The sequence below is a fragment of the Streptomyces sp. NRRL F-6676 genome, from assembly GCF_000725625.1.
Taxonomy (GTDB): Bacteria; Actinomycetota; Actinomycetes; order Streptomycetales; family Streptomycetaceae; genus Streptomyces.
On record NZ_JOHS01000001.1, the window covers coordinates 1 to 56,743 of the forward strand.

Sequence of the window (56,743 nt, forward strand, 5' to 3'; positions counted from 1 at the left end):
GCCCTGTCCACCCCTCCCCACCCGTGCTGTCGTGAACGCTCCCCTCCCGAGGAGCCGCGATGCCCGCACCACCCCCGTCACCCGCACCCGCACCCGCACTGCACATCGAGAACCTGGACGTCACCTACGGCCGCACCGTCTCCGCCTTGCGGGCGGTCACCCTGACCGTCCCGCCGCACGGCATCGTCGCCCTGCTCGGCGCCAACGGCGCCGGCAAGACGACCCTGCTGCGCGCGGTCTCCGGCACGCTCCGCCACCACCGCGGCGCCCTCACCACCGGCCGCATCCGTTACGGCGACACCGTGCTCGACGGCCGCGACCCGGTCGCCGCCGTCCGCGCCGGAGTCGTCCAAGTCCCGGAGGGACGAAGGGTGTTCGCCGGGCTCACCGTCGACGAGAACCTCCGCGCCGGCGCCCTCGGCCGCCGAAGCCCCGCCGCCGCCCGCGCGGCCCGCGACCGCGTCCTGACCCTCTTCCCCCGGCTGGCCGAACGCGGCGGACAGGCCGCCGGCCTGCTCTCCGGCGGCGAGCAGCAGATGCTCGCCATCGGCCGCGCGCTGATGGCCCGCCCCCGTCTGCTCCTGCTCGACGAACCCTCCCTCGGCCTCGCCCCCCGCATGGTGGAGCGCATCGCCGACGTCCTGCGCACCATCCACGCCCAGGGCACCTCCGTACTGCTGGTCGAGCAGAACGTCGGCATGGCGCTGGCCCTCGCCGACCACGCGTACGTCCTGGAGGTGGGCGAGGTCCGCCTCTCCGGTTCCGCCGACGAGCTGGCCCGCACCGACGCCGTACGCCGCCTCTACCTGGGGGAGCCGGCGGACGGAACCCCGGATGCCGCGGCCGGCGGGCAGGGGGCCGCGTGAGCGTCCACCACCGCGGCCGGCCGGCGGCCACCCGGGCCCCCGGTCCGCCCCCGCCGCTCCGCCTGAGCGACGTCACCGTGCGGTTCGCCGGGCTGACCGCGCTCGACGGGGTCTCCCTCACCGTCGCGCCGGGCACCGTGCACGCGCTGATCGGGCCCAACGGGGCCGGGAAGTCGACCTGCTTCGACGTTCTGTCGGGACTGTGCCGGCCGGACGCCGGGCGGGTACTGCTCGGCGACACGGAACTCACCCGGCTCGCCCCGCACCGGATCGCCGCGCTCGGCCTGGCGCGCACGTTCCAGAACCTCGTCACCACCGGGACCACCGTCGCCGACAACCTCATGCTCGGCCGGCACGCGCTGACCCGCGCCGGGTACACCGCCACCGCGCTGCGGCTGCCCGCCGCCCGGCGCGAGGAGCGCGCGCACCGGGAGCGGGCCCGGGAACTCGCCGAACTCGTGGGCCTGGGGCCGCACTTCGACGCCCCCGTCGCCCACCTCTCCTACGGCGACCGCAAACGCGTCGAACTCGCCCGCGCCCTCTGCCTGGAGCCCCGCGTCCTGCTCCTCGACGAACCCGTGGCCGGCATGAACCCCGCCGAACGGGCCCGCACCGCCGACGTCGTCGCCGCGGTCCGGGCCGCGCTCGGTCTGTCCGTCCTGCTCGTCGAGCACGACATGGGCCTGGTGATGCGGCTCGCCGACGAGGTCACCGTCCTCGACTTCGGCCGGCCCCTCGCCCACGGCACCCCCGACGAGGTCCGCCGCCACCCCGAGGTGCTCCGCGCCTACCTCGGCGGCGCGGGGGAGGAGGCGGCATGACCGAACTGCTCGACATCGCGCTCGGCGGACTCGCCCTCGGCGCCGTCCACGCCCTGGTCGCCCTCGGTTTCGTCATCGTCTTCAAGGCCTCCGGCGTCCTCAACTTCGCGCACGGCTCGCTGCTGCTGCTCGGCGGCTACCTCACCGCCGTGCTCCACACCTCCCTCGGCTTCGCCGGCGCCCTCGCGGTCGCCGTCGTCGCGACCGCCCTGACGGCCGGCGCCGTCGACCGGCTGCTGCCGCGTCAGGAGGGCACCGGTCCGCACACCGCCCATGTGCGCACCATCGCCACCCTCGGCGTCGACATCCTGCTGGCCACCGAGCTGACCCGGCGCATCGGCGGCGATCTGCTCTCCCTCGGGGACCCCTGGGGCGACGCGGTCACCGCCCTCGGCCCGGTCACCGTCGCCGACAGCCGGCTCGCCGCCCTCGCGGTGTCGGCACTCGTCATCGGCGCGGTGTTCGCCCTGTTCCGGTTCACCCCCTGGGGGCTGTCGCTGCGCGCGGCGGCCGAGGACACCGAGGCGGCCGCCCTCATGGGCATCCGGCTCGCCCGCGTCCGTACCCTCGCCTGGTGCCTGGCCGGGGCGCTCGCCGCGCTCGCCGCCGTCTTCCTCGCCGCCTTCCCGGCACCCGGCCTGGAGCGCACCACCGGGCAGATCGCGCTGACGGCGTTCCCGGCCGCGGTCCTCGGCGGCATGGCCTCCCCGGGCGGCGCCCTCGCCGGCAGCGCCCTGATCGGGCTGACCGAGGCCCTCGTCACCGGTTACCAGAGCCAACTGCACGTCCTCGGCGAGGGGTTCGCCGACGTGGCGCCGTACGCGGTGATGGTCGTCGTCCTCCTGATACGGCCCACCGGGCTGTTCGGCGGGAAGGGGGCCGTCCGTGTCTGAGCCCTCCGCACCGCGGGGCCGCCGTCCGCTTCCGTCCCGCACCGTCCTCCTCGTCGCCGCGCCCCTGCTGCTCTGCGCGCTCCCCTTCTACCTGGACGCCTTCTGGCTGCGCACCGGACTGTTCTGCATGGCGGCCGCCATCGGCGCCGTCGGCCTGTCCCTGCTCACCGGCACCGCGGGCCAGCTCTCCCTGGGCCACGCCTTCTTCCTCGCCGTCGGCGCCTACGGCTACGTCTGGCTGGCCGGCGAGCCCGGTCCCGGGCTGCCGCCGTCGCTCGCCCTCGTCCTCGCCGTCCTGCTCGCCGGGCTCGCCGGGCTGCTGTTCAGCCCCGTGGCGGGGCGGGTGCGCGGGATCTACCTCGGCGTCGCCACCCTCGCGCTGGTCTTCCTCGGCCACCATCTGCTGCTCGCCGCCGACACCGTCACCGGCGGCTTCAACGGGCGCTCGGTGCCGCCGATGGCCGTCGGCGGGTTCGCGTTCACCGCCTACGACCCCGAACTCGTCGTCCTCGGCGTGCCGTTCGGCGCGGAGGAGCGGCTGTGGTACCTGGGGCTGGCACTGTTCGCCGGCACCTGGTGGAGCGCGCGGAACCTGCTGCGCGGCCGCCCCGGCCGGGCGCTGGTGGCGCTGCGCGACAGCGAGCGGGCGGCGGCGGTGCTCGGCGTGGCCGTCGCCCGGCACCGCTCGGCGGCCTTCGTCGTCTCCTCGATGTACGCGGGCCTCGCCGGAGTACTGCTCGCGCTCGCCTTCCGCCGGGTCGTGCCCGACTACTTCGGGCTCGCGCTCTCCGTCGACTACCTCGCCATGATCGTCATCGGCGGGCTCGGGTCCGTGGCGGGCGCCACCGCCGGGGCCTGCTTCGTGACCGCGCTGCCGCTGCTGATGGCCCGGTACGCCGACCACATCCCGTTCGTCGTCACCCCCGGCACCGCGGCGGGAGCCATCGGGCCCACCGAGGCCTCCCGCTACCTCTACGGCGCCGCCGTCGTCCTCGTCCTGCTGTACGCCCCCGAGGGCCCGCACCGAGCGGCCGCCCGACTGCGCCGCGCCGCCGCCCGGCTCCGGTCCCGCCGCACCCGCGCGGGCACCGGCCCGCCGGTACCCCGTCCGCCGACCTCCGCCGCCCGAACCAAGGAGCCCACCTCGTGAACGCCCCGTACACCCCGTACACCCCGCGCACCCGGCGCGCCCCGCGCCGCACCCGCCGGCTCGCCCTCGCCGCCGCCCTGGCGGCCGTCCTGCTGGCCGGCACCGCGTGCAGCTCCAAGTCGGCCGGTTCGTCGAGCGGCGACGGTGAAGGTGCCGACGGCGTCCGCACCGGACCAGGCGTCAGCGACACCGTCATCCGGCTCGGCGCCCTCACCGACCTGTCCGGCCCGTACGCCACCCTCGGCAAGAGCATCGTGCAGGCCCAGCAGCTGTGGGCGGACGAGACCAACGCCGACGGCGGCATCTGCGGCCGCAGGATCCTCATCACCGTCAAGGACCACGGCTACGACGTCCAGAAGGCCGTCAGCGCCTACGCCGACCTCTCCTCGTCCGTCGTCGCACTGCCGCAGGTGGTCGGTTCCCCGGTGGTCGCCGCCCTGCTCGACGACCTCCAGCGCGACCACATGCTCACCTTCCCGCAGGCCTGGTCGGCCGCCCTGCTCGGCAACGACGCCGTCCAGGTCCTCGGCACCACCTACGACATCGACATGCTCGCCGCCGTCGACTACCTCACCCGCACCAAGAAGCTCGGCCGGGGCGACACCATCGGCCACGTCTACTTCGAGGGCGACTACGGCGCCAACGCCCTGGAGGGCTCCACCTGGGCGGCGAAGAGGGCCGGGATGAAGGTGGTCGGGCAGAAGATCAAGGCCACCGACACCGATCTGTCCGCCCAGGTCACCGCCCTGCGCAAGGAGGGCGTCAAGGCCGTGCTGATCAGCGCGGGCCCCGCCCAGACCGCCTCGCTCGCGGGCGTCGCCGCCGCCCGCGGCCTGAAGGTGCCGATCGTCAGCAGCGCCCCCGGCTTCGCGCCCCAACTCCTCAAGACCCCCGCCGCGAAGGCGCTGGAAGGCATGCTGCACGTCGTCAGCGCGGCCCCCGCCGTCAGCGCCGGTATCCCCGGGGTCGAGCGCATGGTGAAGGCGTACGGGAAGAAGTACCCGGGTTCCGTCGTCGACTCGGGCGTGCTCTCCGGCTACAACGCCGCCCAACTCATCGGCGCGGACCTGAAGAAGGCGTGCGAGGCGGGCAGCCTGGACCGGGCGGACGTGGTGGCGGCGCACCACACGCAGAAGCACCTCGACACCGGGCTCGGCACCCCGCAGGACTTCTCCGACGAGACGCGCCCGGCGAGCCTGGAGACGTATGTGCTCGAGCCGGACGCGGATGCGGTGGGCGGTCTGGTGAACGAGGAGGACGCACACGAGGCGCCCGGTGTGGAGGCGTATCTGTCCTCCCGTCACTGAGTGACGCCTTCCGTCACTGGGCGAGGCGCGGGGCGGCGGACCGGCCGCCGTCCCCGTCCTCCGGGCCGGTGCCGTCCCGGCAGGCCAGCCACCGCGCCACCGTACGGGCGATCGGCTGCCCCGTCTCCGCCTCGACGAAGCCGAACTGGCCGGACTGGTTGCACTCCAGGAACCACCAGATGCCGTCGGCGTCCTCGGCGAAGTCGAAGGCCCCGTAGGCGAGTTCCGCCTCGCGCAGATAGGCGCGTACGGCCCCGGCGACCCTCGGCGGCGCCTCCACCGGCTTCCAGGGGGTGTCGGAGCGGGCGAAGCGGACGTCGACCTCGTCAGGACCGGCGTCGGGGGAGACCTCCTTGCGGGCGGCGAGGATCCGGTCGCCGACGGCGGTCAGCCGGATGTCGGCGCGCTTGGCGACGCGCCGCTGAAGCAGCGTCGGCCCGTGGGCGACCGCCGTGAAGTCCGTTCCCGGGGCGACCCTGCTGGTGGGCACCGCGCGGGGCGGGTGCCGCGGGTGCGTGCCCGAGACCGGCTTGACCACCAGGTCCGGGTAGCGCGTGGCGAAGTCACGGGCGGCCTGCGGGAACGTGGTGATCAGCGTGGCCGGCACCGGCAGCCCGCCGCGCTGCGCCAGCCGCAGCTGCCAGGGCTTGTAGCGGGCGCGGCGGGCCGCGTCCGGATGGTTCATCCAGCGGACGTCGGCGCTGCGCAGCATGCCGTACAGGGCCTGCCCGGACTCCTCGCTCAGCCAGTCGGACGGCCGGCCGGACCGGGCCCCGGGCGTCCCCGGTCTGCGCACCCAGACCGATCTCAGCCCGTCCATGCTCACCAGCCGCCCGCCGACGGAGAGATGACCGCGGAAACCGCCGTGCACGTACTCCCCCGAGAGGGCCACCGTCCCCGGCAGATCGGCCGGATCGAGCCGGACCACCGGAGTCCCCGCGGCATGGAGTTCGGCCACCACCAGATCCGCCGTCACGTCCTCCTCGCCGGTGAGGATCAGCACCGTCATCGTCGCGCCCCGTGTTCAGTCGTCGAAGTGGGTCTTGGACCCGGCCGTCGAGGTCGTCGCCCCCAGTTCGCGCATCAGCGCGGCGTCGTGAGCGGCGATCCGGCCGTTGGCCAACACGTTCAACTGCAACGCGGAGTCGTAGGTGTACGGAGCGCTGACCTCGAACTCCTTCACAGGGACGGCGTAGTTGAGGGCGAACAGCTGCATCGTTTCTCCTCGCTCGATGATCCTCGCGAAAGCGGTCGGTGGTGCTCCGGACGCGCCCCGTGACCGGGGGTCGGCGCCGCTTCCACGTGGATATACGAATCGAACGAGTGAATGGTTGCCTTACGCTCCGTGAGCAGTGGGGCAGCTGGGGCGGGACCGGGCGCGAGCGCGTCCGAGGGACGCCCGGGGCACGCTCGGGACGTGGGCGGAACGTGTTCGGGACCCCTTCTCAGGTGTTCCAGCTCTCGTCGTACGGATCGTGCGGCACGGGCACGACTGTGGCGAGGCTCACGTCGAGAAAGGGGATCTTCCCGCCGTTGACGGGATCCTGGGTGTGCGTCGGCGTGTAGGTGCCGACCACCGTCAGCCAGCTGTCGGGTTGCAGTACGGGAGGCACCCGCCCGCTCAGTCCCACCTTCACCGGTTGCGCGTCGGCGGCGCAGCAACTCAGCGCCATCCGCACCAGATACGGCCGTCCGGCACCGTCGAGCGCGACGAATCCGGTGATCCGGACCTTCCGGTCGCCCAGGGTGCGGCCGTGCCCGTACGCCGCCCGGCCCGCGTAGTCGACGAGGTCCAGCGGGACCGGGTCCCCGGCGGGCAGCGGAGGAAGACCGAACGGCGCCTGAAGGGCCGTACCGGTGCGCATCGCGCTGTAGGAGCCGAGGGCGGGCGGGGCGACCAGGATCAGCGCGAGCAGCGGCAGCACCAGCAGCCAGGAGACCCACGGCTCGCGGTGGACGTGTCCCGCTTGCCCCCGCTCCGCGCGGTCCCGGCGGGCGGCCCGGGCCCGCCGCAGGTCGTACCAGGCGGTGGCCGCCGCGGTGACGATCAGGACGGCACCGGCCGCGAGCAGCAGTGGGCGCAGCCCGGCCTTGACGTACCGCAGATACAGGTCCGTCAGCCCGGCGTGCAGCAGGGCCGTGCCGGTCAGGAACAGGACGACCGCCTGTGCGTGCCGGTTCACCAGAGCACCGTCCCCACCGCCACGGGCACCACCACGGCCAGGACGAACGTCGCCGGCGCGAACCGCAGCGCGAACCCGCGGCCGAACGTGCCCGCCTGCATGGCGAACAGCTTCAGGTCGATCATCGGCCCGACGACCAGGAACACCAGCCGCGCGGTGAGCGAGAACTGCGACAGCGAGGCGGCCACGAAGGCGTCCGCCTCCGAGCAGATCGACAGCAGCACCGCCAGCACCGCGAGCGCGAGCACCGCCACCGCGGGCTCACCGGCCGCGCCCTCCAGCCACCCGGCCGGCACCACCGCCTTCAGGGTCGCGGCGGCCGTCGCGCCCAGTACCAGGAACCCGCCGGCGTGCACCACGTCGTGCCGTACGGAGTCCCAGAACGCCTCGCCCCTGCTCCGGTCACCGGCCGGCGGACGGGGCGGGCGCAGCCAGTCGGCGCGGCCCAGCCGCTGCCACAGCCAGCCCATCGCGCACGCCACCAGCAGACTCGCCCCGAACCTGGCGGCCACCATCTCCGGGTGGCCCGGGAAGGCGACCGCGGTGGCGGTCAGCACGATCGGGTTGACGGCCGGCGCCGACAGCAGGAACGCCAGCGCCGCCGACGGCGCCACCCCGCGCCGCACCAGCGCCCCGGCCACCGGCACGGAGGCGCACTCGCAGCCGGGCAGCACCGCCCCCGCCATCCCGGCCACCGGCACCGCGAGGGCGGGCCGGGAGGGCAGCGCGCGGACGAAGAACGACGGCGGCACGAACACCGCGAGCGCGGCCGACAGCAGCACCCCGAGGACGAGGAAGGGCAGTGCCTGGACGACCACCGCCACGAACACGGTCATCCAGCTCTGCATCACCGGCGCGCCCAGCGCCCGCCGGACCGGGCCCTGGAGCACGACCGCCGGCAACAGCAGCAGCACCAGGCCGAGGGAGGAGTCGAGCCGCGGGCGCCGGCGCTCCGGCGGCGGTTGCGGGGTGCGCCGCCGGGGCCCGGGCGGGGCGGCGGGGTCGAGGGTCGTCACGGACGCGGTACCTCCGGCGGGCGGGCGGGGTGCGGGCGGCCTGCCCGCACCCTCCCTTACGTCGCCGTGGCCCCCGCCGCTCAGCCCTCCAGGCGGTCGATCTGCCGGATCCGGTTGGTGGCGTCCAGCGCGGCCACCTTGTACGACTCGGCGAGCGTCGGGTAGTTGAAGACCGCGTCGACGAGATAGTCCACCGTGCCGCCGCAGCCCATCACCGTCTGCCCGATGTGGATGAGCTCGGTCGCGCCGGTGCCGAAGCAGTGCACCCCGAGCAGCTTGCGGTCCTGCGGGGAGACGAGCAGCTTCAGCATGCCGTGCGAGTCACCGATGATCTGCCCCCGGGCCAGCTCCCGGTAGCGGGACATGCCCACCTCGAACGGCACGCAGTCGTCGGTGAGCTGCGCCTCGGTGCGCCCGATGAAGCTGATCTCGGGGATGGTGTAGATGCCGATGGGCTGGAGGTCGTGCATCGGGTGCACCGGCTCCCCGCAGGCGTGGTAAGCCGCCGCCCGGCCCTGCTCCATGGAGGTCGCCGCGAGTGCGGGGAAGCCGATGACGTCCCCGACGGCGTAGATGTGCGGCACCGAGGTGCGGTAGTGCTCGTCGACGGTGATCCGGCCGCGCCTGTCGGCGGTCAACCCCGCCTTCTCCAGGGCCAGTCCGTCGGTCAGGCCCTGCCGTCCCGCCGAGTACATCACCGCGTCGGCGGGGATCTTCTTGCCGCTCGCCAGCACCGTGAGCGTGCCGTTGGTGTGGCGCTCGACCGCGCTCACGGTCTCCCCGAAGCGGAAGGTGACCGCGAGGTCCCGCAGGTGGTACTTGAGCGACTCCACGACCTCCGCGTCGCAGAAGTCCAGCATGCCCGGCCGCTGTTCGACGACGGTGACCTTGCTGCCGAGGGCGGCGAACATGGAGGCGTACTCCATGCCTATGACGCCCGCGCCGACGATGACCATGGACCGCGGCACCCGCTCCAGATGCAGCACGTTGTCGGAGTCCAGGATCGTCCGCCCGTCGAACTCGACGCTCGCGGGGCGGGCCGGGCGGGTGCCGGTGGCGATGACGATGTGCTCGGCGGTGAGCACCCGTCCGTCGCCGTCGGGTTCCTCCAGGGCGACGGTGTGCTCGTCCTCGAACCGGGCGGTGCCGGCCAGTAGTGAGACATGGTTGCGGGACAACTGGCTGCGGATGACGTCGACTTCGCGGCCCACAACGTGCTCGGTGCGGGCGGTGAGGTCGGTGACGGTGATGTTCTCCTTCAGCCGGTAGCTCTGGCCGTACAGATCGCGCTGGGTGAGGCCGGTGAGGTAGAGCACGGCCTCGCGCAGGGTCTTGGAGGGGATGGTGCCGGTGTGCAGGGAGACCCCGCCGAGCCGGTCGGGACGGTCGATCACGGCGACCGTGCGGCCCAGTTTGGCCGCGGCGATGGCGGCCTTCTGGCCGCCGGGGCCGGATCCGATGACGATCATGTCGAAGTCGAACACCCTCGGAAGTCTGTCAGCCGGGGGCCGCCGCCGGAAGGGGGTGTCCGCCTGCCGCCGGTTTCGCCGAGGCTTCACCGGGCCGTCATCCGCGCCCCGTTCACGTTCCGCTCCCTGTTCCGCGCGTACCGGAAGGGTGACTTGGGCATGTCAATCCATGCCGTGTACCCGTGCCGCGTACCCATGTCGTGTGCCCATGGCCCCTGCCGTGCGCCCGTGGCTCCCAGGAGGAGACGTGAAGACCCGCTCGCGCATCCGGATCCGCAGAGCATCCCTCACCCTCGGCGCCGCCGTCACGCTGGTCGTGGCCGCGTCCGGCGTCGCGTTCGCCGCCCCGCCGGCCGCGCTGCCCGCCAATGCGGACACGCTGGAGCGGACCTTCCAGCCGGCCTACGACTACGACACCGACGGCTGCTACGCCACACCCGCGATCGGGCCCGACGGCACGCTCAATCCCGGTCTCAAGCCGACCGGGGCGCTCAACGGGAACTGCCGGGACGCCTCCGACCTGGAGAACACCAACGGGTACTCCCGGGAGAAGTGCGACAACGGGTGGTGCGCGATCCTTTACGGGAGCTACTTCGAGAAGGACCAGGCGCTGCCCGGGATCTCGCTCGGGGGGCACCGGCACGACTGGGAGCATGTGGTGGTGTGGGTGCAGGGGGGTGAGGCGAAGTACGTGGCGACCTCCGCGCACGGGAACTTCGACATCTACGCGGCCGATCAGATGCGGTGGGAGGGGACGCATCCGAAGGTGGTGTACCACAAGGACGGGATCGGGACGCACTGCTTCCGGCCGGCGACGGCGAACGACGAGCCGCCGGAGAACCATGAGCATGTCTGGCAGTATCCGGCGCTCGTGGGGTGGGACGGTTACCCGGCCGGGTTGCGGGAGAAGCTGAGCGCGGCGGACTTCGGCAGCGCGAACTTCGGCCTGAAGGACGGCAACTTCGCCTCCCACCTGGAGAAGGCCCTCCCGGCGGGGGTCCCCTTCAACCCGAACGCGTGACGGCCGGGGGCTTTCCCCGCCCCCGCCGCCCCTGCCCTTCCCATCCTGTCAAGGGGCTCCGCCCCTTGGACCCCGTTGCGCAGTTCCCCGCGCCCCTGTCAGGGGCGCGGGGAACTGCGCATCTTTTGGGGGTCCGGGGGCTTGCCCCCGGGGACGGGACGGGTAGGGGCGGCGGGGGCGAGGAAAAGCCTGGTGCGCACCCCGGAGGGTTACCGCTGCCGATCACGGAAACACGGGTCACAGTGCACCCCCGGAGAGGAGACCCCGATGCCCGCCGACCCCATGGGAGACGACGTCTACCAGCCCACCGGCAGCAATGAGGAGCAGGAGGACGCCAGCCCTCTGGACATGGAGGACGCCGTCGGCGAGCGTACCTACGACGACACGCTCGACGAGGGCTACTCACCCCCCGAGAAACCCCTCGGCGTCACCAAGACCGGCACGACCGCCGAGGAACAGCACGAGGGCGAGACGCTCGACGAACGCCTCTCCCAGGAGGTCCCGGACGTGACACCCCCGCCCGGCGACGGCATCGGCGACACCGCCGACACCGACGGCGAACCCGTCGACCCCGAGGCGGGCGACGCCCGCTCCGGCCGCCTCGTTGCCCCCGACCAGGGCGCCCACACGGACACCACCAAGGAACTCGTCGCCGAGGACGAAGGCATCGACGGCGGCGCCGCCGGCGCCGAGGAGGCGGCGATGCACACGATCGAGGACGACACGGCCCTCCCGGAGGATCGACAGGACTGAACAGGAGTGACAGGAGACAGGAGACAGGAGCGACAGGCTGACAGGAGTGACGGGACTGACCAGCGGATATCACGCGCAGTGACAGACGCGGCACGCTCGGGTGACACGAACGCGCGCCTATATGGCGAAACCGGTCATACCGACCATAACTTCGTCCTATGACGAAACCTCAACTGCGTGTCCTCGCGCTGTCCGCCGCCACCTCCGCCGTCCTCGGCCTCACCTGGGGGGCGCCCCAGGCCCACGCCGCCGGCGCCGTCCTCCGGGTGGACGCGGGGGAGTCCGTCCAGCGGGCCCTCGACGCCGCCCAGCCGGGCGACACCGTGTACCTCGGCCCCGGCACCTACCGGGAGAGCATCCAGGTCAAGAAGTCCGGCGTCACCGTGCGCGGCGCCGGTGACCGCACCGTGCTCGTCCCCGCCACCACCAAGGCCCGCGCCGCGAACGCCTGCGCCGCCGCGGGCAACGGCATCTGCGTCCAGGGCACCGCCGCCCACCCGCTGGAGGACGTCCGGATCAGCGACCTGACGGTGCGCGGGTTCAAGAAGAACGGCGTGTGGGCCAGCCGCACCGACGAGCTGGTCGTCCACCACGTGACCGCCGAGAAGAACGGCACCTGGGGCATCGCCCAGGAGCGCTCCACCGAGGGCCGCTTCGTCGACAACACCGCCCGCGCCAACGGCGACGCCGGGATCTTCCTGGCCAACACCGTCGACACCGAGGGCGGCGCCACCGACGCCAAGGGCGCCCTGGTCCGCGGCAACGACCTGTCCGGCAACCGCATCGGCCTCACCGTACGGCGGCTGCGCAACCTGATGGTCGAGGCCAACGACATCACCGCCAACTGCGCCGGCATGTTCGTCGTCGGCGACGAGAACAAGCCCCGCGTCGGCGACCTCACCGTCCGGCTCAACCACGTCCACCACAACAACAAGCGCTGTGCCGCCACCGACCGGCTGCCGGTCCTCCAGGGCTCCGGCATCGTCCTGACCGGCGCGGAGAAGGTCCACGTCGTCCGCAACACTGTCGAGGACAACAAGGGCACCTCCCCGATGTCCGGCGGCATCGTGCTGTTCAAGAGCTTCGTGGGCGCACTCAACGAGAACAACCTCATCGAGGACAACAAGCTGCGCGACAACGGCCCCGCCGACCTCGCCAACCGGGACACCCCCAAGAACAACACCTTCCGCGACAACACCTGCGGGACCTCCGAGCCCGCCGCCCTGTGCGGCAACCGCACGCTGCCCGCCGAGGGGCCCGCGGGAGGCCGTCGATGACGACCGTCGAGACCGGCTCCGGCACGCCGGTCACGGGCACCGATGAGGGACCGGCGAAGAGCGGTGTCCCCGCCCCGATGCGCCTGCGCGGGCTCGCCTTCGGCGCCGCCCGCTCCGCCGCGCTGCGCGCCGCCGTCCGGCTCGGCGTGGCCGACGCGCTCGGCCCCGCCCCCGCCACCGCCGAGGAGCTGGCCCGCTCCGTCGGGGCCGAACCCGGGCCGCTGCGACGGCTGTTGCGCGCCCTGGCCTGCCAGGACGTCTTCGCCGAACGCGTCGACGGCACCTTCACCCACACGGAGCTGTCGCTGCTGCTGCGCGAGGACGACGAGCACAGCCTGAAGGACGTCGTCCTGTGGTGCACCGAGCCCTGGACCTGGGAGGTGTGGCCGCTGCTCGACGAGGCCGTCCGCACCGGCGGCAACGTCGTCGAGGGCCTCTACGGCAAGGGCTTCTTCCAGTACCTCAACGAGGACGCGCCCGCCTCCGCCACCGTCTTCAACCGCGCCATGACCCGCTCCAGCGAGCAGTCCGCGCGGGACGTGGCGGCCGCCCTGGACCTCACCGGCGCCGAGTCGGTCGTCGACATCGGCGGCGGCCAGGGCCATGTGCTGGCCTGTCTGCTGGAGAAGTACCCGGACGTGCGCGGCGTCCTGCTGGACCTGCCCAAGGTGGTGGAGCGGGCCGACGCCCGGCTGCGCCCCGGCGGCGCGCTCGCCGACCGGGCCCGCACCGTGCCCGGCGACTGCCGCGAGGACATCCCCGTCCACGCCGACGTCTACGTCATCAAGAACGTCCTGGAGTGGGACGACGACAGCACCCGCCGCACCCTGGCCAACATCCGCGCGGTGGCCCGGCCCGGCGCCCGGGTGGTGGCGATCGAGAACCTCGTCGACGACACCCAGTCGATGCCGTTCACCAGCGCCATGGACCTGCTGCTCCTGCTCAACGTGGGCGGTGCCAAGCACACCGAGCGGAGCCTGACCGAGCGGCTGGACGCGGCGGGCCTGATCATCGACACCGTCCGCCCCGTCAACCCGTATCTGCACGCCTTCGAGTGCCGCGTCCCCGAGTGAGTCCGGGAGCACGGGACGCGTGAAGGCCGCCGGCCCCCGCCTCGACGAGGCGGGGGCCGACGGCCTTCGTGGGGGTGCGGGTCCGTCAGCCGGTGGTGGCGGCCGCCGCTCCGTCCCGCTCCGCGTCGCGCTCCCAGTGGTAGAACCGCTGGGCCATCGCGTCCTTGGGGCCGCGCCACGTCTCGGGGTCGTACGGCATGACGTACGCCTCGAGGCGGTCGCTGATGCCCCGGAACTCCGGGTGCTCGGCGAGCTTGGCGATCGCCGGGCCCGGGTCCCGCTCGCTCTCGATGAGGTGCAGGTACACCTCACCGAACTGGAACAGGCTGCGGCTCTTGACGCCCACCAGGTGCGGCAGTTCGCCCCGGTCGGACTCGGCGAACACCTTCGCGATGTCCGGGGCCGCGCCCGGCTTCATCTTCGCGACGATCATCGTGTGGTGCACAGGCTCTCTCTTCCCTTCCCGGTGTGCGTTCGGCCGTCTCACTCGGCCCGTGCCGCAGCGGGCTGGCGCGAGCGGGCGGCCTGCTCGATCCGGTCGCGGATCAGGTCGAGCTGGATGCGCGAGTTGGTGTTGATCCGGGCGGTCATCCCCGCGTCGTCCACCGGCGCCTCGGGCTTCATGGCGAAGTCCTGCGTCCAGTGCATCCGGGTGCCGTCCGGCGTCTCCTCGTACTCCCAGCGGATGTCCATGTACTGGAACGGGCCTGGCTCGACGCGGCGGGCCCGCACCGTGCGCGCGGCGCGGTCGACGGTGCGCTCGGAGACCCAGCTCCACACCGTGCCGTTCTCGTCGGGGTGCATGGTGAGCCGGAACCGGGTCCGGTCGCCGTCACGCTCCATGATCTCCACGGCCGCGTACTCGCTGAACAGGTCGGGCCAGTTCGCCAGATCGTTGGTCATGTCCCAGACCAGGTCGAACGGCGCCGCGATCGTCACCTCGTTCTCGGTGTGCCCGGCCATGTCACACCCCCGCCGCGAGCGAGCCGTTGACCATCTTCAGGAAGTCCGCCGGGGACTTGCACTTCTCGGCGTCCTCCGGCAGCGCGAGCCCGTAGCGCTTCTCCAGCTCGCCCACGATGCCCAGCAGGCCCAGGGAGTCCAGGCCGAAGGCGTCGAAGCCGGCGTCGACACGCCGCTCCAGCTCGGCGGGGTCGACCGCGACGCCGGCGGTCTGCTTCATCAGCGCCGCCAGCTCGCCCACGGTCACCTTCAGTGTCGTCTGTTCGGTCATGCTGTCTGACTCCTTCACTCGTCGGAACCGGTGGCGCCATGCCGCAGCACGAGCGCCGAGTTGGACCCCATCAGTCCCCGGCTGAGCACCAGCGCGGTGCGCAGCTCGGCCGGCCGGGCACGGCCGGCGACGAGGTCCAGGTCGTGGCAGACGTCGAAGACGTTCGGGGTGGGCGGCACCAGGCCGTGCTCCATGGCGAGCACGGCCGCCGCCGCGTCCAGCACCGCCGAGCCGCAGTAGGCCCGTCCGGTACCGGTCTTGGGGGCGGTCACCGGCACCCGGCGGGCGTGCGGGCCGAGCGCGTCGGCCAGCGCCAGCGCCTCCGCACGGTCCGCCTCGGGGGTGCCGAGGGCGTCGGCGAAGACGACATCCACGTCCCCCGGGCGGCAGCCCGCCCGGGCGAGGGCGCCCTCGATGGCGTGCGCGAGCCCCTCGCGGGACTTCTCCCACTGGGAGGCCCCGGTGAAGGTGGCCGCGTGCCCGGCGACCGTCGCCCGCAGGTCCGCGCCGCGCTCCCGGGCGGTGCCCGCCTCCTCAAGGAGCAGCACGGCACCGCCCTCGGCGGGCACGAAACCGCAGGCGGAGGGGGTGAACGGCCGGTAGGCGCGGTCGGGTTCGCTCTCCCGGCTCAGCTCGGCGTACCCGAGCTGGCAGGCCATCGAGTACGGGGCGAGCGGTGCCTCGGCCGCCCCGACGACCAGCGTGTCGGTGCCCCGGCGGACCTCGCGGTCGCCGTGCGCCAGCGCGTCCAGACCGCCCGCCTCGTCGCTCGCGACGACCCCGCAGGGGCCCTTGAACCCGCCGCGGATGGAGATCTGGCCGGTGCTGGCCGCGTAGAACCAGGCGATCGACTGGTACGGGCCCACGTGCTTGGGCCCGTTGCCCCACAGCTTCTGCAACTCGCGCTGGCCGAACTCGCCGCCGCCGGAGCCGGCCGCGGTGACCACGCCCACCGAGAACGGGTCGGTGAGGTCGCCGCGGCCGAGGCGGGCGTCGGCCAGGGCCAGTTGGGCGGCGGCCATCGCGAAGTGGCTGAACCGGTCGGTCTGCACCAGGAAGGTGTCCTCGACCATGGCCTGCGGGTCGAAGCCGCGGACCTCGCCGGCCACCCGCATGGGGAAGTTCTCGCAGCCCTCCCGGGAGATCGCGTCGAGCGCGCAGGCGCCCTCGGCGGTCGCCTTCCAGTAGGCCTCGACGCCGACGCCCGTGGGGGCGACGACCCCGATGCCGGTGACGACGGCACGTCGCTTGTCGCCTGCTGTCATGGTGTCCTCCCGGTCGGTCGGGTCAGCACGACCGCGGACTGGAAGCCGCCGAAGCCGCTGCCGACGGACAGCACCCCCCGCAGCCGCCGCTCGCGGGCCGCGCGCGGCACGTAGTCCAGGTCGCACTCGGGGTCCGGGGTGGTGTAGTTCGCGGTGGGCGGCACGACCTGGTGGGCCATGGCCAGCACGCACGCGGCGACCTCGATGGAGCCGATCGCGCCCAGCGAGTGGCCCACCATCGACTTGATGGAGCTCATCGGGGTGGCGTACGCGTGCTCGCCCAGGGAGCGCTTGACGGCGGCGGTCTCGTGCCGGTCGTTCTGCTTGGTGCCCGAGCCGTGCGCGTTGACGTAGTCGATGTCCTCCGGGGCCAGCCGGGCCTGGGCCAGCGCGGTGTCGATGGCCCGGGACATCTCCAGGCCCTCCTTGGTCAGGCCCGTCATGTGGTAGGCGTTGCCGTAGGTGGCGTAGCCGGAGATCTCGCAGTACACCTCCGCCCCGCGCGCCCGGGCCGACTCCAGCTCCTCCAGGACCAGCACCGCGCAGCCCTCGCCCATCACGAAGCCGTCCCGGTCGGCGTCGAAGGGGCGGGAGGCGTGCGCCGGGTCGTCGTTGTTCGGGGAGGTGGCCTTGATGGCGTCGAAGCAGGCCATGGTGATGGGGGAGATCGGCGAGTCGGAGGCGCCGGCCAGACAGGCGTCCATCCGGCCCTCGGCTATCGCGTGCACCGCGTAGCCCACCGCGTCCAGACCGGAGGTGCAGCCCGTCGACACCGTCTGTACCGGGCCCCGCGCGCCGAACACCTCGGCCACCGCGGAGGCCAGCGTGCTGGGCGCGAACGCGCGGTGCAGATGCGGCTCGGCCCGCTGGTGGTCGACGTCCCAGCGGGCGCCCTTCTCGCTGACCAGCACGTAGTCGTGCTCCAGCCGGGTGGTGCCGCCCACCGCGGTGCCCAGGCTCACGCCGAAGCGCCACGGGTCGTCCGGCGGCCCGTCGAGTCCCGCGTCCCGCACCGCCTCCGCGCTCGCCGCCAGCGCGAACTGCACATAGCGGTCGTTGCGTGCGACGGTGCGCGGGTCCAGGCCGTGCGCGGCCGGGTCGAAGTCGCACTCGGCGGCGATCCGGGAGCGCAGCCCGGCGGGGTCGAAGAAGGTGATGCCCCGCGTGGCCGTGCGCCCGTGCGACAGCAGGTCCCAGAAGGCGGGGACCCCGATACCGCCGGGGGCGACGACGCCTATGCCGGTGACCGCGACCCGGCGGCTCATGAGGCCGCCCCCACCGGTCGCTCGTGCTCCCCGGCGGCCGCGGCCTCCGGGGTCTCCTCGGTGTCGACGTGCCCCAGCTCCGGGCTCGGCGCCAGCGGACCCAGGTGGAACACCAGACGCGCCTCGACGCGGCCCACGTTGCGGAAGCGGTGACGCATGTACGCCGGGATCATCAGGCCCTGGTCCGGGCGGAGCGGATGCGGCTCGCCGTCCAGGTCCACCTCCAGCTCCCCGGCGACGACGTACACGAACTCCTCGGAGTACGGGTGGTAGTGCTCGCCGATCCTCTCGCCCGGCGCGACGGTGGCCAGCCCCATGAAACCGCTGGTCGCGCCGACCGCGGTGGGGGTGAGCATGGCGCGCAGGTCACCTCCCCGGCGGGTGTTGTGCGGGGTCTCGGCCAGGTCGACGATGCGGACGTGCTGTTGGCTCATGTGGTGCTCCGTGGTCTCGCGGAAGGGATCGGGTGCGGGTCCGGGCGGCGCGGTCAGCGGGGCTCGGAGGTGCGGTCGGTCAGCGGCCGCATCCGGGCCCGGGTCAGCAGCTCGGCCAGGGCCCGCTCGTCGCCGAGGGCGTCCGGCGCGTCCAGCGCGGCGGTGTCCAGGAGCTGGAGCACCTCCGCCCGGGCCGACGGCTCGGCCAGGCCCAGCACCGCGGCCGGCTCGGCGTCCGGGTCGCCGGCCACGTCCACCACGCGTACGACGATGTCGTCGCGCTGGTAGACGGCGGCGCCGAGCACCGGGCTGCGCGGGTCGTCGGCGGCCCGCTGGTCCTGCTCCGCCAGCAGCTGCGCGAGCCGCATGCCGCAGCCCGGGCGGGCCGGCAGGAACAGGCCCTCGCGCCGCGCCGAGCCCGCGTCCGGACCGGCGGCGACGTGGTGGACGGCGGGCAGCGCGGCACGGGTGAAGAAGATCCGCGCCGACTGCGGGTCCTTCATGTCGCGTTCCTGCTCCAGGTACGGGTTGATGGCCTCCTCCACCGCCCGCACCTCCGGCTGCCGGGACACGTGGCGCAGCGCGGCCATCAGGTCGCCCTCCACCTCCACCGCCCGCACGATCCGGTTGCCGTGCATGAACAGGGAGGTGCGGTGCAGCCGGGTCTTCTCGTCCACCTGGGGGCTGGGGGAGGCGTACTCCGACAGGTGCCGGGCCACCTCCGGCTCACTGCCCGGCTTCACGGTGAACGTCAGCGCGTGCCGTACGACGCCGTCGCCGACCCGGGGGGCGGCCTGGAGGGTCTCCACGCGGATGCCGGAGCCGTCGTGCGTGGTCTCGCGCAGGATGCTGTAGCGCATCGAACGCGTGTCCCGTACACAGCTGTGCAGCGGCTTCACCGTCTCGATGTGCTCCTCGCTGTTGACCCAGGCCAGGAACGGCGGGGCGCTCTCCCACTCGCTGGTGATCAGCCACTGGGAGGGGTTCTCGATGGACTGGCAGAGCTGGTCGCTGAGGTGCCCCGAGACCGACGCGACCGCGTCGCACATGCGCTCGTAGGCGGCGAGGAACTCCTGCTGGGCGCCGTCGTGGATGTCGAGCATCAGCACGACCCGCAGCCGGGAGCCGTCGAACGCCGACGTGCTGACCCGGTTCGGAGCCGTGGACACGGCGGGGGAGGCTGTCATCGGAGGAACACCCTTTCTTCGGGGGCAGCGGTGTGTGCCACGCCCCGCGGCCGTAAGCGGCCGGCGGGCGGCCGCGCGGCAGGGGCGGATACGGAGGCTGTGCGCTCGATCGTGTGCCGCGCGCCGCCCGCGCGCGATTCCGGCCGATCAACCGAGTGAATCCCCGCCGACGAGCCGCCCGCCGGGGCATGCATGCAGAGCCGGGTCCCGCCCCGGTCGGCCCGGCCCCGCACCGGACCACCCGGGTGGCACCCGGCCCCACCACGACGCCCCCGCCACCGGGGGTCGCCCGGCACGGCGCCGGCCGTCGGTCCCCACGTTCCCGGCGCGGTGCCGGCCGTCGGTCCTCACGTTTCCGGCGCGCTGCCGGTCGTCGGTCCGGACGGTTCGGCGTGGTGCCGGTCGTCGTGGGGCGGGCGGCTCGACGCGGTGCGGTCAACGGTTCGGGCGGTTCGGCACGGCGCCGGCCGCCGGTCCGGACGGGGCCGAGTCGGCGGCGGACGTCAGGGCTCACCACCCGGCGCGGTGGCCGGCGTCGGGACGGATTCCCGGGCCGCATCCGGCGGCCCGTCGGCCGGGGCGGTGCGGTGCCCCGGTACGGCGCCGGATACCGCCCCTCTCAGGGGTGGCACCCGGCACGGGCCGTGTTGTCACGTACGGCGGCCGCGCGAGCCGCGCGGCCGCCCGACAGGAAAGGCAGACATGCGCAAAGGCGCTGACACCGAAGTGCCGGTCCTTGTGGTCGGCGGCTCCCTGGTCGGGCTGTCGGCCTCGGTCTTCCTGGGCCGGCTGGGGGTGCCGCACCTCCTCGTCGAGAAGCACAAGCACACCTCGACCCACCCCAAGGGCCGCGGCAACAACGTCCGCACGATGGAACTCTTCCGGGTCGCCCGCGTGGAGCGGGCGATCCAGGACGCGGCCTCCGTCCTCGCCGGCAACCACGGCATCCTCCAGGCGCCCACCCTCGTCGGCGACGCCGGCGAGTGGCTGTTCCGGGAGATCGACCCCGGCGGCGGTCTGGCCCGGTTCAGCCCCAGCGGCTGGTGCCTGTGCAGCCAGAACGACCTCGAACCGGTCCTGCTGGAACACGCCCGGCAACTCCCCGGCGCCGACCTGAGGTTCGCCACCGAACTCATGTCGTACGAGCAGGACGCGGACGGCGTCACCGCGCTGGTCAAGAGCCGCGACACCGGCGAGCACACCACCGTGCGCGCCGAGTACCTGATCGCCGCCGACGGCCCCCGCAGCCCGATCCGGGAATCCCTCGGCATCACCCAGTCGGGCCCCGGCGACCTGTTCCACAACGTGAGCATCACGTTCCGCTCCCGCGGGCTCGCCGAGATCGTCGGCGACCGGCGCTTCATCGTCTGCTACCTGACCTCGCCCGAGGCCGACGGGGCACTGCTCCCCGTGGACAACCGCACCCAGTGGGTCTTCCACGCCCCCTGGCACCCCGAGCGCGGCGAGAGCCTGGAGTCCTTCACCGACGAGCGCTGCGCCGACCACATCCGCCGCGCGATCGGCGACCCCGGTCTCGACGTGCAGGTCACCGGCCGGGCGCCCTGGCACGCCGCCCAGCGCGTCGCCCGCGCCTACGCCTCCGGCCGGGTCCTCCTGGCCGGGGACTCCGCCCACGAGATGTCACCGACCGGCGCCTTCGGCTCCAACACCGGCATCCAGGACGCGCACAACCTCGCCTGGAAACTCGCCGCCGTCCTCAACGGCTGGGCCGGCCCCGGCCTGCTGGACAGCTACGACGCCGAGCGCCGCCCCGTCGCCGAGGCCACCGCCGCCCGCGCCGCCGACCGCTCCGGCGAGCACAGCCACCCCGGCTACGACGCACCGCCCCCGGGCGCCGGCGGCGGCCGCGGGCAGGGCGGCATCCTCAACGTCGTCCTCGGCCACCGCTATCCGCGCGGCGCGGTGATCGGCGCCGCGCCCGACGGCCCCGCCGTCCCCGAGCAGCTCCGCCTGACCGGGGAACCGGGCAGCCGCGCCCCGCACCTGTGGCTGCGGCGCGGCCCCGAACGGCTCTCCACGCTCGACCTGTACGAGCGCACCCCGGTGCTGCTCTGCGACGCCACCGCACCCGCCTGGCACGAGGCCGCGCAGCAGGTCGCCGCGATCCTGTCGATCCCGCTGCGCGCCTACCGGCTGGGCACCGCGCCCGGCGCCGACATGCGGCCCGAAGGCGACTGGGCCGAGGCCCACGGAGTCACCCCGAAGGGCGCGGTCCTGGTCCGTCCCGACGGCTTCGTCGCCTGGCGCTCCCCGGACCTGCCCGAGGACCCCGGAGGGCTGCTCCACCAGACGCTGTCGGTCCTGCTGGACCTGGCCTGAGCGGAGGGAACGACAGGAGACACCAGGGCGTGTTCCGGAAGCAGCGTCGTCCGCCCGGAGGGCGGGTCCGGCGGTACTCACGAAACACGCACTAGACCCGCGGGGCGGTGGGCGCCGCGAGCTGGCCGCTGAGCAGTCGGTCGTCGACCTCGTCGAGGGCCAGCCGCAGTGCCCCCAGTGCCACGCTCTCGTCGCCCAGCGTCGAGGTGCGCAACTCCGGAAGGCGCAGGCAGTGCTTGGTCAGCTCCTGCCGCAGCGGCGGCAGGACGACGTCGGCCGAGCGGGAGAAGCCACCGCCGAAGACGACGACCTGCGGATCGAGCGTGAGGGTGAGCGCGGCAACGCCGACGGCGAGGTCGCGGGCGTAGCGCCGGACCGCCGACCTGGCGGCCCGGTCGCCCGTGCGCGCCGCCTGGAACACCCAGGCGGCCGCCTCGCCCTGCGCGGCCGACGCGGGCACCCCGGGGCAGTTGGCGAGGTGGTCCGGCGCGTTGACCCAGCGCACCGCCTTCAGCGCGCCGATCTCGCCCGCCGCCCCGCCGTGCCCGCGGCGCAGCGTCCCGTCGATGATCAGCCCGGCACCGGTGCGGATGCCGGCCAGGATGTACACGATGTCGTCGGCGTCCTGCGCCACACCCTTCCAGCGCTCGGCGACCGCGGCGAGCTTGCAGTCGTTCTCGACCTGGACGGGGCAGCCGAAGCGGTCCCTGAGATGGGCCACCGGATCGGCCTCGTCCCAGCCCGGCAGGGGAGTGAACAGGGACGTGCGGCCGCTCGCGTCGACCGGCCCGGTCACGCCGACGGTGACCGCCCAGATGTCCGCCGCCGTCATCCCGGCGCGCTTTAGCACCTCGTCGATGGACCGGTCGACCGTGGCCATCCGCTCGTCGGGACCGGCCTCCGGATCGGCCGGGCGGCGCAGCGTCTGGACGAGGTTGCCCTCCAGGTCGCTGAGCATGACGAGGATCTTGTGCACGCCGATGTCGATGCCGAGCACATGCCCGGCGTCGGCGCGGAAGCAGTACCGCCGGGCGGGCCGCCCGACGGTACTGCTGGCCCCCGGCTCCTCGACCTCGGCCCAGCCCTCGGCCACCAGCTGCTGCACCAGCACGTCCACGGCGGGCCGGGACAGACCCGTCCGGCCGGCGAGTTCGGTGACCGTCGAGGGCGGGTTGCCGCGCAGGGCCCACACGATGGTCAACTGGTTCATCTCGCGCATCCGGGCCGGGTCCGTACCGGTCGTCGCCATGTGCTGCTCCCTGCAGTGGGTCGCGGTACTCACCGCTGGATAATGCTAGGCAGTTTACTAACTCCGGTCCCTCGCGTCCGCACTCCGGCGTGCGCCGGACGCGGTCGCCGGACGCCCTCGGCCGAGGTCAGGCGATGGGGTAGCGCTGCTCCTGGCCCGGGTTCACCACCGGGGCGAAGTCCACCTCCCGTCCGTCGAGCAGGAACCGGTAGCGGTCCACCTTCCGGATCTCCGGGCGGGCCCGCAAGTACCGTGTCATGGCCTGGAGTTCGTCCGGGTGGAGCCACCCCGGCGGGTCGGAGACGGCCCGGAACCCGCAGATGTCGGCGAGGTCGCGCAGCAGGCCCTGCTGCTGGTCGGTGAGGAGGTTCAGCCGGCTGCGGAAGTACACGACGTCCGGGTCCACCTCCAGCAGCGACGACTGCCACAGCCGGTGCACCGTGTTGACGACGGCGTTGCGCGCCAGCGCGTCCGAGGGGTCCTGGGTGGCGTAGTGCTCCCACAGCGGGGCGACGTCGGGACCGCTGCGCAGCCCGTCCGCCAGCCCGAGCGAGGGCAGCAGCGGCGCCCCGCTGGCCAGCAGGTACGCGTCCGGCCCCGCCTCCTCGCGGATGATCCGCAGCCCGGTGCGGAAGACCTCCTCGCGGCCCATGGGCTCGGCGTGCCGCCCTGGCGTGGTGGCGCCCTGGAGGAAGTCCAGCTTGAGGTAGGTGTACCCCCACTCCTTGACGACGCGGCGGATGTTGCCGCGCAGGTGGTCCTGGGCCGCGGGCAGGGTCAGGTCGAGCGCCCAGTAGGGGCTGCCCCAGTTGTGGCCGGCCACCGCGGGCCGGCCGTCCTCGTCCCGCAGCAGCAGTTCGGGGTGCTCGCGGGCGGTGCGGGAGCCGGGGAGCACGATGAAGGGCGCGATCCACAGCCCCGGGCGCAGCCCCGCGCCGGTGATGCGCTCCGCCAGGCCCCGCATCCCGGAGGGGAACTTGTCGTTGGCCTCCCAGTCGCCCACCATCCGCTCCCAGCCGTCGTCGACCTGGACGACGTCGAAGGGCAGGCCGCGCAGGGCCGCGATGTCCTTGGTGAGCTGTTCCTCGGTGATGTTCTCGTAGTAGGCGTACCAGCTGCACCACACGTTGCCCGCGCGCCGGGTGCTGTGCCCCAGCCGGGCGCCCAGGTGGCGGGCGTAGGCGGCGAAGACATCGTCCTCGGCGCCGTACGCCAGGAACCAGGGGGCCGCGGCGTGCTCGTACCAGCCGGCGAGGGTGTCGCGGTCGGCGGTGAGCCGTGGCACGTCCAGGCCGAGGGCGCCCAGCAGCAGGACCTGCCCGTCGGCGCCCTGGAGGGCGGCGACGGCGGAGGAGTGGTGCCGGGCGGGGTCGTCCCACGTGGTGTCGTCGGCGGTCAGCCGCCGCTGGGCGCTCTCGATGCGCAGCGGCGGCTCCGACAGCCGCCGCCAGCCGCAGGGGCTCCAGGAGTTGTGTCCGTGCCGGTAGAAGAGGGCGTCGCCGAGCCCGTGCAGGACGGCGAGGCGTCCGGGAGGCAGCAGCAGGCCGCCGTCGACGGCCTGCGGCGGGGCGTCGTCCTCCGGTTCGACGGCGAAGGTGCGCGCGCCGAGGGTGAGGAGCTGGGCCATGGATCTCCTTGCGTGAGCCGGGTGGGAAGTGGGCCGGGTGGAACGTGGACCGGGTGGAACGTGAACCGGGCGGAAAGTGGGCCGGGTGGGAAGTACGGTGCCGGAAGGGCTACTTGAAGAGGGCGTTGACCTTGTCGTTGGCGTCCTTCAGTGCCTTCCGCGGCTGGGCCTGGCCGAGGATGACGGACTGGATGGCGTCCTGCACCAGCGGGTTGATCTCGGTGCCGTGCTCGGTGACGGGCAGCGGGAAGGTCTCCTTCGCGGCCGTGACGTCGGTGAACACGCTGACGTCGTGCCCCTTGGCCTTGTGCGCGGCCAGCGCCTTCTGGGTGGCGGACTTCAGCGCGGGGAAGACCACGGCGTGCTCGGCCACCCGGTCCTGGCAGTCGGCGGAGCCCAGGTACTTGACCCAACTCCAGGCCTGCTCCTGGTGCTTGGTGCCGGCCCAGATGGAGTCGGCCAGCCCGTTGATGGCGCTCTTGCGTCCGGCGGGCCCGACCGGCAGCGGGGCGAAGGCCAGCTTCTCCTGGACCTTGGGGTCGGTGAAGGTGGAGATGGTCCACGAGCCGGTGACCATGAGGGCGCCCTTGCCCGCCGAGAGCAGCTCGGAGTTGGCGACCGTGGACTGCTTGTCGAAGCGGGGCGCGTACCCCTTGTCGATCAGGTGCTTGAACCAGGCGATGGTCTCGGCGAGCTTCGGGTCGTCGTAGTTGTAGTGGGTGCCCCAGGGGTTCTTGTCGAGATAGGTGAACCCGTTGGCGGCGGCCAGGTCGCCCCAGCCGTTCTGTCCCTGCGAGCCGTCGGCCCACTCGGGCAGGAACCCGTAGACCTTGATGTGGTTCTTGTCGAAGTCCGGGTCGAGTCCGTTGCGGCCCTTGGTGTCGACGGTGGACTTGGCGATCGCCTGCTCCAGCGTGCCGCCGTCGGACGGGTTCCAGGTGAGCTTGTCCAGCTCGGCCTTGGTGAGGCCCTGCTTCTTCAGCATCGTGGTGTTGTAGACCAGCGCCATGGTGTCCCAGTCCTTGGGCAGCCCGTAGCGCTTGCCGTCCTTGGCCCAGACGTCGGCCAGACCGCTCTGGTAGGCGGAGAGGTCCACCTTGTCCCGCTCGATCAGCGGTTGCAGGTCCAGGAGCTGGTTGCTGGTGGCGAACTGCGGATAGTAGGAGCTCTGGTTGGTCCACACGTCCGGGGCGTCGCCGGAGGTGAGCTGGGTGGTGAGGTTCTGCCAGTACTGGGCCCACGCCGTCTGGGTGATCTTGACGGTGATGTCCGGGTGGGCCTTGTGGAACGCGGTCGCGCACTCCTGGTAAGCGGGGAGCTGCTTGTCGTCCCACAGCCAGTAGTTGAGCGTGGTGCCGCCGGAGCCCTCGTCGGAGCTGCCGCAGGAGACGAAGGTCGAGGTCGCGGCCAGGCACAGCAGGGCCGCGGCGGCGCGCCGGTGGGTGGATCGCATGTCGGATGCCTCTCTCAGGAGCGTGCGGTGACGAAGTGGTGGGAGGGCCGGCTCACTTGATGCCGGTGAAGTTCAGCGACTCGACCAGACGGCGGCCGAGGAGGATCAGGATCACGAGGACGGGCAGCACGGAGAGGGTGGAGCCGGCCATCAGACCGGTCCAGTCCGGCTGGGTGTTGGGGGACTGCTGCTGGAAGATGCCGAGCGCGACCGTCAGTACGCGGGTCTCCTCCTCGCGGCCGGTCAGCAGCGGCCACAGATAGTCCTTCCAGGCCCACACCGCGGTCGTCAGCCCGATGGTGAGCAGGGGGCCCCGGCTCATCGGCATCACCACGCGCCAGAAGACGCCCCAGGCGCCGACCCCGTCCAGGACGGCGGCCTCCTCCACCTCACGCGGGATGGACAGGAAGAACTGGCGCAGGAAGAACACGGCGAACGGCGTCATCAGCACGCTCGGCGCGACCATGCCGGCGAAGGTGTTGAGCCAGCCGAGGTTCTTCACCAGCACGAAGTTGGGCAGCACGGTGAAGATGGGCGGGACCATCAGGGCGGCGATCAGCACCCCGAAGACCGCGTCCCGGCCGGGGAAGCGCAGCCGGGCGAAGGCGTAACCGGCCATCGCGCAGAACAGCGTTTGCAGGGAGGCGATCAGACCGCTGTAGACGACGGAGTTGAGCAGATAGCGCAGGAAGTCGACCTGTGCCCCGGAGCCGCCGGCGGCCCTGGCCTCCTCCTGGCTGGTCAGCCCGAGCACCCGCCAGAAGTTGATCATCGTGGGGTGCTGGGGGAAGGGGCCCGTGGAGTCGGAGTAGAGATCGGCCGCGGGGGTCAGGGCGGTGCGGACCATCCAGTAGAACGGGAAGAGCGTCGCCACCAGTGCGACGATCATCAGCGCCCAGGCGAGGATCCGGCCCGGCGTCGGCCGGTTGCGGGTGCGCGTGCGTGTCATGGTCGCTCCTCAGGCCAGATCCGAACGGGACGCGCGCAGCAGCCGCATCTGCACGGCGGTCAGCACACCGAGGAGCAGTGCGAGGATCACGGCGACGGCGGAGGCGTACCCCATGTGGAAGTACGTGAAGGCCTGTTCGTAGATGTAGAAGTAGATGACCCGCGTGGCGCCGACCGGGCCGCCCTTGGTGGTCACGGCGATCGTGTCGAAGATCTGGAACGAACCGATCAGGGAGACCACCAGGACCAGCGCCAGGACCGGGCGCAGCAGCGGCAGGGTGATGCGGGTGAAGGTGCGCCACTCGCCCGCGCCGTCCAACGAGGCGCTCTCGTACAGGTGTTGCGGGATCTGGAGCATCCCCGCGTAGAGCAGCAGCGCCGTGTAGCCGGTGTAGGCCCAGGCGTTGATGCCGGCGACGGTGGGCATCGCCCAGGTCGGTGAGGTGAAGAAGCCGGTGGGGCCCACGCCGAAGGCGCCCAGGAGGTGGTTGACGAGGCCGAGGTTGGCGTCGAGCATCCACATCCACAGCAGGCCCACGGTGACGTTGGGCACCAGCCAGGGCACGAGCAGCATCGCGCGCAGCGCCACCGAGCGGGTCAGCCGGTGCATCAGCGTCGCGAGCCCCAGGGCGAGGATCATCTGCGAGCCGATGTTCAGCACGACGTAGTAGCCGGTGACCTTGAGCGCGTTCCAGAACTGGTCGTCGCCGATCAGCTGCCGGTAGTTCTCCGTGCCGGTGAAGTGCGGATCGGTGAGCAGGCTGTAGTCGGTGAGCGAGTAGTAGACGCCCCGGGCGGTCGGATAGGCGTAGAACAGTGCGAATCCCGCCAGGGCCGGGGCGAGGAACAGCCAGGCCGCCTTCCTGTCGTCACGCGCTTTCCGGGGCCGCCCCGGGCTCGCGCCTTTGCCCGTGCGGCCCCCGCCGCGCTGCCGGGGCGGCGCAACTGCCGTGCTGGCGCCCATACTCACGCCTCCGAAGAAGATCTGCGCCGCACCTCTTGCCAGTGGAGCGCTGTGCCCACATATTGATGAGCAACAGCGAAACTTTGTCAATGGTGGCGCATAACTGATCGGGATTCAGCCACACTCGCCGGACCGCGCGCCGGCCCCGGACCGGACCTCCCACCGGCCCGGGGCCGGCGGCCGGGTCACCGGCCACCCCCACCGCAACCGAACCCCCGGAGGCCGACCATGCGCACGTTCTCGCCCGGACGCCGCAGAGGGCTGTGGGCCGCTCTCTGCTCGGCGGCCCTCGCCCTCGCCCTCACGGCACTGCCCGGCACCACCGCCCACGCCGCCCCCGTCACCGCCGGCACCGCGTCCGGCGCCGCCGCGGCCGCGGGCGGTGTCCCCGACCGCCCGGCGCCCGGCCCGGACCCCGACCCCACGCTCCCGGTCCACGCCCTGGCCGCCGCCGACGCGCCACTGGACAACCCGCTCAAGGGATTCGCCCGCTTCTACCAGGCGGGCAGCGACCAGAACACGGGCTATCCGCACTCGCTGACCTGGTCCTACTTCGGCCTGTCGGAGGTCATGAACGACGCCTCCGACTGCGGCCACTACGACTGGGGGGTCCTGGACGACGCGCTGGACGCCATCGCCGCGGCCGGCAACCGGGCCGCCGTCCGCTTCTACATCGAGTATCCGCACAGCACCGGCAGCCACCCCACCAACGCCATCCCGCCCTGCTTCGCCGGGCACGTGGACAACCGCGACAACGCCTACTGGGGCACCACCAGCCCCGACTACGACAGCCCCTACCTGCTGGACGCCCTCAAGCGGTTCATCGCCGCCTTCGGCGCCCGCTACGACGGCGACCCGCGCCTGGGCTTCATCCACCTGGGGCTGATCGGCCTGTGGGGCGAATGGCACACCTGGCCCTACGACACCGACACCTCCGGCGACTCGTACCCGGACTACATGCCCACCGACGCCCACGCCGCCGAGATCGTCGACGCCTACGACAAGGCCTTCACCCACACCAAGATCGAGCTGCGCTATCCCGACTCCGCGGGCGGCGCCGCCGACAGCCGGCCCTCCGTCGGCTACCACGACGATTCCTTCTGCTACCGGGAGGGTTCACCCCTGCAAGGCGTCACCCTGCCCGAGTCGATGGGCGGCGCCCCCTGGGCCCAGCTCCAGAAGGCCGTCGAACACGGCGTCGAGAACCGCTGGACCACCGCATCCATGGGCGGCGAGGTACGGCCCGAGATCCAGCCCGACGCCTTCGCGAACTGGCCCGGCGGGTCAGGCGACGTGGACAACATGAAGGCGTGCCTGGAGCTGGAGCACACCACCTGGAAGATCAACGAGGGCAGCGCCAACTACTCCGCCACCGACCCGAACGTGGCCGCCGCCGTCCGGCTGATGGGCTACGACCTCGGCGTCACCGACGCCTACTTCCACGACAGCGCACAGGGCACCACCAAGGTCGGCGTACGGATGACCAACACCGGTGTGGCGCCCTTCTACTACCCCTGGAAGGTCCGCCTCGGCCTCAAGAACGCCTCCGGCGAGGTCGTCAAGGACTGGGACACCTCCTGGGACCTGCGCACGGTCATGCCCACCCGGATCAGGGCCTTCCCGGACTGGGGAGTGGGCTCCGACCCCACGTACCTGGACTTCGGCAGCCCGCGCTACTTCGACACCTCCGTCGATCTCACCGGCGTCGGCCAGGGCGGCTACCGGCTCGTGATGAAGGCCGACAACCCCCTGGAGAAGGTGAGCTCCCGCGCCAAGAAGCTGCGCTTCGCCAACGCCGGCCAGAACAGCGACGGCTGGCTCGACCTCGGCGCGATGACCGTCGGCCCGGGCCAGGACACCGGTCCGGCGAGCTACGAGGCCGAGGCGTCCGGCAACACCCTGACCGGCGGGGCGCTCGTGGCCGACTGCGGCGGCTGCTCCGGCGGAGCCAAGGTGGGATACGTCGGCAACGGCGCCACCCTCACCTTCCGCCACGTCGACGGCGGCACCGGAGGCACCCGCACCGTCACCGTGCACTACGCCACCCAGACCGCCCGCACGGCCACCATCGAGGCCAACGACGGCACCACCCAGACCCTCACCTTCGCCCCGACCGCCGACTGGAACACCACCGCCACCACCACGGTGCGACTGGACCTGCGCGCGGGTACGGACAACACCGTCACCCTCGCCAACCCCGACGGCTGGGCACCCGACATCGACAGGATCACCGTGAGCTGACGCCCCCCGCACACCACTACAGAACACCACGCATCACCCACCAGAAAGGCGCACCTGTCATGACCGACGCCCCCCGCGAACTCCGCCTCGGTGTCCTCGGCTTCGGACTGCGCGGCTCGCTCGCGCGCACCGCCCACCGACCGGGCGACGGGTCACGGATCGCCGCGCTCGCCGACCCCGACGGCGCGGCCCGCAAGGAGGCGGAAGCGGCGTTCCCCGGGGCGCGCCTGACCCACGACCACAGGGAGGTGATCCACGCCCCCGACATCGACGCCGTCCTCGTCCTCACCCCCGACCACACCCACGCCGACCTCGCCCGCGAGGCGCTGGAGGCGGGCAAGCCGGTCTTCGTCGAGAAACCCCTCGACATCACCGTCGAACGCTGCGACGCGATCCTGCGCACGGCGTACGAGACCGGCACCCGCCTCTACGTCGGACACAACATGCGGCACATGCCGGTGATCCGGCTGATGCGCGACATCATCGCGCGCGGCGAGATCGGCGAGGTCAAGACCGTCTGGGTGCGGCACTTCGTGGGGTACGGCGGCGACTGGTACTTCAAGGACTGGCACGCGGAACGGCGCCACACCACCGGGCTGCTGCTCCAGAAGGCCGCCCACGACATCGACGTACTGCACTGGCTCGCCGGGGGCTACGCACGGCGGGTGCAGGCCCTCGGCGACCTGATGGTCTACGGGGACAACCCGCACCGCAGGTCCCCCGGCGAGCCCAAGTACGCCGACTGGCACACCGAGGACGGCCACTGGCCCCCGCACACCCAGCGCGGACTCAACCCGGTCATCGACGTCGAGGACGTGTCGCTGCTCAACATGCGCCTGGACAACGGGGTCCTCGCCGCCTACCAGCAGTGCCACTTCACCCCCGACTACTGGCGCAACTACACCGTCATCGGCGACGCCGGCCGGCTGGAGAACTTCGGCGACGAGGAGGGAGCGGTGGTCCGGGTGTGGAACTCCCGCCGCTCCACCTACCGGGCCGAGGCCGACGCGGAGTACGCCGTGCCGGCCACCGGGGAGGGCGACGACGGGGAGGAGGGGCACGGCGGCGCCGACCCGCTGCTGATCGACGAGTTCCTCCGGTTCGTGCGCGAGGGCGGCGCCACGGACACCTCGCCCGTCGCCGCGCGGATGGCCGTCGCCGCGGGGGTACGGGCCACCGCGTCCCTGCGGGACGGCGGCACACCCCGCGAGGTGCCGGAGCTGGATCCGGAACTGGTCGCCTACTTCGAACGGGGGCAGACGCGGTAGCGGTGGCGGCGGCCGCTCGGCCCCGGGCGCTCAGGAGGCCGGGGCCGAGCGGCCCTCGGCCTCCCGCGCCTCGTTGCGCAGATCCGTCCCCCGGTGCGCCAGCACCAGCACACCCGCGATGATCAGGCCCACGCCCAGCAGCTGCGGCAGCAGCCACCACCCGGCACGGAGGTGCTCCTGGTACAGCACCACCCCGAGCAGCAGGCTCACCGTCGCGTCGCCGAGGGTGAGCGCCGGCTGGGAGGCGACCAGGGGCCCGCCCTGCATCGCGTGCTCGAGGAGCAGCACCGCGCACACCCCGGCCGCCGCGAACGCGTACGTCTGCCACGCGGTGAGGAAGGCGACGATTCCGGAGCCGTCCAGGACCGCCATGGCGGACTTCATCAGCCCGGCGGTCAGCGCGTAGCAGACCGCCGTGGCCGCGCCCAGACAGCCGGCCCGCGCCTTGCCGGTGGGCCGTCTGAACCCGGCCGCCACCAGCAGCACCACGAGCCCGGCGCAGGCCACCAGCGCCGGGATCCACCGGTCGGGGGCCACATGCTCCTGGTGCCCGGAGGGCGACGCGGCCACCAGGGCGAGCCCCAGTCCGACGACCACCGAGGCCACGGCCGCCCACAGCGCACCCGGCAGCCGGTTCCGCGTCACCAGCGAGGCGATCAGCAGGGCCAGCGGCAGCTCCAGCACGAACAGCGGCTGGACCAGCGAGAGCGGGCCGGTGGCCAGCGCCGCCGCCTGCCCGATCCCGGCCACCACCACCGCGAGCATCCCGGCCATCCACACCGGCCGGTGCAGCAGGTCCAGGACGAGCCCGAAGCGGAACCCCCGCGACTCGGGCACGCTCAGCGCGGCCCGCCGCTGCAACACGGTGGCCAGCGCGTTGCTGAACGCCGCGCACAGCGCGAAGACGACCGACAGCACGAGACCCACTCCCACGCCCATTCACCGATCCTCGCGCGCCTCGGGCCCGTCCGCGCGCCGCCGCCGGGCCGTGTCGTTCCGTAAGGGATCTCCGGATCCTCTCAGAAGACCGGTGCCTTCGGCCGCGCGGGCTCCGCCGCCGGGGCCGCCACCCGGTCGCCCGGGTGGCGCGGCGCGCGCAGGTGGCGCCGGTACCCCGGAAGGCGTGGGGACGGCTCACCGGTCCAGGACGCGTCCGGACGGGTGAGCCCGCAGCCGCGCGGGGCGCCCGGTGCCTACCGCTCGCCGGGGTGGCAGCAGTGCCCCGCCCGCAGGGCCCGCCCCACCGTCCGCCAGTCGGTGCCCTCCGGCGGCGCGGGTGCGGGGCCGGCCGCGAACGTGGCGACGAGGTCGCTCTGCCGGTACGGCACGCCGTCGCGCAGGACGAGCGGGGTGTCGACGAGGGTGGCGAAATCGGTGAACGGATCGCCCCGGACGACGGTGAGGTCGGCGATCCGCCCCTCCTGGACCGTGCCGAGCTGCCCGTCGAGGCCGAACAGCCGTGCGGGCACGCTGGTGGCCAGGTGCAGGGCCTCGGCCGCGGTGAACCCGTGCGCGTGCAGGGCGCGCAGCCCGAGGTGCAGGGACAGGCCGACGGGGACCAGCGGGGAGTCGGTGCCGAGGGCCAGGACCGCGCCCCGGTCGGCCAGGCGCCGGTAGTCGGCCGTCTCGGTGGCCAGCGCCCGCAGCTGCGGCGCGGTGGGCGCGGTCCCCGCGCGTTCGCGTACGGCGGCGACGTCCCACGGCGGCATCAGGGCGCGCACCCGGGGGTCGTCGGCGAGGGCGGGGTCGGCGCCGAGGAGGAACTGCGCGCCGAACGGCGTGATGATCATGCGGAAGTCGCCGTCGCCGTACTGGGCGAGCAGGTCCTGGTGGAGATGGCCGAGCGGCGTGGTGGCGTGACCGTGGGGCAGGCGCTGGGTGGCCTGCAAATGCGTGGTCAGGTCCTGGCCCGCCGCGCGGCCGGGGGAGCAGAGGTGGCTGCCGCTCGGCACGCCCAGCCGGTGCGCCGCCTCGGCGGCCCGCGCCATGACCTCGCCCGGGGCGCGCACGTACGTCTTGACGAAGTCGACGTCCAGTGCGGCGGCCCGGCGCAGGGTGCGCTCGACGCCCTCCGGGGTGCGGTGGGCGCGGCCCATGCTGTACGCGGTGCGGGCGCCGTCGAGCAGTTCGGCGCAGGCCAGTTGGCGCGGGCCCAGGGCGCGCCCGGCGTCGGCGGACTCCCGCAGCCGCACCGTCTCGTACAGGGGCCCGCCCATGCAGACGGTGGTGGTGATGCCGTAGGCGAGGGCGGTGAGGGCCTGCCGGGCGCCGTAGGTCGCGGTGTACGGGTGGGTGTGGCTGTCGAACAGGCCGGGCAGGACGGTCCGGTCGGACAGGTCGAGGGTGCGGTGGCCCGGCCGGTGCCGGCGGTGGGGCTCGACGGCGGTGATCCGGTTGCCGTCGACGAGGATGTCGACGTCGTGGTGCGGGGCGGTGCCGGTGGCGTCCCACAACTGACCGGCGTGCACGCGCAGTCTCCCGGCGCGCGAGGGGACCGTGCGGTGGGCGGTCAGACGGAGGGGCAGGGTGCGGGTGCGGCCGGGGGAGCCGTCCGCGTCGAGGGAGAGCAGTCGCAGCCGGCCGTTCGAGAGGTACAGCAGGGTGCGTGCGTCGCCGGACCAGCTCGGGTGGTCGGCCGGTTCGTCGGTGAGCCGGCGGGCGGGGCCCGCGGGGGTGCCGTCGGCGGTGACGGGCAGCAGCCACAGCGCGGACTCCGCGACCAGCGCCATCCAGCGGCCGTCCGGGGACCAGACGGGCCCGGCGGCGTACCGGTCGGAGAGCGACTGGTGCGCGGCCGGGAGGTGGCTGCGGGCGGTGCCCGTGCGGGTGTCGACGACGCGGACGAGGTGGTAGCCCTCCCGGAAGCGCTGGTTGAGCCGGTTGCGGTCGCAGTAGGCGAGATACCGGCCGTCCGGTGACCAACTGGGGGCGCCCGGCGGGCCGTCGGCGGCGAGCGGCCGGGCCACCACCCGTTCCTCGCCGGTGGCCAGGTCGCGCACGAGGAGGTTCCCGGTGACGTCCTGGCAGGCCAGCCGGGAGCCGTCCGGCGACAGCGCGGGGTAGAGGCGGCCGCCCTCCGTGAGGGCCGTGTCGCCCGTGCCGTCGGGGCCGACGCGGTGCACGGCGGTCAGCCCGTCCCGGTCGGTGCAGTACAGCAGGGTCCGCCCGTCCGGCGCCCACGCCGGGGACTGCACGTAGTGACCGGGCGCGGCCCGCAGCACCCTGCGGGGCGCCCGGCCGGCGCGCAGCAGCCACAGTGCGTCGAGCGCGACGAACGCGGCGGTGGACCCGTCCGGGGAGAGGACGGGGCGATGGATGCCGCGTACGGGGAAGGACGAACCGGCGTCCAGATCCCGGGACTTGGGGCGCCAGGAGGGGCGGGGCGCGGTCGTGCGGGCGGTGAAGGGGAGGTCGCGGACGGCGGGTGCGCCGAGGGTACGGGTGCGGATGCGGCCGTCCGCCACGTACAGCAGCCGGTTCTCGTCGAGCCAGTGGGGCGGGGCGGCCGCCAGGTCCTCGTCCGCGGTCACCGTCTTCCCGTCCACCGTCAGCAGCGTCCTGGCGGGCGGCAGCGGAGAGGCGGCGGGCGCGCCGGACAGGTGGACGCAGGCGATCCGCCCGCCGGGGGAGACGGACGGGCCCACCAGCCGGCCCTCCGGCACGGTGCGGACGACCTCCGCCGTGCCGTCCGCGAGCGGCACGCGCACCAGGCTGCGGCCGCCGTCGTTGCCGCCGCCGGGCAGGTGGGCGGCGCGCACGCACACCAAAGAGTCGCCGTCCGGCCACCAGACCGGGTCGTAGTCGTCGAAGCCGGCGTCGGCGCCGCCCGTCACCTGTCGCAGGCGGCCGTCGGCCGTGTCGTACACCCACAGCCCGAAGGAGGCGCCGGTCACCGGGTCGCCGCCGCGCTCGGAGGAGAAGGCGATCCGCCGTCCGTCGGGGGACCAGGCGGCGCCCCGGTCGTCCCACGGACCGTCGGTGAGCCGGCGCGGATCGCCGCCGTCCGCGCGCAGCAGCCACAGGTGGAAGGTGCCGCCGCGGTAGCCGCAGACGGCGATCCGCTCGCCGTCGGGGGAGAGGGCCGGCCGGGTGGCCTCCAGGGTCCAGTCGGTGAGCGGCTCGGCCGTGCCGCCGCCGGGCGGTACCCGCCACAGGACGCCCTGCACCTCCGCGACGACGGTACGGCCGGCGCGGTCGGCGGTGACCGAACCGCCCGTCAGCTCGTGGTAGGTGACCGTGCGGCGTCCGGCCCGGTCGGGCGCGGTGAGCGCCCTGGCCGGTGCCGTCGTCGCGACGCCCGCGGCACCCGCCGCGGACACCGTCAGGAACCGTCGACGGTTCAGGTGTTCCGGGGTCATGTCCCGTCCCCTGCCTCTCGTACGCGCGTCCCGCCCGGCGCGGGTCCACCGTTCCCCCGGGGCAACGTGCACCGCGCCCGGGGGTCACGGCACCGCGGTGTCCGGTGCGCCCACGATCGGCCGTATGGATCAGCCGCAGGACCCCCTGGGGCTTCGAGGCGCCGCCCGGGACGCTGGACCCGTTCACGGATCCGGCACGCTCAAGGGCGACGGGCTCACCTTCTGCCCGGCCGAACTGGACGGCGTCCCCGTGGGCACGGGGGTGACCGCCGTCCTCGGCGGTCCGACCGGCGTCTTCGACATCGCGAGGCTCTCGGCGCACCCGTCACCCGCCGATGCCCCTTGCCACCCACCCCCCTTGGGCGCGGTGCCGGAGCCGCCGGGGCTTCGAGGAAGGAGCGCGGAAGGCCGTGCGTACGCGCGGACCCGTCGTGGCTGGTCGCGCAGTTCCCCGCGCCCCTTACGGGGCTGCGTCCCTAACGGGGCGCAGCGTGCAGGCGCTGCGCGCGGAGTGCCGAGCGCCTGACCTTGCCCGCCGCGCTGCGCAGCGGCGTGTCGACGAGTTCGATCGACCGGGGGCGCTTGTGCGGGGAGAGCCGGCCGGCGAGGAACGCGCCGATCTCGTCCGCCGTCGTCGTGCACCCCTCCTCGACCTGGACGATCGCGTGGATCCGGTTGCCGCGGTCCGCGTCCGGCAGTCCGATCACCGCGCTGGAGAGCACGTCCGGGTGCTCGGCCAGCGCGCCCTCGATCTCGGCGGGGTAGACGTTCACTCCGCCGACCAGCAGCATGTCCGACCGGCGGTCGTGCAGGTACAGATAGCCGTCCGCGTCGAACTCGCCGATGTCCCCCAGCGTCGACCACCCGTCGACCTCCTTCACCTCCGCGCCCAGGTAGCGGAAGGCCGGCGGATTGCCCGGCGGGACCCGCATGAAGACCTCGCCGCTGTGACCGGCCTCGGTGACCGGGGTCCCGTCCAGCGCCACGATCTTGATCTCGCCCCACGTCGTACGCCCCACCGAGCCGCGGTGCTCGAGCCATTCGGGACCCGAGATGGTGCACCCGGCCTGCGCCTCCGTCCCGGCGTAGAGCTCGAAGATCCGCTCGGCGCCGAGCCAGTCGATCCACGCCTGCTTGATCGCCGGGGGGCACGGTTCCGCGCAGTGCCACACCGACACCAGCGAGGAGAGGTCGTAGCGGTGCCGGGTCTCCTCGGGCAGGGCCAGGATGCGCCGCATCATCGTCGGCACCAGGTACATCCAGGTGACCGCGTGCCGCTCCACCTCGGCCAGCACCCGCTCCGCGTCGAACTTGCCGAGCAGGGTGACCGTGCCGCCGTTGAACAGGACCGTCATGGCGGTGGAGAAGGGCGCGTTGTGGTGGACCGGCGCGGTGATGAGCGCCCGCTCCCGGCTGCCGATACCCCAGGCCTCGCTGTCGAAGGCGTGGAACGTGCCCGACGAGCCCGAGAGGATGATCTTCGGGCGGCCGGTGGAGCCGCCCGAGGTGGGCGCCTTCCACGAGGGGCCGACCTCCGTCGGCAGGTCGTCGTCCGTGCCGCCGAGCCGGCGCAGCGCCGCCACCGTGGTGGCCCGCAGCCTGCCGTCGCCCACGGGCGCGCCCTCCTCCCGGCCGACGACGGCCACCGGGTCGGACAGTTCGAGGATGGCCTGCTCCTCGGGGGCGGCCAGCCGGGTCGAGAGCGGCTGCGGCACGGCGCCGATCTTCAGACAGGCGAAGGCCGCCACGACCACGTCCACACTGTTGGGCAGCATCAGCGGGACGATGCGCCCGGGCCCGACGCCGGACAGTTTCAGACCGCGCGCCACCGCGTTGCTCGCCCGGTACAGCCCGTCCCAGGTCAGCTCCTCGTCCGCCGCCCGCACCGCGACCGCGTCCGGGCGCTCCGCCGCGTACTCCTTGGGGATGTCGCCGAGCGGGAACTCGGGTTCAGGGGTGAACATATGTGCTGTCTCCTCGTCGTTCGGGAAGTGGCCGGGAAGCCGTGGGGAAAGGGCCGGACACCGCGGTTCCCGGTGCCCGGCCGTGTGTCAGCGGTACAGGTGCGCTCCGGGGAGCGCCTCGGGGTCCCGGCGCACCTCGGCGGTGTTGGTCTCCGGCAGGAACCAGGCGCAGACGAAGGTGACCGCGCCCATCAGGGCGATGAACGCCGCGACCAGGACGGTGCTGTCCGTCTCGGCGATCAGCGCGGTCATCAGGACCGGCGTGCTGCCGCTGACGACGATCGCCGAGAGCTGGTAGGCCAGCGAGGCGCCGGAGTAGCGGACGTTCGGCGCGAACAACTCACCGAAGTAGGCGGCCATCGGACCGTACGTCAGGCCCTGGAAGACGAAGCCGACGGCGACCGCGATGAAGATCATCGGCGCCGACGCCGTCCCCACCAGTGCGAAGTAGGGGAACGCCCAGGCCACCACGCCGGCTCCGCCGATGAGGATGAGGGCGCGCCGGCCGTAGCGGTCCGAGAGCTTCCCCGTGTAGGGGAGGATCGCCGTCATCAGCACCGCGGCCAGCAGCGTGGCGGTCAGCAGCGAGTTCCGGTTCATGTCCAGCGTCTTGGTGCCGTAGCTCAGCAGGCCGGTGATGCTGACGTAGAACAGGCTGTTGGTGGCGGACAGGGTGCCGCAGGCGAGCAGGATGGTGCGCCAGTTGCGGCGCACGGCCTCGGCCAGCGGCGCCCGCACCACGACCGCCTCCTGCTTGCGTGCCGCCGTCTCCTGGAGCCTGCGGAAGTCCGGGGTGTCCTCGACCTTGCGCTGGATGTACAGCACCACCGGGAACATCACCGCGCTGAGCAGGAACGGGATGCGCCAGCCCCAGTCGGTCAGGGCCTCGTCCGACAGGGAGGCGCTGACCGTGGTGAAGACCAGGGTGGAGATGATGACGGCGACGGGCACGCTGGTCTGGCCGAACGTGCCCGCGAACCCGCGGCGCTTGGGCCCGGCCGACTCCGTCAGCAGCAGCGCGATCCCGCCCCACTGCCCGCCGGCCGCGATGCCCTGCACGAAGCGCAGCAGCACCAGCAGGGTCGGGGCGAGCGCGCCGACGGTCCCGGCGCTCGGCAGACAGCCGATCAGGAACGTGGCGAGGGCCATGCCGAGGAGACAGACCACGACCGTGGGTTTGCGGCCGTACTTGTCGCCGAAGTGACCGGCGAGGAGCCCGCCGAGCGGACGGGCCACGAACCCGGCCCAGAACGTGCTGAAGGAGAGCAGGGTGCCGGTCAGGGCGGAGGAGTGGGGGAAGAACACGTCAGGGAAGACGAGCGCCGCCGCCGTGCCGTACAGGAAGAAGTCGTACCACTCGATCGAACTGCCCAGCAGCCCGGCCGCGAGCAGCTTGCGGTGCGCGCGGCGGTCGGCGACGGGCGGGGGAGCGGCGGTGCCGGGGTCGGTGCCGCCGCCGGTGCTGCTGTCGCTGTCGCTGTCGCTGTCGCTGTCGGGGAGGTGCGCGTGAGCGGAGGAAGTCATGGGTGGTGCCCCCTGGGGTGTGGAAGAGGGTGAGCGAGGGACGTTCGCCCGCCGGCCGTCGGGCGCCGCTGCTGTGACGGGCGGCTGCGACCCGCATCACAACCGTCCGCGTTGGGGTGAGAGTAGGGCTGAGCCGGGGCTCCGTAGGATGGAACGTCCGTACACTTGTCGCCGCCCTGGGGTGTGAGGGACGTCCACCCCCTGATCCGACCCCTCCCCCGCCTCGCGGGCACACCGACAGGGACCCTGATGCCGCAGAGCGATTCCGGCGCCGCCGGCGCCCACGACCCGGGCCCCCGCGACCACGGTCCGCACGACCCGGGCCCCCGCGACCACGGCGAACTCGTCTCCTACCGGCTGCGCCGCGAGCGCGAGCTCAGCAGCCTGTACGCGACGGCCCGTTCGCTGGCCGCGCTCGGCGAGGTGGGCGAGGTGCTCTCCTCGATCGTCCGGCACGCCCACGAACTGATCGGCAGCGACATCGCCTACCTCTCGCTGCTGGACGCGGAGGGCAACCTCAAGCTGAGCGCCTCGGCCGGCACGATCTCGCACGAGTTCTCCTCGGCGTGGATGCCTCCCGGCGGCGGGCTCGGCGCCCGGGTGATCGAGTCCCGGGCCCCGTTCTGGGTGAGCAACTACCGCGAGGCACAGGTCCTCAGCCACCGCCCCGTGTTCGACTCGCTCGTGCCCGACGAGGGGCTCGTGGCGCTGCTGGGCGTGCCGCTCCTGGTGGGCGAGCGGGTGGTCGGCGTCCTCTTCGCCGCCGACCGCACCGAACGCCCCTTCGAGAAGGACGAGGTGGCCCTCCTCAGTGCCTTCGCCGACCACGCCGCGATCGCCCTCAACAACGCCCGGCTGTACGAGGAGAGCCGCGTCTCCCTGCGACGGCTGCGGGAGGCGTACCGCACCATCGAGGAGCAGGTCACGTCGGTGGAGCGGGCCGCCGCCGTGCACGAGGCGCTGACCCACGTCGTCCTGACGGGCGGGGGTCCCGGCGACATCGCGCGGCTGCTGGTGGAGCATCTGAGCGGCACGGTCACCGTCCTGGACCGCGACGACCGGATCGTCGCCGTCCGGTGCGCCGCGGGACAGCCGGCCGACGAGGACCGGGAACCGGTCAGGGCGCTGCTGGAGGAGGCGCGCAGCACCGGGCGGTGCGCCTCCGCGCGCGGCGCGGACGGGGTCGTCCGCAGCGTCGCGGCCGTCCACGCCGGCGGCAGCCACCTCGGCGCGCTCTCCCTGGCCCGCGGGGCCGCGCCGGAACCGGCGGACATCCGCATGCTGGAACGGTCCGCCCAGATCATGGGGCTGCTGGTCCTCATGCGTGACGCCCGCGTCGAGGCGGAGGAGCGGGTGCGCGGCGAACTCCTCACCGAACTGCTGTCCCGCGCGCCCCTGCACCCGGCCCACCGCGACCGGGCGCTGGCCCGCGGTGTCGACGTCGACCACCTGGACGTCCTCGTCGTGGCCGACTGTCCCGGAAAACCCACCAGTGACGTCGTACGCCGGCTGAACGCCGTCTCCCCCGAGTGGTCGGGGCTGGCGGGCGAGTACCTCGGCCGGGCGACGATGCTGCTGCGCGCCGACGACGTCGAGGAGGCGGCGCGCACCCTCCACCAGGGGCTGCGCCGCACCCTCGGCGCGCCGCTGCTGCTGGTCGCCGACCGGGTCGCGGGGCAGGAGCGCTCCCGCTCGTTCTCGCTGGCCCAGCGTTGCGTGGAGGTGATGCGCGCGCTGGGGGAGGACGACCGGGGGGCGACCACCCGCCAGTACGCGATGTACGCGCTCGTCTTCGACCCCCAGCGCACCCACGACCTCGACCGGTTCCTCACCGACGAGCTCGGCGCGCTCCTCGACTACGACCGGCGGCGCGGCACCGACCTGGTCGCCACCACGGCCGCCTACTTCGCCCACTCCGGCAATCTGCGCCAGACCGCCACCGCGCTGCACGTGCACATGAACACGCTGCTCAAGCGGTTGCACCGGATCGGTGTGCTGCTCGGCGAGGACTGGCGCTCCCCGGACTCCGCACTCCGCCTCCATCTCGCGGTCCGGCTCCACCAGTTGCGGGCCTCGCTGGACCGGTCGGCCTCGGCACCCGCCGACTGACGGGACCGGTCCGTCTCGGCCCTCGCCGACCGAACGTGTCCTCCACCGCGGCCGTCAGAGGTCCACGACGAGCCGGGGCGACAGCGCCCGGGACACGCACGGGTACATCCGCCCGGCGGGGGCGCCGATCTCGTCGCGGTGCTCGGGCTCGCCGTCCACGACGGTGAGTTCGCAGCTCCCGCAGACGCCCTCGCGGCAGCCGGACGGCAGCGGGTGCCCGGCGTGCTGGAGCACGCTCAGCAGTGACTCGTCCGCCGGCACCCGGAGCGTCTGCCCGGAGCGGGCGCAGACCGCCTCGAACGGGGTGTCGGGCGCGAACTCCCGGGCGGCGGGCCGGAACCGCTCCGCGTGCAGCCGCCCGGCCGGGAACACCGCCTTGGCCGCGCGCAGCATCGCTTCGGGACCGCAGCAGTAGACCAGGGCTTCGGGGCCCAGCGCGGCGGCGTGCGCGGCGAGGCCGGGCCTGCGGTGCTCCCCGGTCTCGACGACGTGCACCCGCTCGCCGCCCCAGGAGCGCACCTCGTCCAGGAACGGCATGGACGCGGCCGACCTGCCCACGTACACGAGCGAGGCCGCGGCCCCCGCGTCGACGGCCGCCCGCAGCATCGGCAGCAGCGGGGTGATGCCGATGCCCCCGGCGAGGAAGAGGTACTCCGGCGCGGGCAGCAGCGGGAAGTTGTTCCGCGGCAGCGAGACGTGGAGCGGCCGGCCCGGGCGCAGGAACCGGTGGACGTACTCCGAGCCGCCGCGGCTCAGCCGCTCGTGCCGCACCGCGACACGGTAGGTGTCCCGGTCCGCCGGGTCCCCGCACAGCGAGTACTGCCGGGTCAGCCAGTTCGGCAGCAGGAGGTCGACGTGCGCCCCCGGCTCCCAGGGGGCGAGCGGGCCGCCGGCCCCGCGCAGGACGAGGGAGACGACGTCACGCGCGAGCGGCTCCACGCGTTCGAGGAGGGTCTGCTGCATCGGTGCTCCGCCTTGTCGGCCGGTGGGAGGGGGAACGGGGGAGGGCAGGGCCGGTGGTGTGGTCGGCGGCATGGTCAGTACAGCTTCCGGTAGGCCTCTTCGAGGCCGTCGTCGATCACCTTCGGATCGATGTCCAGCCCGAGCTGGGCGGTGAACATCTCGCCGGCCGTCGGCATCTCGTCGGCCAGGGCCCGGCTCGCCGGGTCCCACAGCCGGGACCGGATGAGCGCGCGGCCGCAGTGCCCGTACGCCTGCTCCACCCGTACGACGATCGCCAGTTGCGGCGTCCTGCCCTCGGCGTGCAGCCGGGCGAGCACCTCCGGTTCGTCGGTCGGGTAGGCGCGGCCGTTGACCCGCAGCGTCTCCCGCATGCCGGGGATGAGGAACAGCAGTCCGATGCCGTCGTTCTCGGCGAGGTTGCGGAAGGAGTCGGCGATCCTGTTGCCGGGCCGGTCCGGGATGGCGAGCGTGTGCTCGTCCAGGACCTTCACGAAGCCCGGGTAGTCGCCGCGCGGCGAGCAGTCGGCGTTGCCCGCCGCGTCCGCCGTGGCCATCGTGAGGAAGGGCGAGTGCGCGATGAAGCGGCGGAACTGCTCGTCGATGTGATCGATGATCTTGCTCGTGGCCATGGGGTCGCGGTCCCCGATCAGGGCGAGGACCTCTTCCGGCGAGAGCGGCCGGGGGCGGGTGCGGGTGTGGGCCATGAGGGCTCCTTCCACAGCGGGCGGCAACGGCGGGTGCGAGGGGCCCTGTCGTGCCGCCCCGCCCATCCGCCGACGGCGGCGCGAAACGGTGACACACCACTGCGCCGCAGGTCATGGCACTATTGTGAGCAATTGTTCAGGTCGTCCGCCACTCGCATTCCACACCCCGCCCAGGAGGTGCCGTGACCTCGGAGCGACGCCGGCTTCAGCCACGTAAACAGCCCCGCCAGGCCCGGGCCGAACTCACCCGGCAGCGCATCCTCACCGCCGCTGCTCACGTTTTCGCCGAGCAGGGCTACGCCGCCGGGACCACCAACCGGATCGCCGAGCGGGCCCGGATCTCCATCGGCTCGCTCTACCAGTACTACCCGAACAAGGACGCGATCCTGCTCGAACTGGTGGCCCGGCACCTCGACGACGGGCGGCAGGCGCTCCTGCGCCTCCAGGACGAGGCGCTGCCCGGCACCCTGGAGGGCATCTTCCGCGCCCATGTGCGCATCGTCATCGAGAACCACCGCCACGACCCGCACCTGCTCCAGGTCATGGCCGAGCAGGCGCCCCGCTCCGCCGAACTGCTCGACCGCGTCTCCCGCTACGAGCAGGAACGCGTCCGCTACGTCGAGGACCTCCTCGTCCGGCACCCCGACGCCCACGTGGAGGACACCTACGTCGCCGCCCGGCTGATCGTCGCCACGGTCGAACTCCTCGTCCACCAGCTCATCGCCGCCCCCGACCCGCTCGACGCCACCCGGCTCGAGAACGAACTCGTCGCCATGGTCACGCGCTATGCCACCGCCGACCAAACCGCGGGGGCCTCGGCTACGGATCACCCGTGTACCCCCACCACCGGGTACCCGCCCGAGCAGACACCCGCCGTCCGCCCGCCCCGAAGGACCGAAGGACCATGACGTGAGAGAGCCCGTACGGATTGGGCCCCACCCCTCCGCCCAGCCCGACCTGCAAGAACTGCTGCGCAGCGTCGCCCAGGGCGACCAGGAGGCCTTCGCCTCCGTCTACGACGCCGTCGTCGGCTCCGTGCTGGGCATCGCCCGCAGCGTGCTGCGCGACAGGGCGCAGTCCGAGGAGGTCGCCCAGGAGGTGCTGGTGGAGGTCTGGCGCACCGCCGCCAACTACCGCCCCGAGCGCGGCAGCGTCCGGAACTGGGTCCTGACCCTCGCCCACCGCCGCGCCGTCGACCGGGTGCGCTCGGTCGACGCCTCGGCCGCCCGCGAGCACAAGGCCGCCCTGCTGGAGCGCACCCCCGAGTACGACGAGGTCACCGAAGCGGTCGAGGCGAGCCTGGAGCGCGAACAGGTACGCCGCTGTCTGCGCACCCTCACCGAGGTGCAGCGCCAGGCGGTCGACCTCGCCTACTACCGGGGGCTGACCTACCGCGAGGTCGCCGAACTACTGACGCTGCCGCTCGGCACCGTCAAGACCCGGCTGCGGGACGGACTCATCCGGCTGCGCGACTGCCTGGGGGTGACCGCATGACCGCCGACACGGCCGACCTGCACACGCTGACCGGCGCCTACGCCCTGCACGCTCTCGACGGGCGGGAGCGGGACGCCTTCGAACGGCATCTGTCCGTCTGCGAGCCGTGCGCCGCGGAGGTCCGCGAACTGACCGCGACCGCCGCCCGCCTGGGCGGCGCCGCCGCCGCGCCGCCGCGCCCGCAGCTGAAGGAGGAGGTGCTGCGGCGCATCACCACCGTCCGCCAGGAGCCCCCGCGCACCACCCCCGCGGCACGCCCCACGGGCACCGGCGCCGTCCGGACGCGGCGGCTGTCCCGGTGGGCACTGGCCGCCTGCCTCGCCGCCGCGGCCGCCCTCGGCGGCACCGCGGTGTGGCAGCACCAACAGGCGGACGCCGCCCAGGAACAGGCCCGGCGGGCCGAGCACCGGGCGGACGAGATCGCGGCCGTCCTGGCCGCACCCGACGCCAGGACCCGCACCGCCGGCCTCAAGGGCGCCACCGGCACCGTCGTGGTCTCCAGGAGCGAGAACAGGGCGGTGTTCGTGGTCGCCGGGATGGACCGGCCCCCCGAGGGCAAGGTCTACCAGCTCTGGTTCGACGACGGCGGCAGCATGCGGCCGGCCGGACTGATGGACCCCGACCGCTCCACGGAGGCCGTCCTCATGAAGGGCGCCCTCGACGGCGCGTCCGGCATGGGCGTCACCCTCGAACCCGCCGGGGGCTCGCCCCGGCCGACGTCCACACCGCTCACACTGGTGCCGTTCTCGGCCTGAGAACCGAATTCGTCACCGCGTCTTCGCTTTTTCCTCACGAGCGCCGGTCGCCGCTTTCCGTGGCGGCCGGCGCTTTTTCGTATTACCTGTGCGGCGACGGCCCTCTTCCCGCTCGTGCCGCAGAGAAACGCAGCTCATGTGCGCTTTCTCGGGTATCTGGCGTGGAGTACCACAACATGATCCGTAACCGAAGCCGCCCCGGATTGGTCCGAAAAATAATTCCCCCCAATTGAGTGATCGGCCAATCCGCGCAGCCGTCGGCGCCGGATTCCCCACGTGAGCGACGAAGGAAAGAACCAGCACCGGCCGGCCGCCCGGACGCGGCATCTGCTCGCCGCGGCGAGCGGACTCCTCGCGGGGTACGCGGCACTCGCCGTGGCCGAGCTGGTGTCGGCCGCCGTCCGCCCCGAGGCGGGCCCGGTGGTCGCCGTGGGGTCCGCCGTCATCGACCGCACACCCGCCGCCGTGAAGGACTGGGCGATCCGGCACTTCGGCACCGACGACAAACTGGTGCTGCAACTCGGGATCGTCGCGGTCCTCGCCGTGATCGCGCTGCTGCTCGGCACGGCCGCGCTGCACCGCCGCCGCACCGGCTCGGCGGGCGTGCTCCTCTTCGGTGTCGTCGGCGCCGTCGCCGCCACGGGCCGCCCCGACTCGGAGGGCTGGACCGACGCCGTGCCCTCCCTGGTCGGGGGCGCCGCCGGGGCCGCCCTGCTGTACGTCCTGGTGGGCCGGCTCCTGCTCAGGACGCCCGCGCCGGATTCCCCGCCGAGCGGGGTCCGGGCCGCGGCCACCGCGGAGTCTGCGCCCGCGGTCGCCGCCGGAAGGGACGCCGGCTGGGACCGGCGCGGGTTCCTCGTCGCCGCGGGCGCCGCGGCCGCCGCCTCCACCGCGGCGGGGGTCGGCGGCCGGTACCTGAACGGGGCGAGCGGCCGGGGCGCGGTCGCCTCCCGCGACGCCGTGGTGCTCCCCGCGCCCGGCTCGACGGCGGACCCGATACCCAAGGCCGCCCGGCTGAAGATCCCCGGCCTCAGCCCCTTCGTGACGCCGAACGAGGACTTCTACCGCGTCGACACCGCCCTGGTGGTGCCGAAGGTGGACGCCTCCTCCTGGCGGCTGCGCATCCACGGCAAGGGCGTCTCCCGGGACCGCACGTTCACCTACGACGACCTGCTCCACCGGGACCTGGTCGAACGGGACATCACCCTGACCTGCGTCTCCAACGAGGTCGGCGGCCCGTACGTGGGCAACGCCCGCTGGATCGGCGTCCGCCTGGCCGACCTGCTGGCCGACTGCGGGGTGAAGCCGCCCTCCCACGGCGGCCCCGCCGACCAGCTCGTCGCCCGCTCCGTGGACGGCATGACGCTCGGCACCCCCGTCGAGGACGTCATGGACGGACGGGACGCACTCCTCGCCGTCGGCATGAACGGCGAACCGCTGCCCTTCGTCCACGGCTTCCCCGTCCGCATGGTCGTGCCCGGCCTGTACGGCTTCGTCTCGGCCTGCAAGTGGATCGAGGACATCGAACTCACCACGTTCGACTCCTACGACCCCTACTGGGTCAAGCGCGGCTGGGCCCGCAAGGCGCCCGTCAAGACCGAGTCCCGCATCGACACCCCCAAGCCCTTCGCCCGCCCCAAGGCCGGCACCGTCATGGTCGCCGGGGTGGCGTGGGCGCAGCACCGGGGCATCGACCGGGTCGAGGTCCGCGTCGACGACGGGCCCTGGGAGACCGCCGACCTGGCGGCGCAGGACACGGCCGACACCTGGCGGCAGTGGTCGCTGCCGTGGCGGGCGACCCCCGGCGGCCACACCCTGACCGTCCGGGCCACGGACCGGACCGGCGAGGTCCAGACGGACAAACGCACCCGCACCGTCCCCGACGGGGCGAGCGGATGGCACTCGGTGGTGGTCACCGTGGACTGACGACACCCCGGGCGCGCCGCCTGCCACCGACGGGCCCTCACCCCCCCCAGCCGCAGTGTCCGCACTGCCTTCCCCACCGCGCGGCGTCCGAGCCGCACGACACCGCACCACCACACTCAGGAGATCCTTCATGAAGCGCGCGATCCGTCGTACCGCCGTGGCCGTCGCCACCGCCGCCCTGCTGCCGCTGGCGCTGACCGCCTGCTCCGACGACGGCAAGAGCGACAGCGCCTCCTCCGACCCGGGCAAGGCGTCGGCGACCGCCACCGGCAAGGCGACGGGCTCGGACGACTCCGGAACCTCCGGGAACACGAGCACGACGGACGAGCCGTTCGGCCCGGCCTGTTCCTCCGTGCCGAAGTCCGGCGCCGGCTCCTTCGACGGCATGGCCCAGGACCCGGTGGCCACGGCCGCCTCGAACAACCCGGCGCTGTCCACCCTCGTCTCGGCGGTCAAGAAGGCCGGCCTCGTCGACACGCTGAACAACGCCAAGGACATCACCGTCTTCGCGCCCACCAACGACGCCTTCGCCAAGATCCCGAAGGCGACCCTGGACAAGGTCCTGGCCGACAAGGCCCAGTTGACGAAGATCCTCACCTACCACGTCGTCGGCCAGAAGCTCACGCCGAAGGACCTGGAAAAGGGCTCCTTCGCCACCCTGGAGAAGGAGAAGCTCACCACCTCCGGCTCCGGCGAGTCGTACACCGTGAACGACTCCTCGAAGGTGGTCTGCGGCAACGTCAAGACGGCCAACGCCAATGTGTACATCGTCGACACCGTGCTGATGCCTGGCAAGTGACCCGGACACCCGGCCACGGCTCCGCCGCCCCTTCGGGGCCGGCGGGGCCGTGTGGTGTCTCACAGGCGTGTGAAGCGGGTTTCGGGGGTATGTGCGAGCGCGTGACGGGGGCAACGAAGGCGGCCTGTATGGAAGCGGTACCCGGCGACGAGGACGGTACGGCGTCGGACGGCGGTCTCCCACGGACCTCCGCCGCGCTGGACGGCGACTCGGCGTCCATAGCGGACGCCCGGCGCCTCGCCGTCGACTTCCTCACCTCCGCCCGCACGGAGTACGCGCTCCCCGTCGCCGAACGGGCGGTGGAGATCACCCAGCTCGTGGTCAGCGAACTGGTCACCAACGCCAGGAAGTACGCCCCCGGACCGGTCCTGCTCAGCCTGCGGATCGTCGAGGACACGGTCGAGGTGGCCGTCTGGGACAGCGACCCGGTGCTGCCCGCGGCCAGGACGGCGGACCCCGGGCGAGTGGGCCAGCACGGTCTGGAGATCGTGAGCGCGCTCGCGCAGGACTTCCGGATCCGCCGCGAGGCCGTCGGCAAACGGGTCACCGCCCGGATCGCCTACGCCGACGAGTCGCCCGGGGCGGGACCGTACGGCGCGTTCCGGTGACGCGGGGCCGGGCGGGACGCCGGTCCCCGGGGGCGGGCCGTTCGAGGTGGGCGGCACCGCGTGGCGGGGTAGGCTCGCGGCAGGTGCTTGGGAAGCAGGCACGCCCGCGGTGTCTCCGGGACCGGCCGAGCCGGTCGCGGTGCCGCGTGGTCATGTCACCGCCTGCTGCCCCCTCTCACAGGAGCGCCCCTTCATGAGCCAGGAACCGGAGTACCCGCCGCTGCGCGACATGGGCGGCCGGGACACCGGCGCACCCGGAAGCGGTGAGGCACCCGGGTCCGGCTCCGGCTCCGGTGAGGCACCCGGTCTTGCGGCCCTGCGGCGCGAGAACGCCGAACTGCGGGAGCACACCGCGGAACTGGAGCGGCGCACCACGGAACTGCGCAACCGGCTGCACGCCCACCCCGGCATCTCCCTGGCCCAGGGAGTCCTGATGGAGCGTTACCGGCTGCCCGACCCCGCCACGGCGTTCGCGCTGCTGCGGGAGGCCTCGCAGCGCCGCAACATCAGGCTGCACACCCTCGCCGACGCGGTGGTCCGCACCCCGGCCCCCGCCGACGACGCCGCCACCTGGTTCCCGGGCCGCGCCCGCTACAGCCCGCCCCCGTTGCCCGGCGTGCCCGTGGCCCCTGCCGACCGCGACAGCCACGGCGCGGTCCTCTCCGGGGTGCTGCGCCGGGTGCTGAGCATCACCCAGGCCGGCATGGGCAACGTCCAGCTGGTCGAGGGCGGTGTGCTGCGCATGGAGAAGCACATCGGCCTCAACCGGCGGTTCACCGACTACTTCGCCTTCGTCGAGGGTCCGACCACGTCCTGCTCCGAGGCCGCGGAGTCGCGCCGCCAGGTGACCGTGGCGGACGTCGCCACCGCGGACGTCTTCGACGAGGAGTCCCGCACGACGATCCTCCAGGCCGGCAGCCGCGCCTGCCACAGTGTGCCGATGGTGAACAAAGCCGGGGCGGTGCTCGGCGTGATCTCCTCCCACCACGCCCGTCCGCTCGCCGGGTTCACCGACGCGCAGCTGCGGGCGTTGGAGGAGACCGGCGCGGCGGCGGGCCGCTGGCTGTCCTGGCACCGCCGGACCGTCGTCCTCGACGCCCTCGAACAGCTCCACACCGCGGCCCGCTCCGCCCGCTGACCGGTACGGCTCCGCGGCTCACCCGGCCCGCTCGACACACGCACCGAGCCGCTCCTGGCTGCGCCGCGGCGACTCCTCCACCTGGAAGTGGAACGACGGGGTACCCGCGAGAGCGGAGTGTCGACCGACGCGGCGCGGAAACGCGGGATACCAAGGCGCGGGGACACGGCAGGTCGGTGGGAGGGGGACACACGGACACGTACGGATACCCGGGCACGTACGGATACCCGGGTACGTACGGACGTACGAACGCATCAGTGGGTACGGCGAAGGGCGAGGCGATGGGTGGACAGGCGAGCGGGAGCGACGACGGGCGGCGCGGTACGGCGCTGGTGACGGGTGCCTCCTCCGGCATCGGCGCGGCCTACGCGGCACGGCTGGCGGCCGACGGCTGGGACACCGTCCTGGTGGCCCGGCGCGCCGACCGACTCGACGACCTGGCGGCCCGGCTCCGCGCGGAGACCGGCACCGCGGCCGAGCCCCTGGTCGCCGACCTCGCCCGACCGGACGATCTGGCCCGGGTGGCCGAACGCGTGGCACGCGGGGACATCGGCTTCCTGCTCAACAACGCGGGGATCAACGGCTACGGCCCGTTCGCCGAGCTCGAACCGGCCCTGCTGGCCAAGGTGCTGCACGTCAACGTCCTCGCCGTCACCGCCCTGACCCGCGCGGCGGTCCCCGCCATGCTGGAGCGGGGCCACGGCACGGTGGTGAACGTCGCCTCCCAGCTGGCCTTCGCCGGCGCCCTGCCGCCGCATCCGCTGCCCGAGCGGGCGGTGTACGGCGGCTCGAAGGGGTACGTGGTCACCTTCACGCGCACACTGGCGGCGGAGCTGGCGAACACGCCGTTGCGGATCCAGGTGCTGTGCCCCGGCCTGACGGCCACCGAGTTCCACCTCTCCCGGGGCGAGGCACCGGTGCCCGGGCGCGAGCAGGGGGTGCACGAGGAGGGCGGGATGCCCGTGGGCGAGGTGATCGACGCCTCGCTGCGGGACCTGGAGAAGGGCACGGTGGTCTGCGTACCGGGGCTGGCGGGCACGTCCCCGCTCGTCACCCTGGAGGCCGCCGAACTGGCCCTCCGCTCGACGGCCCGCGGGGCACAGGACTGACCCGCCCCGGCCGAACCGTGGGGCGGGCGGCAACGGATCATTGAGGGGCGCGTGCGCACGGCACGCGCCGACCGATGACCCGGCGGGCCGGGACGAGTGGGGAGCGACACGGTGACAGAGATGCCGGAGACGTCGAAGACGGCAGGGAGCGCGGGGGCTTCGGGGCCGGCCGCGGAGACCGGAGCCGGTGACGTGCCGCCCCATCCGTCTGGCGGACCGGTCCCGGGCGTGCCCTCGGGACCGGTGCCGTCGGCACTGCGACTGACCCGGGACGTGGCGGACCCGCGGGCCGCCGTGCTGTTACTGCACGGCGGCCGCGCCGACGGCCTCGAACCGGTCCCCGCCTGGGACCCGGCCGCGCTGCGCATGCGGCCCTTCGCCCGGGCGATCCGCCGCGCGACCGCCGCGCGCGGACGGCTGCTGCTCGGCAGTGTCGTCTACCGGTACCGCGGCTGGAACGGCACCCGCGCCGACCCCGCGCGGGACGCCGAGCGCGCCCTGGCGGAACTGACCCGGCTCCACCCGGAGCTGCCGGTCGTCCTCGTCGGCCACTCGATGGGCGGCCGCGCGGCGCTCCGGGCCGCGGCACACCCGCGGGTGTCGAGCGTGCTGGCACTGGCGCCCTGGTGCCCGCCGGGGGAGCCCGTCGCCCAGTTGCGCGGGCGGACCGTCCTGATCCTCCACGGCGACCGCGACCGGGTCACCGACCCGCAGGGCGCGGCCGACCTCGCCCGCCGCGCCGGAGAGGCGGGCGCCCGCGCCCGGCTGGCGCTGATCGACGGCGGCGAGCACGCGATGCTGCGCCGGGCCGCGACCTGGCACCGCCTGGCGGCGACGGCGGTCACCGCGCTCCTCGACCCGGACCCCGTCCGCCCGCTGCCCCCGCCCTTCGACAGTGAGCAGCCGACCCGCGTCTGAGCAGGTCGGACGCCCTGTGCGCGGGGGGCCGGAGATCGCATAGGGTCTCCTCCGCACACAGGGGAGGGAAAGATCCATGACAGCGAACGAAAAGCTTTCCGGGCGAAGCGGTGCCGCGGGGAGACACACGGCGCGCGGCGGCGCGGGCCGCGTCGGCGTCCGTCGCCTTCGCGCGCGCGGCGCCGCCGCCTCCGCCGGGGTCCTCGCCGCCGTCCTGCTGGCGGCCGGCTGCGACACGGGCGGCGGTACGGACGGCGGCGGGGACCGGGGGAGCGGCGACGGCAAGGCGCACGCGGAGGCGTCGCCCGGCGGCAAGGCCGTCGCCGGCTCCTTCGCCGACTCCGGGCAGCTGCCCGAACGCCTTGCCGCGGACGGCACGACCATCGTCGTCGGCTCGCCCGCGGCCGGCACCGCGGTGCACGTCTACGAGGACCTGCGCTGCCCGGTCTGCGCCGAGTTCGAGAACTCCGGCGCCGACGAGCTGCGGGACATGACGGTGTCCGGCGAGGTCAGGACCGAGTACACGCTCGCCTCGTTCCTGGACGACAACCTCGGCGGCGAGGGCTCGCGGAAGGCGGCCAACGCGCTGCGGGCCGCGCTGGAGAAGGGCCTCTTCCTGGAGTACCACGACGTCCTGTTCGACCATCAGCCCGAGGAAGCCGTCGACGGCTACACCGACGCGTTCCTGCTGCGCATGGCCGCACGGGTGGGCGGCCTGCGCGACGCCGACTTCGACGCCGCCGTCAAGGGAATGAAGTACCGCTCGTTCGTCACCGCATCCGAGAAGGCGTTCGACGACGACGGCGTGGACGGCACCCCCGGCTTCGCGGTGGACGGCCGGCTGGTCGACGCGACCGTGCGCAACGACTTCTTCGACCCCGGCACGCTGCCCTCGGCGGTCCGCCGTGGCGCCATGCGGGCGGCGGCCGCCCCGCCGTCCGAGGACAGCGCCGAGAGCTGACCGGGGCCGGGCTCAGCGGGCCAGGCCGTGCAGCAGCAGTTCCGCCAGGTGGGCGTAGGCCTGCGCGTCGGTCAGACCGGTGGTGGCGGCCACCTGGCGGCGCTGGATGCGCACCATCACCGAACTGATCACGTCCGCCGCGAAGGCCACATGCACCTCGCGGAACGCGCCCGAGGCCATGCCCTCGTCGATGAGCTGCTGGATGCGCTGCGCGGCGGCCCGGGTGTTGCGGTCGTAGACCTCTGCGGCCGGTTCGAACGCGGCCACGTCGTCGAAGAACCGCGGCGAGGCCGGTGCCAGCTCCGCCGAGACCGCGCCCAGATAGGCGGCGAGCCGTCCGGCGGGCTCGGCCTCGGCGGCGAGCGCCGCCTCCACGTGCGTCGTCGCCCGCCGGAAGAAGTGCACCACGGCCGTCCGGACGAGCTGCTCCTTGCTGCCGGCGAGGCCGTACAGGGTGCGCTTGGAGCAGTGCAGCCGGGCGGCGAGGTCGTCCAGCGTCAGATGGGCGAAGCCCTCGGCGACCAGGAGGTCCACCAGCTCGTCGAACAGCTCGGAGCGGCGGGCGGCGCCCCGCCCGGTCGGTTTCGGGCCGTCGGCGGCAGAGGTGTCGATCACCCGGCCAGTATTCCAATACCTGTGGCGGGCGCTACGTAAAGCGGTACTCTGGTACCACTAGGAGTACCGCTAGGAGTCGCCATGGACGTCGACCGACTGCTTCCCACCCCCGAAGCCGCGGATCTCATCGCCCTCACCAGGGAGATCGCCGACAAGGAACTCGCCCCGCGCGTCGAGGAGCACGAACGGGCCGAGAGCTACCCCGAGGGACTGTTCGCCACCCTCGGCCGGGCCGGGCTGCTCGGCCTGGTCTATCCCGAGGAGTACGGCGGCGGAGGCCAGCCCTACGAGGTCTACCTCCAGGTCCTGGAGGAGCTCGCCGCTCGCTGGGCCTCCGTCGCGGTGGCCACCAGCGTCCACACCCTGGCCTGCCACCCGCTGCACGCCTTCGGCACCGAGGAGCAGAAGAAGCGCTGGCTGCCCGCCATGCTCGCGGGCGAGTGGATCGGCGGCTACAGCCTCTCCGAGCCGGGCGCCGGCTCGGACGCGGCCGCCCTGACCTGCAAGGCCGAGCCCGTGGCCGACGGCTACCGGATCACCGGCACCAAGGCGTGGGTCACCCACGGCGGCAAGGCGGACTTCTACTCCCTCTTCGCCCGCACCGCGCCCGGCCCGCACGGCGTCTCCTGCTTCCTCGCCCCCGGCGCCGTCGACGGGCTGGGCTTCGACCCGCCCGAGCGCAAGATGGGGCTGCACGCGGTGCCCACCGCCGCCGCCCACTGGGACGGCGCGCTGCTCGACGCCGACCGGCTGATCGGCGCGGAGGGCCAGGGGCTCGCGATCGCCTTCAGCGCGCTGGACTGTGGCCGGCTCGGTATCGCCGCCTGCGCCACGGGGCTCGCCCAGGCCGCGCTCGACGTCGCCGTCGACTACGCCAACGAGCGCACCACCTTCGGCCGGCGCCTCGTCGACCACCAGGGGCTCGGCTTCCTCCTCGCCGACATGACCGCCGCCGTCGACTCCGCCCGCGCCACGTACCTCGACGCGGCCCGCCGCCGCGACCTCGGGCACGCGTTCGGCCGCCAGGCCAGCGTGGCCAAGCTGGTCGCCACCGACGCGGCCATGAAGGTCACCACCGACGCCGTCCAGGTGCTCGGCGGATACGGCTACACGCGTGACTTCCCCGTCGAGCGGTACATGCGGGAGGCGAAGATCATGCAGATCTTCGAGGGCACCAACCAGATCCAGCGGCTGGTCATCAGCCGCGGTCTGGCAGCCTGAACGCGTCCGCGTCCGCGTCCGCGCCGCGCGCGTGACCGCCGCTTCGTCCGTACACCTTCAGGAGTGGGAAGACCTCATGAACCTCGCAGGATCCGCCGCCCTCGTCACCGGTGCCGCCTCCGGGCTCGGTGCCGCCACCGCGGCCGCGCTCGCCGCCCGCGGCGCCACCGTCTACGGCCTCGACCTCGACAAGGCGGTGGCGGGCGCCGGGACGCTCCCCGACGGCGTCACCCTCCTCGCCGCCGACGTCACCCAGGAGGCGCCGGTACGCGAGGCACTGGACCGCATCGAGGCCGGCGGGGCGCCGCTGCGGCTCGCCGTCAACTGCGCCGGCATCGCGCCCTCCGCCCGTGTCTTCGGCCGCCGCGGCCCGCACGACCTGGAGCTGTTCCGCACGGTCGTCGACGTCAACCTCGTCGGCACGTTCAACGTGCTGCGCCTGGCCGCGGCCGCCCTCGCCGGGCAGGAGCCCGACGCCGGGGGGCAGCGCGGGCTCATCGTCAACACCGCCTCGATCGCCGCGTTCGAGGGCCAGATCGGTCAGATCGCCTACGCCGCGTCCAAGGCCGGCGTCGCCGGCATGACGGTCACCGCGGCGCGGGACCTCGCCCAGTACGGCATCCGCGTCGTCACCATCGCGCCCGGCATCGTGGACACGCCGATGATGGCCGGCTTCAGCGACGAGGTCCGCGCCGGCCTCGGCGCGAGCGTCCCCTTCCCCCCGCGCCTCGCCCACCCGGAGGAGTACGCCCGCCTGGTCACCATGATCGCCGACCACGACTACCTCAACGGCGAGACGATCCGCATGGACGGCGCGCTGCGGATGACGGCGCGGTAGGGCGCCTCAGGCGCGGGCCGGCCGAACAACTAAGCACCGCCAGCCCGTGCGCGGCCGGCAGCCCCCGCCCCGCGGGCCCCGCAGGGGCCTCCAGTGGCGCGGGGAACTGCGCGCCCAGCCACGACGAGCCCGCAGCGGGAATGCCCGGCGGGGGCCCCGCGTTACAGCCCATGTGACTGACATGGCCGGGACAACCCCCGGAGGTGTCGGTGGAAGGAGGACCCTCATGGCACGCACCACCCTGCGCCCCGTCGTCAAGCTCAGGTCGACCGCCGGGACCGGCGTCACCTACGTGACGCGCAAGAACCGCCGCAACGACCCCGACCGCCTCGTCCTGCGCAAGTACGACCCGGTGGCGGGCGAGCACGTCCTGTTCCGCGAGGAGCGCTGACCGCTCCGCGAAAGGCGCCCGACCGCTTCACCGCAAGCGCCGCGCCCCGCACAGCCGCACCGCACCACCGGCCGCCCGCCCCGGCGGACGGCCATGAGGGAGGAAACACCATGAGGCCCGGTATCCATCCCGAGACCAGGCAGGTCGTCTTCCGCGACCGCGCCGCCGACACCGCGTTCCTGACCCGCTCCACCGCACGGACGTCGAAGACGATCGAGTGGACGGACGGGAACACCTACCCGCTGGTCGACGTCGAGATCTCGTCGGCGAGCCACCCGTTCTACACCGGCGCCCGGCGTGTGGTGGACACCGCGGGCCGGGTGGAGCGCTTCGAGCGCCGCTACGGCCGCGGCGCCCGCACCTCCCGCTGAGCCGGCCGGCCGCCGGGGCCCGCGCCCCGGCGGCCACCCCACGGCCCGGCCCCGCCACAACGGGGCCGGGCCGCCGCGCGCGCCCGGCCGCACCGCAGGAGAACCGGCGGACCGTACCGACCGCCCCCACCGCCCGCCCCGGCCATGGCACAGTGGCCGTATGTGCGGCCGCTACGCCTCCACCAGGAGCCCCGAGGACCTGACCCGACTCTTCGAGGTCACCGACTGGCGCCCCGAGGAGACGCTCGCCCCCAGCTGGAACGTCGCACCGACGGACCGGGTCTGGGCCGTCCTGGAACGCGCCCCGCGCACGGACGACGCACAGCCCGTACGACGCCAACTGCGCCCCCTGCGCTGGGGACTCGTGCCCTCCTGGGCGAAGGACGTCAGGACCGGCGCCCGGATGATCAACGCCCGCGTCGAGACCGCGCACGAGAAGCCCGCCTTCCGCAGCGCCTTCGTCCGGCGCCGCTGCCTGCTGCCCGCCGACGGCTTCTACGAGTGGCAGCAGATCACCCCCGAGGGCGGCGGCAAGCCCCGCAAACAGCCGTACTTCATCCACCCCGAGGACGACCAGGTGATGGCGCTCGCCGGACTCTACGAGTACTGGCGCGACCCCGCCGTCACCCACGACGACCCCGACGCCTGGCTGACGACCTGCACGATCCTCACC

52 protein-coding genes (1 of these 52 cut by a window edge) are annotated in these 56,743 nt (G+C 73.5%); 28 read left to right on the forward strand and 24 right to left on the reverse strand.

The window, feature by feature from the left end; all coding sequences use genetic code 11:
- The first annotated feature begins 59 nt into the window (after positions 1-59).
- Genes IO29_RS00005 through IO29_RS00025 form a run of 5 tightly spaced genes read left to right on the forward strand, consistent with a single transcriptional unit; the run spans position 60 to position 5,037 of the window.
- Positions 60-866: an ABC transporter ATP-binding protein gene (locus tag IO29_RS00005; RefSeq protein WP_030381128.1), complete on the forward strand. Its 807-nt coding sequence runs from the start codon at positions 60-62 to the stop codon at positions 864-866.
- Positions 863-1,687, forward strand: a complete 825-nt coding sequence (locus IO29_RS00010; protein WP_030381129.1) for an ABC transporter ATP-binding protein — start codon at positions 863-865, stop codon at positions 1,685-1,687. The genes IO29_RS00005 and IO29_RS00010 overlap by 4 nt, the downstream gene beginning before the upstream one ends.
- Positions 1,684-2,580 (forward strand): branched-chain amino acid ABC transporter permease, encoded by an 897-nt coding sequence (locus IO29_RS00015; RefSeq protein WP_030381130.1) that lies wholly within the window; start codon positions 1,684-1,686, stop codon positions 2,578-2,580. The genes IO29_RS00010 and IO29_RS00015 overlap by 4 nt, the downstream gene beginning before the upstream one ends.
- Positions 2,573-3,730, forward strand: a complete 1,158-nt coding sequence (locus IO29_RS00020; protein WP_030381131.1) for a branched-chain amino acid ABC transporter permease — start codon at positions 2,573-2,575, stop codon at positions 3,728-3,730. The genes IO29_RS00015 and IO29_RS00020 overlap by 8 nt, the downstream gene beginning before the upstream one ends.
- Complete coding sequence (locus tag IO29_RS00025) at positions 3,727-5,037, forward strand: ABC transporter substrate-binding protein (RefSeq protein ID WP_030381132.1); 1,311 nt, start codon at positions 3,727-3,729, stop codon at positions 5,035-5,037. The genes IO29_RS00020 and IO29_RS00025 overlap by 4 nt, the downstream gene beginning before the upstream one ends.
- A 13-nt stretch (positions 5,038-5,050) precedes the next feature.
- Here the strand turns inward: IO29_RS00025 and tgmB are convergent, their stop codons facing one another.
- The 5 genes from tgmB to sthA all read right to left on the reverse strand — a co-directional run bounded on the left by tgmB (position 5,051) and on the right by sthA (position 9,705).
- Complete coding sequence (gene tgmB / locus IO29_RS00030; RefSeq protein WP_051707830.1) at positions 5,051-6,046, reverse strand: ATP-grasp ribosomal peptide maturase; 996 nt, start codon at positions 6,044-6,046, stop codon at positions 5,051-5,053.
- A gap of 15 nt (positions 6,047-6,061) precedes the next feature.
- Positions 6,062-6,253, reverse strand: coding sequence for a putative ATP-grasp-modified RiPP (tgmA, locus tag IO29_RS00035; protein WP_030381134.1), 192 nt, complete (start codon positions 6,251-6,253; stop codon positions 6,062-6,064).
- Between the two features lie 229 nt (positions 6,254-6,482).
- Positions 6,483-7,220 carry a TIGR03943 family putative permease subunit gene (locus tag IO29_RS00040; RefSeq protein WP_030381135.1) on the reverse strand — a complete coding sequence of 246 codons (738 nt, stop codon included), beginning with the start codon at positions 7,218-7,220 and terminating at the stop codon, positions 6,483-6,485.
- A complete protein-coding gene (locus IO29_RS00045) occupies positions 7,217-8,236 on the reverse strand; it encodes a permease (protein ID WP_030381136.1) in 1,020 nt (339 codons plus the stop codon). The genes IO29_RS00040 and IO29_RS00045 overlap by 4 nt, the downstream gene beginning before the upstream one ends.
- Before the next feature lie 80 nt (positions 8,237-8,316).
- On the reverse strand, positions 8,317-9,705 hold the full coding sequence (gene sthA, locus IO29_RS00050; RefSeq protein ID WP_420705391.1) for a Si-specific NAD(P)(+) transhydrogenase: 1,389 nt from the start codon (positions 9,703-9,705) through the stop codon (positions 8,317-8,319).
- A 208-nt stretch (positions 9,706-9,913) separates the two neighbouring features.
- On the opposite strand from sthA, the gene IO29_RS00055 reads away from it, so the two are divergent.
- The 4 genes from IO29_RS00055 to IO29_RS00070 all read left to right on the forward strand — a co-directional run bounded on the left by IO29_RS00055 (position 9,914) and on the right by IO29_RS00070 (position 13,829).
- A complete protein-coding gene (locus tag IO29_RS00055) occupies positions 9,914-10,726 on the forward strand; it encodes an NPP1 family protein (protein ID WP_051707831.1) in 813 nt (270 codons plus the stop codon).
- 267 nt (positions 10,727-10,993) lie between these two features.
- Positions 10,994-11,479 (forward strand): DUF5709 domain-containing protein, encoded by a 486-nt coding sequence (locus IO29_RS00060; protein WP_030381139.1) that lies wholly within the window; start codon positions 10,994-10,996, stop codon positions 11,477-11,479.
- Positions 11,480-11,637: 158 nt separating this feature from the next.
- Positions 11,638-12,756: a right-handed parallel beta-helix repeat-containing protein gene (locus IO29_RS00065; protein WP_030381140.1), complete on the forward strand. Its 1,119-nt coding sequence runs from the start codon at positions 11,638-11,640 to the stop codon at positions 12,754-12,756.
- Positions 12,753-13,829 carry a methyltransferase gene (locus IO29_RS00070; protein ID WP_051707832.1) on the forward strand — a complete coding sequence of 359 codons (1,077 nt, stop codon included), beginning with the start codon at positions 12,753-12,755 and terminating at the stop codon, positions 13,827-13,829. The genes IO29_RS00065 and IO29_RS00070 overlap by 4 nt, the downstream gene beginning before the upstream one ends.
- 85 nt (positions 13,830-13,914) lie before the next feature.
- Here IO29_RS00070 and IO29_RS00075 read toward each other — a convergent pair whose 3' ends face one another.
- The 7 genes from IO29_RS00075 to IO29_RS00105 are packed head-to-tail and all read right to left on the reverse strand — an operon-like array spanning position 13,915 to position 19,214.
- Complete coding sequence (locus tag IO29_RS00075) at positions 13,915-14,274, reverse strand: TcmI family type II polyketide cyclase (RefSeq protein WP_030381142.1); 360 nt, start codon at positions 14,272-14,274, stop codon at positions 13,915-13,917.
- 38 nt (positions 14,275-14,312) lie between these two features.
- The gene (locus tag IO29_RS00080) at positions 14,313-14,792 is read right to left on the reverse strand and encodes an SRPBCC family protein (protein WP_030381143.1); all 480 of its coding nucleotides are present in this window, start codon (positions 14,790-14,792) and stop codon (positions 14,313-14,315) included.
- 1 nt (position 14,793) lies between these two features.
- Positions 14,794-15,063, reverse strand: a complete 270-nt coding sequence (locus tag IO29_RS00085) for an acyl carrier protein (RefSeq protein ID WP_030381144.1) — start codon at positions 15,061-15,063, stop codon at positions 14,794-14,796.
- Positions 15,064-15,077: 14 nt separating this feature from the next.
- Complete coding sequence (locus IO29_RS00090; RefSeq protein WP_030381145.1) at positions 15,078-16,328, reverse strand: beta-ketoacyl synthase N-terminal-like domain-containing protein; 1,251 nt, start codon at positions 16,326-16,328, stop codon at positions 15,078-15,080.
- The gene (locus IO29_RS00095) at positions 16,325-17,593 is read right to left on the reverse strand and encodes a beta-ketoacyl-[acyl-carrier-protein] synthase family protein (protein ID WP_030381146.1); all 1,269 of its coding nucleotides are present in this window, start codon (positions 17,591-17,593) and stop codon (positions 16,325-16,327) included. The genes IO29_RS00090 and IO29_RS00095 overlap by 4 nt, the downstream gene beginning before the upstream one ends.
- A complete protein-coding gene (locus IO29_RS00100; RefSeq protein WP_030381147.1) occupies positions 17,590-18,027 on the reverse strand; it encodes a cupin domain-containing protein in 438 nt (145 codons plus the stop codon). Before IO29_RS00100 ends, IO29_RS00095 begins: the two co-directional genes overlap by 4 nt.
- A gap of 53 nt (positions 18,028-18,080) precedes the next feature.
- Positions 18,081-19,214, reverse strand: coding sequence for a SchA/CurD-like domain-containing protein (locus IO29_RS00105; RefSeq protein ID WP_051707833.1), 1,134 nt, complete (start codon positions 19,212-19,214; stop codon positions 18,081-18,083).
- 702 nt (positions 19,215-19,916) lie between these two features.
- Here IO29_RS00105 and IO29_RS00110 point away from each other — a divergent pair.
- Positions 19,917-21,554: an FAD-dependent oxidoreductase gene (locus tag IO29_RS00110; RefSeq protein WP_030381149.1), complete on the forward strand. Its 1,638-nt coding sequence runs from the start codon at positions 19,917-19,919 to the stop codon at positions 21,552-21,554.
- Between the two features lie 91 nt (positions 21,555-21,645).
- Here IO29_RS00110 and IO29_RS00115 read toward each other — a convergent pair whose 3' ends face one another.
- From IO29_RS00115 to IO29_RS00135, 5 genes are all read right to left on the reverse strand, one after another.
- Complete coding sequence (locus IO29_RS00115; protein ID WP_030381150.1) at positions 21,646-22,803, reverse strand: ROK family transcriptional regulator; 1,158 nt, start codon at positions 22,801-22,803, stop codon at positions 21,646-21,648.
- Positions 22,804-22,930: 127 nt separating this feature from the next.
- Positions 22,931-24,430 carry a glycoside hydrolase family 36 protein gene (locus IO29_RS00120; protein ID WP_030381151.1) on the reverse strand — a complete coding sequence of 500 codons (1,500 nt, stop codon included), beginning with the start codon at positions 24,428-24,430 and terminating at the stop codon, positions 22,931-22,933.
- Between the two features lie 109 nt (positions 24,431-24,539).
- A complete protein-coding gene (locus IO29_RS00125) occupies positions 24,540-25,883 on the reverse strand; it encodes an ABC transporter substrate-binding protein (RefSeq protein WP_030381152.1) in 1,344 nt (447 codons plus the stop codon).
- Between the two features lie 52 nt (positions 25,884-25,935).
- On the reverse strand, positions 25,936-26,832 hold the full coding sequence (locus IO29_RS00130; protein WP_030381153.1) for a carbohydrate ABC transporter permease: 897 nt from the start codon (positions 26,830-26,832) through the stop codon (positions 25,936-25,938).
- Between the two features lie 9 nt (positions 26,833-26,841).
- Positions 26,842-27,795, reverse strand: coding sequence for a carbohydrate ABC transporter permease (locus IO29_RS00135; protein WP_030381154.1), 954 nt, complete (start codon positions 27,793-27,795; stop codon positions 26,842-26,844).
- 228 nt (positions 27,796-28,023) lie between these two features.
- Between IO29_RS00135 and IO29_RS00140 the strand changes: the two genes are divergently transcribed.
- A complete protein-coding gene (locus tag IO29_RS00140) occupies positions 28,024-30,036 on the forward strand; it encodes a DUF4832 domain-containing protein (protein ID WP_030381155.1) in 2,013 nt (670 codons plus the stop codon).
- Between the two features lie 59 nt (positions 30,037-30,095).
- On the forward strand, positions 30,096-31,304 hold the full coding sequence (locus tag IO29_RS00145; protein ID WP_030381156.1) for a Gfo/Idh/MocA family protein: 1,209 nt from the start codon (positions 30,096-30,098) through the stop codon (positions 31,302-31,304).
- Between the two features lie 30 nt (positions 31,305-31,334).
- Here the strand turns inward: IO29_RS00145 and IO29_RS00150 are convergent, their stop codons facing one another.
- From IO29_RS00150 to IO29_RS00165, 4 genes are all read right to left on the reverse strand, one after another.
- Complete coding sequence (locus IO29_RS00150; protein WP_051707838.1) at positions 31,335-32,231, reverse strand: DMT family transporter; 897 nt, start codon at positions 32,229-32,231, stop codon at positions 31,335-31,337.
- Between the two features lie 266 nt (positions 32,232-32,497).
- A complete protein-coding gene (locus IO29_RS00155) occupies positions 32,498-35,662 on the reverse strand; it encodes an amidohydrolase family protein (RefSeq protein WP_030381158.1) in 3,165 nt (1,054 codons plus the stop codon).
- A gap of 476 nt (positions 35,663-36,138) precedes the next feature.
- Positions 36,139-37,626: an AMP-binding protein gene (locus tag IO29_RS00160; RefSeq protein ID WP_033226160.1), complete on the reverse strand. Its 1,488-nt coding sequence runs from the start codon at positions 37,624-37,626 to the stop codon at positions 36,139-36,141.
- An 87-nt stretch (positions 37,627-37,713) separates the two neighbouring features.
- Positions 37,714-39,150, reverse strand: coding sequence for an MFS transporter (locus IO29_RS00165; RefSeq protein WP_030381160.1), 1,437 nt, complete (start codon positions 39,148-39,150; stop codon positions 37,714-37,716).
- A gap of 249 nt (positions 39,151-39,399) precedes the next feature.
- Here IO29_RS00165 and IO29_RS00170 point away from each other — a divergent pair, with 249 nt between their 5' ends.
- The gene (locus tag IO29_RS00170; RefSeq protein ID WP_030381161.1) at positions 39,400-41,259 is read left to right on the forward strand and encodes a helix-turn-helix domain-containing protein; all 1,860 of its coding nucleotides are present in this window, start codon (positions 39,400-39,402) and stop codon (positions 41,257-41,259) included.
- A gap of 54 nt (positions 41,260-41,313) precedes the next feature.
- Here IO29_RS00170 and IO29_RS00175 read toward each other — a convergent pair whose 3' ends face one another.
- Together IO29_RS00175 and IO29_RS00180 are read right to left on the reverse strand one after the other, a co-directional pair.
- A complete protein-coding gene (locus IO29_RS00175) occupies positions 41,314-42,222 on the reverse strand; it encodes a PDR/VanB family oxidoreductase (protein WP_030381162.1) in 909 nt (302 codons plus the stop codon).
- Between the two features lie 74 nt (positions 42,223-42,296).
- Positions 42,297-42,926, reverse strand: a complete 630-nt coding sequence (locus tag IO29_RS00180; RefSeq protein ID WP_030381163.1) for an MSMEG_1061 family FMN-dependent PPOX-type flavoprotein — start codon at positions 42,924-42,926, stop codon at positions 42,297-42,299.
- Between the two features lie 182 nt (positions 42,927-43,108).
- On the opposite strand from IO29_RS00180, the gene IO29_RS00185 reads away from it, so the two are divergent.
- From IO29_RS00185 to IO29_RS00230, 10 genes are all read left to right on the forward strand, one after another.
- Positions 43,109-43,834 carry a TetR/AcrR family transcriptional regulator gene (locus IO29_RS00185; RefSeq protein WP_078618385.1) on the forward strand — a complete coding sequence of 242 codons (726 nt, stop codon included), beginning with the start codon at positions 43,109-43,111 and terminating at the stop codon, positions 43,832-43,834.
- 1 nt (position 43,835) lies between these two features.
- Positions 43,836-44,420 (forward strand): sigma-70 family RNA polymerase sigma factor, encoded by a 585-nt coding sequence (locus IO29_RS00190; protein ID WP_030381165.1) that lies wholly within the window; start codon positions 43,836-43,838, stop codon positions 44,418-44,420.
- Complete coding sequence (locus tag IO29_RS00195) at positions 44,417-45,175, forward strand: anti-sigma factor (protein WP_030381166.1); 759 nt, start codon at positions 44,417-44,419, stop codon at positions 45,173-45,175. Before IO29_RS00190 ends, IO29_RS00195 begins: the two co-directional genes overlap by 4 nt.
- Positions 45,176-45,451: 276 nt before the next feature.
- Positions 45,452-47,101, forward strand: a complete 1,650-nt coding sequence (locus IO29_RS00200; protein ID WP_051707834.1) for a molybdopterin-dependent oxidoreductase — start codon at positions 45,452-45,454, stop codon at positions 47,099-47,101.
- Between the two features lie 130 nt (positions 47,102-47,231).
- Positions 47,232-47,900, forward strand: a complete 669-nt coding sequence (locus tag IO29_RS00205; protein ID WP_030381168.1) for a fasciclin domain-containing protein — start codon at positions 47,232-47,234, stop codon at positions 47,898-47,900.
- 128 nt (positions 47,901-48,028) lie between these two features.
- Positions 48,029-48,508: an ATP-binding protein gene (locus tag IO29_RS00210; RefSeq protein WP_030381169.1), complete on the forward strand. Its 480-nt coding sequence runs from the start codon at positions 48,029-48,031 to the stop codon at positions 48,506-48,508.
- A 193-nt stretch (positions 48,509-48,701) separates the two neighbouring features.
- Positions 48,702-49,646 (forward strand): ANTAR domain-containing protein, encoded by a 945-nt coding sequence (locus IO29_RS00215; protein ID WP_030381170.1) that lies wholly within the window; start codon positions 48,702-48,704, stop codon positions 49,644-49,646.
- 257 nt (positions 49,647-49,903) lie between these two features.
- Entirely contained in the window at positions 49,904-50,755 is an 852-nt protein-coding gene (locus IO29_RS00220; protein WP_324608176.1) for an SDR family NAD(P)-dependent oxidoreductase, read from the forward strand.
- 228 nt (positions 50,756-50,983) lie between these two features.
- The gene (locus tag IO29_RS00225) at positions 50,984-51,673 is read left to right on the forward strand and encodes an alpha/beta hydrolase (RefSeq protein ID WP_051707835.1); all 690 of its coding nucleotides are present in this window, start codon (positions 50,984-50,986) and stop codon (positions 51,671-51,673) included.
- A 76-nt stretch (positions 51,674-51,749) separates the two neighbouring features.
- Positions 51,750-52,634, forward strand: a complete 885-nt coding sequence (locus tag IO29_RS00230; RefSeq protein WP_078618387.1) for a DsbA family protein — start codon at positions 51,750-51,752, stop codon at positions 52,632-52,634.
- 12 nt (positions 52,635-52,646) lie between these two features.
- Here IO29_RS00230 and IO29_RS00235 read toward each other — a convergent pair whose 3' ends face one another.
- Positions 52,647-53,249, reverse strand: a complete 603-nt coding sequence (locus IO29_RS00235) for a TetR/AcrR family transcriptional regulator (protein WP_030381174.1) — start codon at positions 53,247-53,249, stop codon at positions 52,647-52,649.
- 81 nt (positions 53,250-53,330) lie between these two features.
- Here IO29_RS00235 and IO29_RS00240 point away from each other — a divergent pair, with 81 nt between their 5' ends.
- The 5 genes from IO29_RS00240 to IO29_RS00255 all read left to right on the forward strand — a co-directional run.
- Positions 53,331-54,470 carry an acyl-CoA dehydrogenase family protein gene (locus tag IO29_RS00240; protein WP_030381175.1) on the forward strand — a complete coding sequence of 380 codons (1,140 nt, stop codon included), beginning with the start codon at positions 53,331-53,333 and terminating at the stop codon, positions 54,468-54,470.
- Between the two features lie 76 nt (positions 54,471-54,546).
- Complete coding sequence (locus IO29_RS00245; protein WP_030381176.1) at positions 54,547-55,308, forward strand: SDR family NAD(P)-dependent oxidoreductase; 762 nt, start codon at positions 54,547-54,549, stop codon at positions 55,306-55,308.
- A gap of 226 nt (positions 55,309-55,534) precedes the next feature.
- Positions 55,535-55,699 (forward strand): 50S ribosomal protein L33, encoded by a 165-nt coding sequence (gene rpmG, locus IO29_RS35395; protein ID WP_051707836.1) that lies wholly within the window; start codon positions 55,535-55,537, stop codon positions 55,697-55,699.
- Between the two features lie 110 nt (positions 55,700-55,809).
- Positions 55,810-56,070 carry a type B 50S ribosomal protein L31 gene (locus tag IO29_RS00250; RefSeq protein ID WP_030381177.1) on the forward strand — a complete coding sequence of 87 codons (261 nt, stop codon included), beginning with the start codon at positions 55,810-55,812 and terminating at the stop codon, positions 56,068-56,070.
- A 160-nt stretch (positions 56,071-56,230) separates the two neighbouring features.
- On the forward strand, positions 56,231-56,743 hold the 5' portion of the coding sequence (locus tag IO29_RS00255; RefSeq protein ID WP_030381178.1) for an SOS response-associated peptidase. It continues 225 nt past the right edge of the window; only the first 513 of its 738 coding nucleotides appear in the window; its start codon is at positions 56,231-56,233; its stop codon lies off the right edge, out of view.

Bases quoted from the DNA above. Each gene is read 5' to 3' on its own strand.
- IO29_RS00005 (WP_030381128.1), top strand. From the start codon at position 60: ATGCCCGCACCACCCCCGTCACCCGCACCCGCACCCGCACTGCACATC.
- IO29_RS00015 (WP_030381130.1), top strand. From the start codon at position 1,684: ATGACCGAACTGCTCGACATCGCGCTCGGCGGACTCGCCCTCGGCGCC.
- tgmB (WP_051707830.1), bottom strand. From the start codon at position 6,046: ATGACGGTGCTGATCCTCACCGGCGAGGAGGACGTGACGGCGGATCTG.
- tgmA (WP_030381134.1), bottom strand. From the start codon at position 6,253: ATGCAGCTGTTCGCCCTCAACTACGCCGTCCCTGTGAAGGAGTTCGAG.
- sthA (WP_420705391.1), bottom strand. From the start codon at position 9,705: ATGATCGTCATCGGATCCGGCCCCGGCGGCCAGAAGGCCGCCATCGCC.
- IO29_RS00055 (WP_051707831.1), top strand. From the start codon at position 9,914: ATGGCCCCTGCCGTGCGCCCGTGGCTCCCAGGAGGAGACGTGAAGACC.
- IO29_RS00060 (WP_030381139.1), top strand. From the start codon at position 10,994: ATGCCCGCCGACCCCATGGGAGACGACGTCTACCAGCCCACCGGCAGC.
- IO29_RS00065 (WP_030381140.1), top strand. From the start codon at position 11,638: ATGACGAAACCTCAACTGCGTGTCCTCGCGCTGTCCGCCGCCACCTCC.
- IO29_RS00070 (WP_051707832.1), top strand. From the start codon at position 12,753: ATGACGACCGTCGAGACCGGCTCCGGCACGCCGGTCACGGGCACCGAT.
- IO29_RS00080 (WP_030381143.1), bottom strand. From the start codon at position 14,792: ATGGCCGGGCACACCGAGAACGAGGTGACGATCGCGGCGCCGTTCGAC.
- IO29_RS00085 (WP_030381144.1), bottom strand. From the start codon at position 15,063: ATGACCGAACAGACGACACTGAAGGTGACCGTGGGCGAGCTGGCGGCG.
- IO29_RS00090 (WP_030381145.1), bottom strand. From the start codon at position 16,328: ATGACAGCAGGCGACAAGCGACGTGCCGTCGTCACCGGCATCGGGGTC.
- IO29_RS00095 (WP_030381146.1), bottom strand. From the start codon at position 17,593: ATGAGCCGCCGGGTCGCGGTCACCGGCATAGGCGTCGTCGCCCCCGGC.
- IO29_RS00100 (WP_030381147.1), bottom strand. From the start codon at position 18,027: ATGAGCCAACAGCACGTCCGCATCGTCGACCTGGCCGAGACCCCGCAC.
- IO29_RS00105 (WP_051707833.1), bottom strand. From the start codon at position 19,214: ATGACAGCCTCCCCCGCCGTGTCCACGGCTCCGAACCGGGTCAGCACG.
- IO29_RS00110 (WP_030381149.1), top strand. From the start codon at position 19,917: ATGCGCAAAGGCGCTGACACCGAAGTGCCGGTCCTTGTGGTCGGCGGC.
- IO29_RS00115 (WP_030381150.1), bottom strand. From the start codon at position 22,803: ATGGCGACGACCGGTACGGACCCGGCCCGGATGCGCGAGATGAACCAG.
- IO29_RS00120 (WP_030381151.1), bottom strand. From the start codon at position 24,430: ATGGCCCAGCTCCTCACCCTCGGCGCGCGCACCTTCGCCGTCGAACCG.
- IO29_RS00125 (WP_030381152.1), bottom strand. From the start codon at position 25,883: ATGCGATCCACCCACCGGCGCGCCGCCGCGGCCCTGCTGTGCCTGGCC.
- IO29_RS00130 (WP_030381153.1), bottom strand. From the start codon at position 26,832: ATGACACGCACGCGCACCCGCAACCGGCCGACGCCGGGCCGGATCCTC.
- IO29_RS00135 (WP_030381154.1), bottom strand. From the start codon at position 27,795: ATGGGCGCCAGCACGGCAGTTGCGCCGCCCCGGCAGCGCGGCGGGGGC.
- IO29_RS00140 (WP_030381155.1), top strand. From the start codon at position 28,024: ATGCGCACGTTCTCGCCCGGACGCCGCAGAGGGCTGTGGGCCGCTCTC.
- IO29_RS00145 (WP_030381156.1), top strand. From the start codon at position 30,096: ATGACCGACGCCCCCCGCGAACTCCGCCTCGGTGTCCTCGGCTTCGGA.
- IO29_RS00155 (WP_030381158.1), bottom strand. From the start codon at position 35,662: ATGACCCCGGAACACCTGAACCGTCGACGGTTCCTGACGGTGTCCGCG.
- IO29_RS00160 (WP_033226160.1), bottom strand. From the start codon at position 37,626: ATGTTCACCCCTGAACCCGAGTTCCCGCTCGGCGACATCCCCAAGGAG.
- IO29_RS00165 (WP_030381160.1), bottom strand. From the start codon at position 39,150: ATGACTTCCTCCGCTCACGCGCACCTCCCCGACAGCGACAGCGACAGC.
- IO29_RS00170 (WP_030381161.1), top strand. From the start codon at position 39,400: ATGCCGCAGAGCGATTCCGGCGCCGCCGGCGCCCACGACCCGGGCCCC.
- IO29_RS00175 (WP_030381162.1), bottom strand. From the start codon at position 42,222: ATGCAGCAGACCCTCCTCGAACGCGTGGAGCCGCTCGCGCGTGACGTC.
- IO29_RS00180 (WP_030381163.1), bottom strand. From the start codon at position 42,926: ATGGCCCACACCCGCACCCGCCCCCGGCCGCTCTCGCCGGAAGAGGTC.
- IO29_RS00195 (WP_030381166.1), top strand. From the start codon at position 44,417: ATGACCGCCGACACGGCCGACCTGCACACGCTGACCGGCGCCTACGCC.
- IO29_RS00205 (WP_030381168.1), top strand. From the start codon at position 47,232: ATGAAGCGCGCGATCCGTCGTACCGCCGTGGCCGTCGCCACCGCCGCC.
- IO29_RS00210 (WP_030381169.1), top strand. From the start codon at position 48,029: ATGGAAGCGGTACCCGGCGACGAGGACGGTACGGCGTCGGACGGCGGT.
- IO29_RS00215 (WP_030381170.1), top strand. From the start codon at position 48,702: ATGAGCCAGGAACCGGAGTACCCGCCGCTGCGCGACATGGGCGGCCGG.
- IO29_RS00230 (WP_078618387.1), top strand. From the start codon at position 51,750: ATGACAGCGAACGAAAAGCTTTCCGGGCGAAGCGGTGCCGCGGGGAGA.
- IO29_RS00240 (WP_030381175.1), top strand. From the start codon at position 53,331: ATGGACGTCGACCGACTGCTTCCCACCCCCGAAGCCGCGGATCTCATC.
- IO29_RS00245 (WP_030381176.1), top strand. From the start codon at position 54,547: ATGAACCTCGCAGGATCCGCCGCCCTCGTCACCGGTGCCGCCTCCGGG.
- rpmG (WP_051707836.1), top strand. From the start codon at position 55,535: ATGGCACGCACCACCCTGCGCCCCGTCGTCAAGCTCAGGTCGACCGCC.
- IO29_RS00250 (WP_030381177.1), top strand. From the start codon at position 55,810: ATGAGGCCCGGTATCCATCCCGAGACCAGGCAGGTCGTCTTCCGCGAC.